We start from the raw sequence: 57671 nt of genomic DNA on the forward strand, positions 1-57671 counted from the left end.
AGTCTTTGCGTGTAGGTGTCTGATAGTCTGTTTTTTTTAGAACAGATACCGTTCCATTCGCTTCTAAGACGCCAAATTCAACCTCACTGATAGAAAATACATTCTTTTCCCTTAACAGATGCTGCAATTGGTTAATATCCAGCTTGGTTTTTTTCATCATATCCCGGACCAGCTTGCCGCGATGAATGACAATGGTCGGGCTTCCTTCAAGCATATGTCTGGTTCGCTTAAATTTTTGTGAAATAATTTCAATGGTATACATAAGAATACCGTAAAGAACGATAACAAATGCTATTTCTGGTATTCCAGCATTGGGGTCGAATAAAGCATTCCCAACTAATTCTCCTAACAGTAAGGCGGAAATAAAATCAAATGGAGTGATTTGCGAAATTTGTGTTTTTCCTAATATTTTTGTAATGATAAATAAAGCAACAAACCCAAAGATAACTTCTACAAACATACTTAGATAACTGGACATATGATACGCTCCTTTATCTTTTCACAGTATTTTATATTGTGTGCAGGAGCGGATAAAAAATTCGTGAAAAAAAGACTCTTATCACTAAAAGATAAGAGCCCTCCATGAAATTATAAATTTTTAACCATTGTTACATGTGGGATGCCTGCATCCATAAATTCTCCAGATATAACTTGATAGCCCAGTTTTTGATAAAAGTCTTGCGCATGTGTCTGTGCATTCAGTTTTGCTTGATGCAGATCCTGGTGTATAATTTCCTGTTCCATTTTTTGAATGATTTTTTTACCAATAGATCTGCCGCGCTGTGATTTTAGAACGCAAATACGCTCTAATTTACCATAACCATCCATAAAACGAAGTCGGGCGGCAGCAATTGGAGTTTCCCCATCATAAACAATAAAATGCGTTGCTGTCTTATCAAATTCATCCATTTCCAGTTCAGAAGGCACGCTTTGCTCTATTACAAATACCTCATGGCGAATTTGATATACAGCTTGTAAATCCTCTGGGGAAGTTGCGATTTTTACGAGCATGTATATTTATTCCTTTCCTAATAAAAATGTTTCATACACTGTCCAGGAACCATTATCTAATTCATATAACAGCTGGAAGCGGTCAATATAGTCTTTGATTGCAAAGCCTTCCATTTTCAGTCTCCCTACAATATCAGAGAATTCATCATGCTCTAAGTCCTGAGCAATGGTGATATGCGGTACAAAAGAATGCTGTTGATTATCTTCAAATACGCCCTGGTGCAGCTGTTCATTAAGCAATTTTAATTGTTCGATAGGCTCCACTTTTAAATAAATGGTATTAGTTACCGGTTCAAAAGTGCTGACCTTGTTGATATGAATATAAAAAGGGTCTACACTGCCGGCAATTTTATGCAATTCCTGGACTACTTCATCTATCTGCTCAGGTTTTTTTTCAAACGGGTACTTTAATGTAATATGTGGAGGGATTAAAGCGTACCTTGGGTCGTAACGCTTTCTTAATGCATTAGCTTGATCCTGTACAGTTTTTGACGGGAAAATAGCGATTCCGTATTTCATTGATACTACCTCCTAATACATGTTTTATGTTTAATTAGTTATATAAGCTATATCTCCATAAGTATAGCAAATGAAAATGAAAATAGAAATTTTAATCAAATAAAGTTGTGAGTAAACGGCGCATATCATTTTGCCAATATTTCCATGTATGAATGCCACCTTCTAATTCATGATAGGTATACGTTGCTCCGGATTTTTCTAATGCCTGATTTAATTTGCGGTTAGGTTCTATAAAGTCAGCTGTGTTCCCATCGCTCATTTGCACGTCCGTTTCCTTTGTCCCGATTGTATGGTAAATATCCAGTGTTGACAAGGGCTTTGCCTGCTCTATACTGGCCAATACAGAGTTATCAACATAAGGAGATTGTATGCCCACCTTGCCAAATGTGTGCGGATATTTTACTGCTGTCATCAGTGCCAGTGTTCCTGCCAGCGAATCACCGATGATAGAACGTGACTTTCCTAAATGGTATGTCGGGATTAATTCATCTAAATAAGGCACAACTTCACGTACGAGAAAATGAGTATATGCCTCATTTTGCTCTCCTGATGGATGATATTTTTTTCGCCGATCATACTTATCTTTATAGTGGATGCCCACAAAAACAACATTATGCATTTCTTTTTCATCATGAAGCTTGTCGCTTAATGTAGCGATTCGCCCCAGCTGAAAGTAATCTTTTCCATCCTGCATAATACAGATTTCATATTTATACAATTCGGAAAAGGTTTCCGGATGATAAATCTGTAATGTCATCGTTTCTCCTAAAAAGGAGCTGTTTATTTCTTTTTCAAACATTTTTCCTTTCCTGCGCAAGCTCCCCACCTCAGACTTTCTTATAATAATTAATCGTATAGGAACAGTCTATCATTGTATGATGGTGCTGTCACTTGAAGCTCATTTTGCTCATTCTGAAAAATAAATTTTAAAGAAATGCTTTGATTTCAAGAAAAACTTATCCAAACATGTAAAAGCCCATCATTAATCTTGTTTTTTAATGTCTATTAAAAAATATCCCTACAGTATATGTTTGCTATCAAGAACATCTATTATGCTGATTTGTGTTATGAAAAAATGATAATCAACGGAAAATATACCGAAAAAGCGAATCCTTTGTAAACTTCCCATCGATTCCGGGTTTAGTCAACAAATATTTCGCAATTTCTTCTTTGGCAAGACCGATTTCCTTTAACCCGTGAGAAATCATGGATAAATAAGCAGGGGGCGGGATGGTGAACGCATGCGTTCCCATCGCATCGGGATTAGTAAAAGTAAACATAGGTGCTCCTTCCTCTTTCCCTAAGTAAAGAATCCTTCCGTACCAGCCTTCTGTTACATCAAGATAGCCTTTATCGATAATATCATGCACATTGATATTTAAAGAATCAGCATTATTTTCCTGTTCCACGACCTCTCTGAATTGCTCATCCGTAATCAGATATCTTCTCGCATATGTCTTTGAATCCTTGCATTGTCTAGGGCTTATAAAGGCAACACCGCCCTTGCCCCATTTACTTTTTTCCTTCATAAAATAGAGAGGATAAGGGAGCATAGCTTTTTTTATCTTCTTTGGTGGTGCGGTATTTTTACAGCCTCTTTCCTCTTTTTCGGAGCCTTCAGGAATACCGCCTTCAATATAACAGGAAAAGCGTTTTTGGCTAAGGTTGAAGCCGTAGCTGACATACCATACGTTCATCTTGAAACCTCCTTAAAATTCTGATTCCTGAGAGCTTATTTTACTGATAGAGATGATAATATTTCCCTTGTTGCTTCATCAGCTTCTCGTGGCTCCCTTGTTCCATTATTCTGCCATTTTCCAGCATGATAATGTCATCTGCTTTCCGGATCGTATTTAGCCTATGGGCGATTACAAAGCTTGTGCGTCCCTTCATCAGACGTTTTAATGCTTCTTGAATTTTCAATTCTGTGATGGTGTCAATATTACTGGTAGCTTCATCAAGTATTAAAATGGCCGGTTCTGCTAATAACGCACGTGCAATCGTCAATAATTGCTTCTGTCCTTGACTGATGCCGCTCCCTGTCTGATCCAAAATGGTATCATACTGATCCTGTAAAGACAAAATAAAGTCATGGGCATTGGCATTTTTAGCTGCTTGTTCTATTTCTTCGTCTGTTGCGTCCAATCTGCCGTAACGGATATTTTCGCGAATGGTTCCATGAAATAAGAAAGCGTCCTGTAAAACAAAGGCCATATGTTTACGGAGACTGGCTCTTTTTATTTTTTTTATATCGATCCCGTCCAATGTGATCTGACCACTGTCATAATTATAAAAGCGGGAGATAAGATTTATGATAGTCGTTTTTCCGGCACCGGTATGACCTACAAAAGCAATGGTTTCTCCAGGCCTTGCCTCAAAGCAGATTTTATCCAGGATTTTATCAGATTCATACCCGAAGCTTACTTGGTTAAACACAAGATGTCCTTTTGTATCTGACAGCTCCACAGCATCCTTCTCATCGATTTCCTCTCCTGTTTCATCCATGACCTGAAATACTCTTTCTGCACCGGCGACCGCAGATAATAACAAGTTAAATTGGTTAGATAATTCATTTAAAGGTCTGGTAAATTGTCGTGCATATTCGGTAAAAATAACGATTGTTCCAACAGTCACCAGCGACCCATCAGAGGTGATAACAAGTACACCCCCGGCAAAGGCAATCATTGCAAAGCTTAAAAAGTTCAATGTATTCATGATTTTAGGGATAAATCCCGAGATGGTTAAAGCCCAAAAGCCTGTCTTTTGCAGCGCTTTATTTCTTTGCCCAAACTGGCTGGTTACGTATTCCTCCTGTGAATATGTCTTCACAACATGCTGACCGGAAACAATTTCTTCTACATAGCCATTGAGATCACCTAAGTCCTGCTGCTGCAATTTATATAATGGTCCGGTTCTCCTTGTGATCCAGCGCATCGCAAAAAACATAACAGGGATAATAGACATCGTTACAACCGTTAAAACGGGACTCAGATAAAGCATCATACTGACAGTTCCCAGTAAGGTCAGTACACTGGCGAAAATTTGAATCACCGACTGGTTCAAGGTGTTATTAATATTATCTATATCATTTGTTAATCGGCTCATTAACTCTCCGTGCTGTCTTTGATCAAAATAAGAGATAGGCAGCCGGTGAAATTGTTCAAACAGATCTTTTCGCAGTGTATATACAGCTTGCTGAGCAATATCGACCATCCAATAATTTTGAAGAAAGAGTGACAGAGAATGAATAATGTAAACGATAACCAGCCCCAAAAGTAAAAGACCAAGCCCATCTAGCTGCTGGATCGCAATAAAATGGTCTATCGACATCCCGACCAGAAATGGACCTAAAAGAGCAAACAATGAGCTGATCACAACCATTAAAATAACAAGAAATAATTTTCCTTTTTCCAGCTTTAAGTAGTTCCAAATTTGCTTTAAGGTTGCTCCCATATTTTCCGCTTTTTTTGAATGGCCTGTATCCACATTCGATAAATCAATCCGTTTATATTGAAAGGCCGCTTTTAAAGAATTAGTTCGCATGGAGCACCTCCTTTTCCTGCTGTGATTCTGTGATAGCCTGATATAAATGAGAACGATACAGCAATTCGGTATGCGTGCCGGTGTCCAGAATTTTTCCCTGATCCAGCAGCACGATTCGATCGGCTGTTTTGGCCGTGGATATTTTTTGTGTAATCAGCAGCACGGTACATTGATAATGATCCAGTGCTTGTAAGAACCGTGCTTCTGTCGCTAAATCAAGAGCGCTTGTGCTGTCATCAAGCATTAAAATCTCCGGTTTGCGAATAAGTGCACGTGCAATAGAGATCCGCTGTTTTTGTCCGCCTGAGAGATTTACTCCCTTTTGACCGACCTTTGTCTCATATTGATGCTCAAGATGTTGAATTGTATCATGAATTTGAGCATCCTTGGCAGCTTGTATGACTTCTTCCATTGTTGCATCTTTTTTTCCAAAAGCGATGTTATCAAAAATAGAACCGGTAAATAAAAGCGGTGTCTGGGGAACGTAGCCGATACTGTTTCTTAATTCCTTAAAAGAATAAGCATCTAAAGGTATGTCATCTACGTATATTTTTCCCTCAGCAGGCTCATAAAGGCGGGGTATTAGCTGGAATAAAGACGTTTTCCCGGACCCGGTTGCTCCAATAATCGCTAGGCGTTCACCAGCATTGACTGTAAAAGAAATATCGGACAGTGTTTTTTTCAATGCGTCCGGATAGTGAAAGGAGACATTTTGATATACGATCTTGCCTTTAGATATACAATGATCTGTCTGCTCCTTTTCCTCCGCTTCAGCGTCATCCTCGATAAGTACTTCACTAACTCGTTCGGCCGATGCCTTTGTTCTGGAAAGTGCCATGATAATAAAGGAAAACATCGAAATAGCCATTGCTACACGGAGCGCATAGTTAATCATGGTAACAACCTCTCCGATATTTGCTTGGCCATTAGCGGTTTGAATACTTCCAAACCAAATAATAAAAATTAAACTTATATTCATGACAAATAATAAAACTGGTCCAGTGGATTCAATGATTCGAAAGGTTTTCCGTGTCGTTACAGCAAGTGTCTGATTGGCAGTATCGAATCGACTTTCTTCTGTATGGCGACGGGTGAAGGCTTTGATAAGCCTCATGCCGGCGAGGTTCTCCTGCATCACCCGATTAACACTGTCGACATGACTCTGAACCTGCTTAAATAATTTGCTGGAAGCCTTTAATACCCATAAAAGAAATAAAACAAGAAGCGGTACAGTAATTAAAAAGATAAGTGCTAGCTGCGTATTGACGATAAATGCCATAATAACACCGCCAAGTACCATTAATGGAGCCTTTGCCATAATACGAAGCATCATGAAAACCGTATTCTGAATCTGGCGAATATCATTTGTAAATCTTGTAACCAGAGAAGATGTCGGATATTTATTTAATTTTGCATAGGTAAAACGCTGAATCTTGGCAAATAATTCTTCCCGTAAATCGTAGGCAAAGGCAAAGCTGACATGAGCGGACAGAAAAGAATTTAGAACACCTACAAGAAATGATGCTAGCGCCAAGCCAACCATAATTGATCCCCAAAACATAATATTCTGGATATCTTGATTTACAACTCCCTGATTAATCATTAATCCTAAGAAGAGGGGAAGTAATAATTCTACTGCCAGCTCGATCAGCATAAGCGAAAATGCGATAATGGAAGGGAATTTATAAGGACCTAAATATGAAAAAACTTTTCGCAAAGCATCCACCTACTAACTGAAAAAGTAAAAGTATTCAGAAATTCAAATAAAAATTAGTTGCTTATTTTATTATAGAATGAAATGAAATAATGAAGCCAGTATTTAGTTCGGGTTACGAAATGGTGTGAAGGTAATTATGAACCTGTTGTTATTTGGAATAATTCTGGTATATGTTTAAGCGTAAGAAAGCTTCTTAAATCACCTATACGATTTTCAATTTTAGACATAGAGATGATCGAGAAGCATGAACTTATATCATTTTGATTCCAAATTCGACATTTGAATAACTGTATGCGTTTTCAAAAAGAGTTTCATCATTTTTAATGACTTGAATAACTCCGTAGAAGTCCCACAATTTCAGATTATTAATATATGTTTCTAATTTTGATTTTATTGTTTGCACTAGATTTCACTCCTCACGTATGAAAAATCTTCGAAAACGAAAAAGACACATCCATAATAATGTGTCTTAATGCAATTATAGAGAAGTTATTCTCTATAAACTGCTTTATTAATGATTCCGATTGGACTCGAACCAACGACTTCTACCCTGTCAAGGTAGCGCTCTCCCAGCTGAGCTACGGAATCGTATGTAGATATATTCATATTATACAGATAAATAGCCAAGAAAACAAGCTAATAAATTCTTGGTTATTTAATAAAAGTTTAATGCGAATTGAAAGAATATTTAATAACTTCCTTTCAAGCCCTCATTCCTGTAAAATAAAATAGATTCTATTAAATTCATATTGTAAACAGAAAGGAAATATAAAATGTCAGAGAAATTAAAAGCGTACCGATTTCCGCTTATTCTTTTAGCTTCTATTATAATTGGAGCAATCATCGGATTAATCTTTGGGGAAGATGCAACCGTAATAAAGCCCTTTGGGGACTTATTTATTAACTTATTATTTATGATTGTTATCCCGCTTGTATTTTTCTCTATTTCATCAGCTATCGCCAGCATGGACAGTATGAAAAGGCTCGGAAAAATTATGGGCTCCATGATTACGGTATTTATGATAACTGGGGTCATTGCAGCTGTATTTATGCTTGTTGCAGTAGTTATTTTTGAGCCGGGGTCAGGTGTGGATATTCCGTTAAGTGCTCCTGAAAATGTAGAAGAGCAAAGCCTGGCAGATCAATTAGTCAATACATTTACTGTTCCGGATTTTGTGGAGCTGTTTTCAAGAGATAATATGATGGCATTGATTGTGATGTCGATCCTGATTGGTGTCGCAACAGGATTGTCAAGAGAGAAGGGAAAACCCTTTGCCAGGTTTCTTACCAGCGCGTCTGATGTATTTATGAAGCTGATCAAGCTTATTATGTATTATGCACCGATTGGATTGGGAGCATATTTTGCATCCTTAGTAGGGGAGTTTGGCACAGCGCTGATTGGTGATTATGCAAAAGCGGTAATTGTCTATTATCCAGTGTCTATATTATATTTTGCTATCGGTTTTACCTTGTATGCATTCATTGCTGGAGGAAGAAAAGGAGTCAGCCGTTTTTGGAAGAATATACTTGGACCTGCTGCTACCTCGTTAGGTACAGGAAGCAGTGTAGCGACTATTCCAGTTAATTTACAGGCAGCAGAACGAATTGGTGTTCCGAAAGATATCCGCGAGACGATTATGCCTCTTGGGGCAACTATTCACATGGATGGTTCCTGTTTATCAGCTATGTTAAAGATCGCCTTTATCTTTGGGGTGTTTAATCAGGATTTCACAGGGATTGATACATTTTTAACAGCCATTGGTATTTGTTTATTATCCGGTATTGTTATGAGTGGAATTCCAGGCGGCGGCTTTACAGGAGAATTAATGATTATCACGTTATACGGGTTCCCAATCGAAGCTCTGCCAATTATTACAGCTATTGGAGTTGTTGTTGATCCGCCTGCTACCATGGTCAATTCAACAGGTGATACGGTGTCAAGTATGGTTGTGGCAAGGCATATAGAAGGAAAAGAATGGATGGAAAAAGCAGATGCTGCCAGGGCTTAAGCTGATAAAATGACAGAAGGTGCTGTACTCCACCGGATTCGGGAGTCAGCACCTTTTTTAGTTGATATGCTTTTTAGCCAGTAAGAAAGCAAAATTTGAAAACATTTGCAGGATTTCTCCGTTATTGATACGTTTTTCTAATTCAATGATTGGAATCTTATGCACTTCGATGTTTTCTGTAGCATCTAAATTTTGAGCAGAAGCAGGATAAGCATCGGGAATGAAGTAACTGATCACTTTATTATTTTGGGTGGCAGGATTAACAAAAAATTCTCCTAACCAGATAGGCTCTGTGTCAGATTGAAAGCCAGTTTCCTCTAAGACCTCTCTTTTGATAGCCTGTGTATTAGATTCTCCTTCTTCTGCAACCCCCGCAGGAACCTCATAGAAAAAATCATTACCGCCATGACGATATTGTTTAACAAGGATCACTTCCTGTTTTTTTGTCATAACAACAGCATTTACCCAGTCTGCAAATTCATTTACATGATATTGTTCGATGACTAAATCATTTTCCAGCAGACATTTATCTTTGCGCAGGTTTCCGTGTGCTGTTTTATAAAGATATTCGCTGTCAAGGACTTTCCATTTTTGCATAATTTACGACACTCCCTGGTAAGAATTAGTTAATGATTGGTCTTATTATAAAGAATGGATGCTGGAAATGGAATAAATGAGCTCATCTAATGGTCAAAAAATAATGATAGATTAGATGGATCTGGATACATAAATTTGTTTTATAGCAGCATCGGTTTTTCATCAAAATACCTAAATACACATTCTATATCTATATGTAAGATTAATAATTATTAATCGGGTAGTATATTAGGCGTATGAGCATAGAAAAATCATGCACTGCCTATCACTTATTGATTAATTGTCATTCCTTATTAAGAGGGAGTGCTACCCTTTTTCTTTGTCTTGTGGTAAAATTTACTTAGAATATACATAAAAGGAGAGATCAATTTGAAAAAGGTATTATTTTTGTTATTATTTAGTTTGTTTGTTTTATTGGCAGCATGTGGAGAAACAGAAGGTGATGAAGCCGATAATACTGGTTCAGAGGAAGAGGCGCAGTCTTCACAAGAGGATGCTGATGTAAATGAGGAGCCTGAAAGCGCTGAAGGTGAAGCTGAGGCTGAAGAAGAAGGAACTGAGGAAGAAGAAGCTGTAGAAAGTGAGTCAAGTGCTTATAATGAGGTGTTACTGGATGACGATACTGCAAAAGTAGTATTAACAGGAATTGAAACAAAACAGGATGATATCTTTGGCGATGAGCATAGCATTACATTTGAGATTGAAAACAAGTCAGATGGAACTATCGAAGTACAGTCACGTGAATTATCACTGGATGGTCTTATGGCTGATGATATGGCAATCTTTAGTCAAACTGTAGCAGCTGGAAAGAGAGCCAATGGTGAACTTTCAATCATGGCATTTGACGAGGAACTTCCAGAATTAAATGAAAATCTTGAATTTAGATTAGTTATCTTAGGTGAGGATTTCATGGAGATAACGAGTTCAGATGTTAGTGTTGATATTGAATAGTAAAACTTTAAGGCATCCAGTTTGGGTGTCTTTTTATTTTAGAGTCAGAGTTGTGATGTAATGGGAAAAATTAACAGAAAAATGAACCTATGCTGTTGTTGGGGGAATTTGTAAATGAGAGCTGATATGAAAAAGTCTGGCAGATAGGATTTCAAAAAGGAGTTAAACGGAAATGTGTTTGTAATATGTGCTGTAAAGTCAATGGCTATTTGATGTTATTGGCTTTAAAATTTTATTTTTAATTAAAGGGCAACAATACCTTTTGATAAAAAACAGCAGATGTTCTAAGCGTTGTAAAAAGGGCGGTTCATTTTAATCTTTAAAGTATAACAAAAGAAAAAAGCCTTGAAACATTGATTTAACAACATTTTCAAGGCTTTTCTTATGTTTAAATTCCGTTCATCCCGATTAACGAGAGTAGAATTCAACAATAAGCTGTTCGTTAATCTCAGCTGGAAGCTCAGAACGTTCAGGGAAGCGAGCATACGTACCTTCTTTTTTCTCTGCATCAAAAGTAGTATATTCCGGTACGAAGTTATTTACTTCGATAGCTTCTGTAACGATATCCAGCTTTTGTGATCTTTCACGAAGACCGATTGTTTGACCCGGCTTTACAGAGTAAGATGGGATATCTACACGAGCACCATCCACTGTAACGTGACCATGGTTAACCAGCTGACGTGCTTGTCTGCGCGTACGGGCAAGACCAAGACGGTAAACAAGGTTATCAAGACGAGATTCAAGAAGAATCATGAAGTTCTCACCATGGATACCTTTCATTTTGCCAGCTTTATTGAATAGGTTGCGGAATTGACGTTCGTTCAATCCGTACATGAAGCGTAATTTTTGCTTCTCTTGCATTTGCAAGCCGTATTCAGAGATTTTCTTTCTTTGGTTCGGTCCATGTTGACCAGGAGCGTAAGGGCGTTTATCTAATTCCTTACCAGTTCCAGTTAATGAAATGCCAAGACGACGTGATTTCTTCCATACTGATCCAGTATAACGTGACATAGGACATTTCCTCCTTTATGTTTTATTTGTATAAAATAAAACGCGTGTGATCGTTTCGTTGTTCATTTTGTTTTCATGTACCATCGCTCCAGTAGCAGAGAGTTACACGATACACCTTTATAAGCTTATAAAGGAACAAAATGAGTCCAAGCGTCGACTCACTTAGGCCACCTTATTATTTTACACAAACTCTAGTATATAATTTACATGTACACCTGTCAACGGAAAATAGAAGAAAAAATAGCATTTTAAACAGAAATGCTATTTTTTCTTCTAAAAGAGGATGTTTTAAAAGCAAAATAATTTATTATGCGCTCGTATCCGTTATAATGAATATATTGAAGGTTGTATGGATTATACAAAGAATGATTATAAATGCTTCTCAAGCTGCGCAACAAATTTTTCTAAGCAATCTTGATCAATCGCATCAAATCTGTCATGAATTGGACTATCAATATCTAAAACACCGATTATTTTATTATTAATGGAGACAGGTATGACAATTTCAGATTTTGATGCTCCATCACAGGCAATATGACCAGGGAATTGATGAACGTCGGCTATACGCTGTGTTTTATTCTCTGAAACAGCAGTTCCGCAAACTCCTTTTCCAAAAGGAATTCGAATACATGCCGGGAGTCCTTGAAAGGGGCCAAGCACCAGTTCTTTATCTTCTATTAAGTAAAACCCGACCCAGTTTACTTCATGTAAAAATTGGTTTAGAAGTGCGGAAGCATTTGCCAGTAATGCGATTCGATTTGTTTCTCCTGTGGATAGAGCATCTAACTGTTTGATAAGAAGCTCATAGTCTTTTGTTTTTTCTCCGGAATAATCAAGCTGTTGAAACATGTTTATTACCTCCTGAAAATAAAGTAGTGATCGTTTACGAAAAACGTGACAAATTACGACATGTCGCTATTTTTGTCGATAATTGATTAAAGGATTTATTCCCTTTTATGTCGTATGAATAGAGTAAGGAGTTGAATGTAGGATGAAAAATAACGTAACAAAGCAAAAAGTAGTTGATGCTGCTTCCTCTCTATTCTTTCAAAAAGGATTTCATGGTACATCCGTACGTGATATTGCTGATCGTGCTTCTGTAAATGTTTCCTTAATTAGCTATTATTTTAAAGGGAAACAAGGTCTTTTAGAATATGCAGTAACTAATTACTATGAAGCATACTTAGAGAAAATAGAAGAATCACTTGAAAAAACAGAAGGTGACTCAGCTATTTGTCGGTTAAATGAATTAATTTTTACAATTATACATTATAAACAAATGCATCATCAATTAACTTGTTTTATTCAACGCGAATTATCTCTTGATTCTGTGTTCGTCAGAGAAATGACTGTTACATATTTAGCCAAAGAAAATTATTATTTGAAGGAATTATTTCAGGAAACCATTGGAGGCAGTATTGGCCAGGATGAGAAGAGGTATCTGTTTATGCAGCTGAAGGGAATGCTGATAACACCTTATATTTTACTTTCAGATTGGAAAGATCAAATTGTAGGTGAATATGCTCATGAGCAGTTCGTTAAAAAATATACCAAAAGTATACAGAAATGGATTGAGTTTAACACGAATATCAGTATGGAAAGAAAAAATAAGTGAAGAGTCAGCGGTGAATAAGCTTCACATATTAGCTCCGTGCTTTTAGTGCTTGAATCTGAATGTGGGGATTTTTGGGATATATATGATATGAAATGTTTTCGGTGCTTTTTTTGAAAAGTGTTCATTTTTCTTTGTATAATGATAAAAAGTTGTTGAATCAGTAAGAAAAATGTATTTTCTTTAGCCAAAAGGACGGAATACGTGATATTATAAAGGATATATTATTGTAATTTTTATAGTTATGGATATATTTATATAGATGTTTATTGGTTGGGAGGCAAAGTATGGCTGTCGTAGTAGGGATTATTTTAGCGATTATTGTATGTTTGACAGTTGCTTTAATTATAAGAAAACGTGTTTATGATCAAGTAGACCGTATAGAAAAATGGAAATTAGATATTACCGATAGGGATGTTGCAAAGCAGATTGGACAAATTAAAGCATTAAACCTTTCTGGTGAAACGTTAGAGAAATTTGAAGAATGGAAAGAAGAATGGGAAAAAATCGTAACAAAATCCTTGCCTGATGTGGAAACATATTTGATGGATGCGGAGGAAGCTGCGGATCGTTTTCTTGTTCCAAAGGCAAAGAATATTTTAAATGAAGCAGAAAATCATCTGGAAAAAATTGAAGAGGAAATTCAGGAAATTATTGCAGAGCTAGAGGAATTGCTTCGTGCAGAAGAGACTGGACGTGGCGGTGCGGAGGAGTTAAAACCGAGAATAAAAGGGTTAAGAAGCATGCTTTCCCAATCCAGATACCAATATGGAAAGGCAGAAAAGGAATTTGATAAAGAAATTGATGCGTTAGAATTGATGCTGGGCCAGTATGATGCTTTTGTAGAAGATGGGGATTATTTAAAAGCAAATGAAAGCATCCAAGAATTAAAGGAAAGCACAGAAATGGTAGAAAATAAGCTGGAAACTTTTCCTGACTTGCTCAAGCAAGTGAAACAGGAGCTGCCATCCCAGTTAACAAATCTTTCTGCCGGAATGAAAGAAATGCGGGAAGATGGATATCGGATTAAGCACTTAGGCTTTGAAAAAGAAATTATTACATATCAGGAACAATTGAAGGACATGGAATCTCAGCTTGAGACTGCAGATATAACAGATGTTGAGCAGCAGCTGCAGCAAATGGAGACACGCATTTTGGAAATGTATGAAGCTCTGGAAGGTGAAGCGATAGCTAAAAATTATATTGAGCAGCAAACACCTGAGTATGAAGATTCTGTACAACAAATAAGTGCTACGTATGAAGCTTCGAGGTTAGAAATAGAAGAAATTCAAAAAGCTTATTACGTAGAAGATGATGATATGGAACGTTTTAAAACCATGGGTAAAGCGATTAATGATTTGAAAAAGCATGTAGAAGCATTACAGCAAAGCATGGAAGATGATAAGCAATCGCATTCTGAATTAAAAAAAGGTATTGAAGAAGGATTTAAAAAGATGGAAGAGCTGGAAGAAGAGCATGAATCCTTTAAAAAGTCTATTGCAAACTTACGGAAAGATGAGCTGGAAGCAAGAGATAAGCTGATAGAAATGCGTGGACAGCTTACAGAATTGAATAGAAAGCTGAAAAAAAGTAATCTACCGGGAGTGCCAAGTTATATTTGGACTCGTTTTGAAACAGCAGTACAAAAAAATAATAAGGTAATGGAAGCATTAGAAACCTATCCATTGGATATAAGCAATGTGCAGCATGCTTTGACAGAAGCAAAAAGCTCGATTGAGCAAGCTTATGAGCAGGTAGATATGATGTTGGATCAAGCATATTTAACCGAGCAGGTGATTCAATATGCAAACCGCTATAGAAGCAAAAATTCGGAGCTGGATAAAAAATTGAAAGAAGCAGAGCGCTTATTCCGTAATTTTGAATATGAGCTTTCTTTAGAGCATGCTGCGAATGCAGTTGAGGAGGTTGAACCTGGTTCCTTAAAGAAAATAGAGTCGGTTCAACCTGAAAGAAACAAGTAAAAACAACTTTAAAAATGGGAAGTTACTTGCTTTGTATAAGTACAGGTTTTGAGTTATTATACCATAAGAACTATAAAATGAAGGCTGTCACTAAGAATGAAACACTTAACTTAGGTCAGCCTTACATTTTTGTGATACTTTAAGAAAGAACCGAAAGAATAAAGTACGATGACCTGATATCGGCACCTGCGACTTAGTGTGACCGTACTTAATCGATGAAATAAGGTGGACGGGTAATCGTAAAAGCTCTTTGGCGGGGTGGGTAATCGCAGTCTCAGCCTCAGCCCGAGTCCTAACCAAGTTAAAAAAAGAAGGTGGCCATCTTGATATATTTTGATAACAGTGCTACAACAAAACCAGATCCGGAAGTAATTGAAAGCTTTGCGAAAGTATCAGCCAATTACTTTGCCAATCCCTCATCTATACATCCTCTGGGCGGTCAGGTGGAGAAACTTCTGGAGGCTGCAAGACAGCAGGCAGCGGATTTAATCGGTGTTTCCAAGGAGACCGTTATCTTCACTTCTGGAGGGACAGAAGGGAATAATACAGCAATTAAAGGTGTTGCTCTTGAGCATCAGTCACGTGGAAACCATATCATTACAACTCAGGCAGAGCATCCGTCTATTCATGATACATGCCGGAGCTTGGAGCAAATAGGTTTTGAAATAACCTATTTGCCGGTAGCTGAAGATGGAACGGTTTTGGCTGCAAATGTTGAAAAGGCAATTCGAAAAGATACGATTCTTGTTACAATGATGCAAGTAAACAATGAAATTGGCTCGATACAGCCGATTGAGGAAATTGGAAATATTTTGAAAAGGTATCCTAAGGTGCTTTTTCATGTAGATGCTGTACAAGGATTAGGAAAGGTTCCTTTAAACCTTTCCGGTACAGGTATTGATTTATGTACTTTCTCCGGTCATAAAATTCATGGATTAAACGGAACAGGAATGCTATATGTGAATCATACAGCCAAATTATATCCGCTTCTTCATGGTGGCAGTCAAGAATCTGGTATCCGTTCAGGTACAGAGAATGTGGCTGGCGCTGTTTCGTTTGTAAAAGCATTACGTTTAATCAGAGAGAAGCAAAATAATCAGAAGGATAATGTGCTAAAAAATCTGCATGATAAGCTTATGAAAGAGCTTGGCCAGATGGAGGGCATTGAAGTGAATAGCCCTCTTGATGGTGCCAATCATATTGTTCACTTTTCTGTTCCGGGTATAAAGCCAGAGGTCATTATCCATAGTTTAAGCGAGAAGGAAATATATATTTCCACAAAATCAGCCTGCTCGTCCCGTGATCTGACGGAAAGTCATGTACTGGCTGCTTGCGGAAAATCAAAGGAGGTTGCTTCCTCGGGCTTGCGGGTCAGCTTTTCCTATGAGAATACAGCAGCAGAAGTGGACATTTTTGTGAAGGAACTAAAAAAAGCAATTCAACAATTTAAAGAGGTATTGAGGTAGATAACATGCAATATGATCATATATTAATTCGTTATGGAGAGTTAGCGTTAAAAGGAAAAAATGCGAAACAATTTATTCTGAAGCTTCATGATAATATTCATCAAAAGGTAAAAGATTTTGCTGGTGTAAAGGTCATGCGGACACAAGGAAGAATGTTTGTCTTATTGAATGGCCATGATCCGGAACCGATTGTAGGAAAATTAAGAGATGTTTTTGGCATCCATAGCCTAAGTTTGGCAATCCGTGTAGAGAATGATCTGGAAGAAATGAAGGAAGCTGCTCTTTATGCGCTACAGCAGGAAACGGGTGTCAAAACATTTAAAATGAGCGTCCGCCGTACAAAAAAAGATTTTCCAAAACGATCCGGCGAAATGAATCATATATTAGGCAGTCACTTATTAACGAATACAGAAGGAATAACGGTAGATGTACATCAGCCAGACTTGGAAATTAAAGTAGAAATAAGAAAGGAAGCAACCTATATTACAAGCGGAACGATTATGTGTCGTGGAGGTTTGCCTGTTGGGACCTCCGGTAAGTCGCTGCTGTTGCTTTCCGGTGGTATTGACAGCCCCGTTGCAGGATTTTTAGCAATGAAAAGAGGTGTGCATTTAGAAGCTATTCATTTTCATTCTCCGCCTTTTACAAGTGATCGAGCCAGACAGAAGGTATTGGATTTAGCGAAGCAGCTGACAAAATACGGGAAATCAATCAAAGTACATGTTGTCCCGTTCACAAAATTACAGCAAGAAATTTTTAGAGAAATGCCAAATGATTATGCGATGACGATTATGCGCCGTGTCATGTTCCGTGTCAGTGAACAGCTTTGTAAGCGGGAAGGCATCCTATCTCTGGCTACCGGTGAGAACCTGGGACAGGTAGCAAGTCAAACAATGGAAAGTATGCATACGATCAATGAAGTAACCAATTATCCAATTATCCGTCCTTTAATCGCAATGGATAAGGATGAGGTTATTCAGATTGCGCAGGACATCGGAACGTATGAGACATCAATTTTACCGTATGAAGATTGCTGTACGATTTTTGTACCGAAATCTCCAAAAACAAAACCGAAGCGGGATAAAGTGCATTTTTATGAATCAAAATACGACTTCACACCGTCTATTAAAGAAGCAATCGAAGGTATCGAGACAATAAAGGTAACTGAAAAAACTTTGTTCAATCAGGATTTTACAGATCTTTTCTAATATAATATATAAAGAAAAAATTACCATTAAAAAATGTACATGTTTTCAGCTTGCTTGGCGCATTCTATAAGTACCAAGGAGGTGAACAACATGGCAAACAATAACTCAAATCAATTAGTTGTTCCAGGAGTGCAACAAGCACTTGATCAAATGAAATATGAAATTGCTCAGGAATTTGGTGTTCAACTTGGTCCTGACTCAACTTCTCGTGCTAACGGATCTGTTGGTGGAGAAATTACGAAAAGATTAGTAACAATGGCTGAGCAACAATTTGGTGGAACAAAATAAAAATGAATGGTTGGCTGTCTCTGCATATGTGGAGGCAGCTTTTAATTTAGACTATATGCTGACCTGACTATTAAAACCCGGCAATTTGCTGTTAGATAATTGCCGGGTTTCTGAAAATACGCTTATAAGAAGGTTCGTTGAACACGATTCCAGAATGTATTATTTTTTAATTTTACAGTTTTGACCAGCGTTTCATCCATTTCAATATCTACATGGTGAATACGCTGTACAGGCCATGCTTCATTATCGAGACTGATAATTGGATAATCATTGCCGTCTTGAATAACCTCCAGCTGCAGCTTCCTTTCCTGACTCAGAATAAAAGAAGACCCAAGTGTACGATAACTATTGTTATTTAAAGAAGCTACCTCAGAAACCTGGAAGCTTGATAGTAATGGATCTATAACTGCTCCATGTGCTGATTTGGAGTAGCCTGTGCTTCCGGTAGGAGTGGATACAACCATACCATCCCCGCGAAATGTTTCAAAGTGTTCATCGTCTATTTTGACATCGATAACAATCGTTTTAATAATGCTGGAGCGCAGGGACACCTCGTTTAAGCAATAAAACGGGTTTTCTCCATCAACGCGTACTTTGATTGTTGGGAAACGGCGTACTTCAATTTTGTTATTTGAAACGGCATCAATCATTTCTTCAAATCTGGTTATACTAAAATCACAGTATAGCCCAATTTGTTCATCATCTGTAATGCCTGTATAGATACAGTCCTGACGGAACCCGGTTTGGCGTACTGCCTGCAAAAAGGTACCATCTCCACCAAAACTGACAATAATGGATGCATTTTTAGCAGTATTAACGACATGTAAACCATTCTGCTCCGCAAGCGACTTTAAGTAATCTGTTTTTTCGCCTTCCTGCCGTGGGTGATAAAAAAAGAAAATGTTATTACGATTTTGCATACGATAACCTCCAAACAAAATATTGTGGCGCTGTACTTTTCTATCGGGCTTCCTGCATCTAGGATAGTGGTGCAATGCTGTTAGACAGGGCATGTATATCGCGCTTTTATTTCAAAAAAGAAACTGGGGGGCGCGAGCCCTTAAAGATAAGATTGTACCTGCTTTCATCATAACATTTTCTAAGCGGTATTTCTCTTTAAAATATGAATGAATACTCCAGCCATTCTTTTTTTTACTGAAATTTGAAGCAGGCTTCCAACCTATCGAACATGGATGAACGTTTCACGTTAGCGGAGTTGACATACCCAACCCTTCTATCCGCTTATGCTTATTTCTGTGCCTTTAAGAGTCTTCCCGCTTCATTATGCTGGATAGTGCAGTGGTATAGAAAAAATAATATTTAATCGTTCAGGAGCGCTGATTATGAATAGCTTATACATTTTGTTGATTTTTATTGCTGTAAGTATTTTGATTTCCGTATTTATCCTGCAAAGCAAATGGATTGTTAAAATTAATTATCAATTTCCAGAAAGAAATGATTTACAGATTTCTGTCTTTTTTTATAAATGGTGTGTGTTAAGACAAAAAAAAGTCCGGATATCAAGTCAAACAGAAGTAGAGAAAGGGTACCTTCATTTTCTTAAGCTGCTGCAACAGAAAAGACTGCATTTATCAAAAGAGTTGCGATTTCCATTCTTGTTAAAGGAAATGAAGATCCTTGAGTTCAAATGGTGGACCAAAGGAGGGACAGGAAATGCTTTTACTACATCTGTTGCCAACGGGACGGTTTGGGCAGTGAAAGGCTGGTTAGTAAGCTATCTTTCCAGGCACCTTCAGTTCTTAGTGAATCCGCAAATTCATGTTCAGCCGGATTTTCAGAACAGCAGTTTACAGACCAGGTTTTCATGTATGATTTCCTTTCGCTTAGGAAAAACTATTCTGGGAATCATGCGCGACTTGAAATAAATGAGGAGGTAAAAAAATGACAGAACATCCGATAGAAGGTCTAATGTCCAGTGCAATGAAAAGTATACAAAAGATGGTAGAAGTAAATACGATTATTGGTGACCCCTTAAAAGCTCCTGATGGAACAGTAATTATTCCCGTTTCAAAGGTTGGGTTTGGTTTTGCAGCTGGCGGCAGTGAATTTATGCCGGCAGAATTAAAGTCTAATGATTTTGAAGAGCATGAAATTCCGTTTGGCGGCGGTAGTGGAGGGGGAGTCTCTATCACACCTGTTGCTTTCCTTGTATTGAAAGAAGGAAATATGGAGTTAGTGCATATGGATCAGCATACGCACCTGTATGAAAAAATAATTGATTTACTGCCAGAAATGCTTCGGCGGACAAGTAAGCCAAATAAAGGAAAAGATGAAAGAAGCAGAATAGAGCAAAAGCAACGTAACAATAATAAGGATGAGAAGGAGGAAGAAAAAACTTCTCACAAAGCGTCTGAAAAGGACAAGGGAGAATTAGAATCAATTCTTACACGTTTTGAAATATAGATTGCTGTACAATAGCAATAGCTATGATTGGACAGTTTATGTAACAAGCCCCATAATAGAAATTGAATTAAAATTATAAAGATGGGGGAGGAAAAATCTCATGCCAAAACAAGTTACATTTAAACAAGAGCCTGTCACCTTATTAGGAGAAGAGCAAAAAGTAGGAAATAATGCTCCAGACTTTACTGTACTTGCAAATGATCTATCTGAGAAAACGCTTGCTGATTATGCCGGAAAGGTTAAATTAATCAGTGTTGTTCCTTCTGTTGATACAGGAGTATGTGCGGAGCAGACACGCCGTTTTAATGAAGAAGCTGCTAATCTGGATAACACAGTTGTTTTAACAGTTAGTATGGATTTGCCATTTGCTCAAGGACGCTGGTGTGGTGCAAATGGAATTGAGAACGTTGTAACATTATCTGATCACCGCTTGGCTGACTTTGGTAAAAATTATGGGGTATTAATTGAAGAACTCCGTCTATTATCCAGATCAATCTTTGTTGTAAATGAAAATAATGAAATTACTTACGTAGAATATGTACCAGAAGTTACAAACCATCCAGATTACGATGCTGTATTAGAGCATTTAAAAACAAAATAATAATAAAAAAGGCATGATTCCGCGTTTGAGTCATGCTTTTTTTAAATGAGCAGCTGCTTAAATTAATTACATATAAAAATAGCTCATCTTATGAGCGAGTAATCGTAACTCTAACTAAGGCAATCCTGCGCCTTTTATGCTTGGTTTTGGAAGTTTTCTTTAGAAATAATGAAATTTCTTTTACATCTGGTATAAGTATTGTTAAAATAGAATGTTGTCAGCTTGGATAGGAGGGCATGCTATGGAGCAATCAAATGTCGAGAAATTATATAAATGTATAGATAACATAACAGAAATGATTCAAAGCGCAAAAAACGAAACCTATCTGGAAAGCTTGGTTTTATCATTAAATATCCTTTTAGATGGTGGAAGACAGGATGAGCTGGACGATGTTACCAGACACAAGGTTATCGAAGCGATTCAGACTGTTAACGAAGAAGTGTTTGATGCAGAACCTTACCGCAAAGCAGTAAGTCTTGCCATTTTAAAAGCAATGAAGGGAGCATCACAGCAGCAGCATTTACTGACTCCTGATACGGTTAGTTTTTTAATCAGTTACTTGATGAATAAATTGATTGATAGCAAGAGACAGATAAGTATATTTGACCCGGCCAGCGGCACAGCTAACCTGCTTACCACTGTGTTAAATCAAATGGAGAATCCTTTTAAAGCATATGCTTCAGAAGTTGATCCAACATTGATAGAGCTTGCCGTATTAAATGCTAATTTGCAGAGAAGAGAAATTAGCTTCTATCATCAGGACAGCTTAAGACCTTTTCTGATAGAGCCTGTAGATGTTGTTGTCACAGATCTTCCAGTCGGATATTACCCGGATGATGCGACTGCGGCAGAATATCAATTAAAAGCGGATGAAGGGCATTCTTACGCACATCATTTATTTATCGAGCAGAGTTTGAAATATTTAAAAGATGGCGGATTCTTTATCGGCGTTATTCCGGAATTTTTATTTGATAGTGATCAATCGGACAAGTTATATGCATTTTTACAAGAAACAGCTCATATTGTTGGGGTCATCCGATTACCGGAAACATTTTTTAAATCAAAAAATCAGGCCAAAAGTGTATTAGTCCTCCAGAAAAAAGGGGACGGTACTAAAGAACCGAAACAACCATTGCTTGTACAGCTGCCTTCATTTAAGAATGCTCAAGCGATGGCAGATATCATCAAACAGGTCAATCTGTGGTTTACAACCTATCCAAATAGGATTAAATGAGAGTATAGGAGTGAAATGAAAATGAGTAATGTATTAGCAATTAATGCGGGAAGTTCATCCTTGAAATTTCAGCTTATTAAAATGCCGGAAGAAGAAGTTGCTGCAATTGGTCTGGTAGAACGAATTGGCATGCCGGAATCTATTTTCAAAATTGAAACGGGCGGCAAAGAGGATAAGACAGTAACAGATATTCCGGATCATAGTGTTGCAGTAAAAATGCTATTAGATGCTTTGATTTCTACAGGAATTATTCAATCATTTGATGAAATTGATGCCGTTGGACATCGTGTTGTTCATGGAGGGGAATACTTTACTGATTCTGTTTTATTGGATGACGAAGCGATTCAAAAAATTGAAGAAGTATCTGAATTAGCACCTTTGCATAATCCGGCTAACTTAACAGGAATTCGTGCTTTCAAAGAAATTCTGCCTCATGTTCCGATGGTAGCTGTGTTTGATACAGCATTCCATCAGTCCATGCCGGAAGCATCTTATCTTTACAGCCTGCCGAGAAATTATTATGAAGATTATGGTATCCGTAAATATGGTTTCCATGGTACTTCTCATAAATATGTTTCCGAACGGGCGGCAGAACTTTTGGGCAGACCGTTAGAAAGTCTCCGATTAATATCCTGCCATATTGGTAATGGTGCTAGTGTTACAGCAATTAAAGATGGTAAATCGATGGATACTTCTATGGGCTTTACACCACTTGCAGGGGTGACAATGGGGACAAGGTCCGGGAATATTGATCCGGCATTAATTCCTTATATTATGCAATGTACGGGTAAAACAGTAGATGAAGTGCTTCATGTTTTAAATAAAGAAAGTGGAATGCTGGCACTTTCCGGGTTCTCCAGTGACTTACGTGATATTGAAGATGCGGCAGATACAAACTCCCGGGCCGAGCTGGCTTTAGATGTGTTTGCTGGAAGAATTCATAAATATATAGGATCCTATGCTGCGAAAATGAATGGTGTGGATGCTATTATTTTTACAGCTGGTATTGGAGAAAACAGTATTACTATCCGTGAAAAAATTCTAAAAGGATTGGAATTCATGGGTATTTATTGGGACCAAAAGCTAAATGAAGTGCGTGGAAAAGAACAGTTCATCAACTACCCGCACTCTCCGGTAAAAGTAATGGTCATCCCGACGAATGAAGAGGTGATGATTGCGCGTGATACACTGCGGTTAAGTAAATAAAGGTTGATACAACAAGGTTTATAGCTTCAGGGAATATCATTAGGACCTATGTTACTCAGTTACTAACAATCATTAAAATAGGCTTTTTTCTATGCGAAACTTGTATAGAAAGAGGTCTTTTTTACTGAGAACAAAGCGCTGCCAAGGCAATCCGCATTTTTCGGACATACTTGCGCAGACCTTCTTTAGATAAAATCTGATCCGATAAATTTATAGAGATTTCTATTTTCGACTGTCTATATGAATGGACACCTGGGACCGAGAAACAAAATTGCGGTGCTGTTGAGAAATAGCATAGTGAGACATGCAGCTTGAATAAGTAATTAATAATTTTTAGGAAGTAATCGGAACTTGAAGTATAATAGAAAGAATATTACATTTTCCATCCCTTACGAGGAATCTCCCAAGGGATGGATGAAAGTTCAATAAATTAACGAATGACAAGCACATCACAGCTGGCATATCTTGTAATACTTTCGGAGACGCTGCCAATTAAGAAACGCTCGACCGCATTCATACCAGTTGCACCACAAATGATTAAATCTGCATCAAAATTACCAGCTATTTCTTTTGCGATTTTTACTTTAGGAGAGCCATACTCAATACAGCGGACAATATCTGTTAATCCAGCTGCTTCAGCTTGCTTTACATAATCATCTAACAATTCTTTGGCATACGTCTCTGCTCTTTCCGATAAAGAGCGGTCGTATGCTTCAGCTGTTGAAAAATTACGAGAGTCCACCACGTGAGCAAGAATCAATCGGGCTGTATTTCTTTTTGCGATATCGAGTGACTTACTAAAAGCCTTCTCAGCTGCTTTAGATCCATCTACTGCGACAACAATATGTTTATATTCCATGATTTATCTCCCCTTTCTATTTTATTATATACCTGTTTTGAAAGCGTTACAAACCTGTATTGCTAAATAACATAAAATTTCGGAAAATAGTTAAATAATAATGGACTGATTCTCTCGGAAATTATTTGACAGCAATGCTGATCATGGTTCAGCCGAACGGATAAAAAAACCCCGGTTTAATAGAAACTGGGGTTTTAGAATGGTTTATTTAGAATAAATAGGTACTTTAAGAAATAGTTTGTAATGTTTTTGGATATTTTGTCAATTCTAATGGCATGTAATTGGTTGTGAACAGCATATCCTCAATTCTTACTCCGCCAACATTTGGCACATAAACACCTGGTTCAATTGTAAAACACATCCCTGGCTCAATAGGCAATGTATTTTCGCTATGCATGGAAGGATATTCATGTGTTTCGATTCCTAAACCGTGTCCAAGCCGGTGAGTAAAATATTCACCGTACCCTTGCTCTGTAATATAATTTCTTGCTATTTTATCAAGCTCACCAACTGCTGTGCCGGCCTTACTTGCATCAATTGCTCTTTCTTGTGCTTCCAGTACAGTATCGTATATTTGTTTCTGCTCATCCGTAATATGACCAAAAGCAACTGTCCGGGTAATATCCGAGCAATAGCCTTGATAAATAACACCCAAGTCAAAAAGAACGAAATTGTTTTTCTCTAATGGTGTTTTATCAGGAGTTCCATGAGGAGAGGCTGTTTTTGCACCGAACAGTGCCATGGTTTGAAAGGACATCTCACGAATTCCCTGTTTTTTTAAGGTATGCTCAATCGCAGCAACCACCTCTAATTCAGAAACGCCTTCTTTTAAAGCCTCTACTCCTGTTTTAACGCCTAAATCCGCTAATTCTGCAGCAGTTTTTAAATAATCATGCTCTTTTTTAGATTTAATTAAACGCAGATTTTGAATGGCTGGTGTTGCATCTGTATATGCAGCATCCGGAAAGATTTCTTGCATCTGATTATAACGATGGACGGTCAGGTGGTCTTTTTCCACTGCCATGACAGCAGGTTCTTTTTCATGTTGTTTTAAGAAAGCTTGTAAGGAATGCCAAGGATTTTCATGATCATAATAACCTACAATGAAATGCTTCCAGCCGGCATTTCTTGCATCCTCCTCCTCCATTTTCGGCAGCAGAAAGATAGGATCGATGCCGTCCATAACAACAATTCCAATTACTCTTTCATGCGGGTCTGTATAGTACCCGCTTAAATAATATACATTTGCTTTGGAGCTGATAAAACAACTGTCTGCTTGCTGTTTTTTGAGCTCGGCAAATAAATTATTAATTCTGTCTGACATTATTTTTGCCTCCTAGTTGATTCATATAGCTGTTTTTCCACGTGAATAGTACTCTTTAAAAAATTATAGCAGATCGTAAGAAAAAAACCGATAAAAATGAAACTTTTTGCGAAATCAACCGTATTTCATACTGTACACGAACCGTACATTACTATTACTTATTCTAAAAGGAGGATTTGTATGTTTCAATTTTTTAACCGAATGAAAACAATTGTCAGTTCAGAACTGAATGCAATGATCGATAAGGCGGAAGATCCTGTCAAAATGTTAGAACAGTATTTGAGAGATATGGGCAAGGATATTGAAGAGGTCGAAGCTGCTGTAGCAAAGCAAATGGCAAATGAGAAAATGCTGAAACGCAAAGCAAACGATGCGAAGGCTATGGTGGAAAAACGTCAGGAACAAGCTGAAAAAGCAGTAGAAGCAGATAATGATGAATTAGCAAGAAAAGCTTTGGAGGATAAAAAGCAGCAGGAAAAAACGTATGATTCTCTGCAAGCTTCCTGGGTACGTGCGGATGAAGATGTAAGAATCCTTAAAGAAAAATTATCTGAAATGAAAAAAGAATATCAGGAAATGAAATTGAAGAAGGATTCTTTGAAAGCCCGTGCAGAATCTGCCAAAACAAGAACAAAAATGAACCGTACCATGTCTTCTATCGGCAGTGATCAATCCCGTCAAGGTTTTGAGAGAATGGAAGAAAAAGTGCTTCAATATGAAGCGGAAGCAGAAACCTCAGAAGACTTAAGTGAGAGTGCCCGTACGCTGGATGATGAATTTAAAGTGCTTGAGGATAATGGTGTGGATGATGAATTAGCTGCCTTAAAAAAGAAATTAAATAAATAATTTTAAAAAAAGGTGCATACGAACCGCTGATAACGGGAAGACACAGTATAAAATCAAATAATAATCCAACTAGTCAAAGGAGAGATTTTTTGTGAAAGTATCTTTTCATGGACATTCTGTAATAAAAGTAGACACTGGAACACATCGCATTATTATTGACCCGTTTATCAATGGAAATGAAGCCTGTGATTTAGATCCAGGTACAGAGAAGGTCGATGTTATTCTGCTGACACATGGTCATAATGATCATGTCGGAGATACAGTGGAAATAGCTAAGAATAATGATGCTTTAGTTGTAGCAACAGCAGAGCTTGCAGATTATTTTGCCTCAAAGGGTTTGAATACACATCCAATGCATATTGGAGGCTCCCGCGAATTTGACTTTGGAAAAGTACAATTTACGCAAGCTTTTCACGGTTCATCCTATAAAGAAGAGGATGGGACAGTGATTTATGGCGGTATGCCCGGTGGAATACTTCTCACGGTGAATGGCAAGACAATTTATCACTTGGGAGATACTGCGTTGTTTACGGATTTGAAAATGTACGGTGAATTAAATGATATTGATATTGCCTTTATTCCAATCGGCGATAACTTTACAATGGGACCAGGTGATGCGCTTCTGGCGGCTGAATGGGTAAATGCCAGGAAGGTTGTTCCTGTTCACTATAATACCTTCCCGCCAATTGTGCAGGATCCGGAGGCCTGGGCAGCCAAAGTGAAGGCCGGCAATGCTCATGTCATGCAGGTTGGAGAAACAATTGATTTATCATCGCATGAATGACTGCAATTTCCCTCGTGAAGATAGAAAAACGTGTTGATACAGATTGGGAAAAATCGGTCACTTTATCTCCTGGTTGAATGGTATCTTTTTTAAAGAATATGCAGCAGAAAACCACAGAGACCCAAGCTCTGTGGTTTTCTGCTGCATAGAAATAAACCTCTCTCATACACTTATAAAGAGGGGGGAGGCAGCTGTGAAAACAAATATTATTTTAAGACTGTTATTAGTTTGTTTTTTCATTTACATTGCGTGGCCAATGGTTCCGCAATCTTCCAGCTCTTTGGAATTTTTATTTTGGGGATGCTGGTTATTATTTGCGTTTGTATTTATCGGTGCAAATCTTGCAACACTATTGAAAATGTCCAGGCCACCGATTATGGAACAGGAAGGAATAAGTAAGAAGAAACAGCGCAGCCATTGAGTTTCATCTGTATCAATTGTATAATAAGACTAATATGTTTTATATAGTACAGTTGAAAGAAGGTGATGGCAGATGGCAACCAAACATGAACAAATCTTACAGCATATTTTATCATTGCCAGTTGGGAGTAAGATATCTGTCCGTCAAATTGCCAAGGATTTGAATGTTAGTGATGGGACTGCTTATCGGGCAATTAAGGAAGCAGAGAATCAAGGTATTGTCAGTACGATTGAGCGTGTGGGGACGATCCGGATTGAGAAGAAAAAGAAAGACAATTTTGAGGAGCTGACCTTTGCTGAGATTGTCAATATTATTGATGGACAAGTGCTTGGCGGCAGGGATGGGCTGCATAAAACGCTCAGTAAATTTGTCATAGGAGCAATGCAATTAAATGACATGGTGCGCTACACTCAAGCTAATTCATTACTGATTGTCGGAAATCGGCTGGAGGTTCATAAGTTTGCGTTAGAAGCCGGGGCAGCTGTTCTGATTACTGGAGGATTTGATACAGACGATTCTGTTAAGCAGCTGGCGAATGAAAAAAAATTGCCGATTATTTCTACAAGTTATGATACTTTTACAGTGGCGGCAATGATTAACCGGGCAATTTATGATCAATTGATTAAGAAAGAAATTGTATTTGTCGGGGATATTTCAACCCCGTTTGAATCTTCTTATTATTTAACGACAAAACAGCAGGTGAAGGATTGGTATATTAATAATGAGGTGTCCACACATACACGGTTTCCAGTAGTAGATGACCGTATGAAAGTAGTGGGGATGGTTTCTTCTCGTGATATTGTCGGAAAAGATCAGAGTACATTTATTGATCGGATCATGAGCCGCAAGCCTTTAGTTGTTCAAGAAAAAACATCCTTAGCCTCTGTTGCACATATGATGGTTTGGGAGGGAATTGAGCTTGTTCCGGTAGTGGATGGTTCTCAAGTATTAAGAGGTGTTGTTTCCAGACAAGATGTATTAAAAGCAATGCAGCAAATTCAAAGGCAGCCTCAGGTCGGAGAGACAATTGAAGATATTGTTGCTAATAATATGTCACAAAACCCGGATGAGAATGGCTTATTTGAAGCCCATGTTATACCGCAAATGACAAATCATCTGGGAACATTATCACATGGTGTCTTTACTGCTTTAATTACAGAAGCATGTGAAAAAATGATGAAAATAGAGAAGAAGGCAGAAATCTCCATTGAGAATATTACGGTTTATTTCAGTAAGCCGGTACCTATCGATAGTATATTGCATATAAAACCGATACTGCTTGATATCGGGCGTCTGTATGCAAAAATAGATGTAGAAGTGATGCATGGACAAACTACTGTTGGACGGTCATTGATTATGGCTCAGCTGATTAATCGATAATCATGTTACGGTTTTGAGGCGATAAAAAACAACTGGAATCCTTACTTTTTCCAGTTGTTTTTAAGTTAGCGTCATTTTTGCTTGAACAGCCTTATGGATTCTGAGTATGTCTGAAAGACCGGGCCATTATACTTTGGCTTATTGTGGATGTAGTCTTCGCCACTCTTTTTGGTAATGACGGGCTTCTTTAAAGCCGCGGATCAGCTGCATTAATCCCAAAACAAAAATAACAAGACCAATCAGCAGACTGAGCTGCGTCAGATAAAGTGTATATTGATTAATGGCAAAGGCAATCAAAAATGCTCCCAGGCAGGATTTTGCTCGCCCATTGTAATATTTTTGAGTTAATGTGCTTTTCTCTTTTAGGATTGCTACTTTATAATAGATATAAAAGACAGCTGAAACTATAATTATGATAGGGAAGATAACCATTTAAACGCTCCTAATTACATATTGTTAAATTCTAAATTCATTGTACCGTTTTTTTAGTAATTAATCTAGAGAAATTGATGGTTATATCATATACCAGAAGGAGATTATCATGAAAATCACAAAAATTATTGAAGCGATTGAAAAAAATCCGAAAATCATCATCCATCGACATGTACGCCCTGATCCAGACGCAATTGGGTCACAGGGAGGTCTAAAGGCATTAATTAAGCATTCTTTCCCGGAGAAGGAGGTTTATGCTGTAGGGGAGGATGTTCTGTCCTTAGCTTTTTTAGCGAAGATGGATCAAGTACCGGATGATGCTTACAGGGAAAGCCTCGTGATTGTCTGTGACACGGCAAATCAACCGCGAATTGATGATGAGCGTTATCGTACAGGAAATCAGCTAATAAAAATTGATCATCATCCAATTACAGACTCTTATGGAGATATTGAATGGGTCTCAACAGAGTCCAGCTCCACTTCAGAGATGATTGTCGAGCTTGCAATGGAGGCAAAGTCACGTGGTTGGGCGCTAAATAAGGAAGCAGCCCGTCTATTATATGCAGGAATTGTCGGAGATACAGGCAGATTTAAGTTTCCGAGTACAACGGTTAAAACATTTCAGTATGCCGGTGAATTAGTTCGTTATGATTTTGACCGGACAGCTCTGTATGATGCATTATATCAGGCAGAAGAAAAGGTATTACGATTAAACGGACATATTTTACAGCATTTTCAGCTGTCGGAGAATGGGCTGTGTGTCATTAAATTATCTGCTGAGCTGTTGAAGGAATTTAATGTTACTGTAGAAGAAACAAATCAGCTTGTTCAGGTTGTAGCAGATGTGAAAGGAATCAAGGTATGGATGTTCCTGATTGAAGAAGCCGATCAAATTCGTGTGCGTATCCGTTCAAAAGGGGCAGTTATTAATCAAATTGCAAGAAAATATAATGGCGGTGGACATCCTTTAGCTTCTGGTGCAACCGTATATACATGGGACGAAGCGAAGGATTTAGAGGCGGATTTAGAAAAAGTATGTAAGGAATACGTTGAAGGCAGTTGACAATTAAAGATTATGTACGCTTAGGCTGTCGTGCTAAAGATAAGGTGAAAAACAATCTATCTGCACAGTGACAGCCTCAGCGATTCTCCCCGATACCTTCTTGAAACGGATACCATCTCAAATTCACATACTATCTTACCGAATCAGGCAGGACTACTATTTTTAAATTTGGCCCAAATGCAATTTGCCTTACAGTGAAATAGTAGCTCATACTGTCAAGGGTGAATGCTTTATTTTCAATCGTTGAGATGAGCAGCTCATCAGATTGTGATATAAGCTCTACTTCTTCACCGATAACATGATCAATCTCATCACGGATTAAAGCACGCAGCTGATCCTGCATTAATAAGTCTATTCTCATTGAATCCGGGTCCTCTATCTCCACGGTGATTCTTGAGATGGTGAGCGGTTGTTTGGACTGCTCGCTCAAATCTTCTTTATCCTTTAGCAGTGTTTGATTCGTATGCTCCAAATCGGTTACTTCATTAGACAGTTCTATATTTTCTTTTAACACTTCTTCATACATTGTTCCATACATATATGTGAACACCATATAGGAAATAATGCTGCCAAAAAAGAAACCGACAAAAATGAGCTGCCAGCTTGTTTTTTTATGATAGGGCGGAATATGCATCAGGGAACATCTCCTTGTGAAAACCATTGGATAATAATCAGGCCGACCTTTACACCGCCCATTGCAGATAAAATTAATAATATTTGTTTTACTAAATCCATTGGTGTGCCATCGAACAGACCTCTTTCAAAATTGGCAATGGCATCAAAGGTACCGCCAATTGCAGCGACAATTCCCCATATTCTTAAGCGTTCTGCAATCCGGTTCATCGAGGTCAAAGCGGCATCTCCTGTTGCAAAATCCCCAATACTCCCGATAATGGAGCCCCCGATAATAACTCCTAATGCAATGAAAAAGCAGTGAATAAATGCAGCAAAAAATCGTTCTTCCATACAGACACTCCTCGCATGATAGCTTGTCTTATAGGCAGCCCTGATGGTCGGAGGGGCTATATTCTATCTTATGAATGAAACAGACGGGATATGAGCAAAACTAAATCAATAGGCACGTATGTACTATCTTGTTATAATGGATACAGAAATGCGTGTTCAAAAAGTACGATGAAAAGGATCGGCCGGCTAAAATGTGATGTCCTTGGGTTGCGATTACTCATCCTCACTGTGACCGTTCTTATTGGACTTTTTGAACTTCCTCTAGAAAGAAGGCGGAGTGGAATGACGTACACACATCTATCAGTAAAAAGTGGCTATAGTTTAATGGAGAGCACCATTTCTATACAAAAGCTTGTACAAAAAGCAAAAAAATTACGTTACCAAAGCTTATGTTTAACAGATCAGGCTGTTCTTTATGGTGCTGTTTCATTCTATAAAGCTTGTATGGATCAGGGGATTAAACCAATTATTGGCATGACTGTTCCTGTGCAAATGGAAGAAAGCGGGTCTGATCATCCATTCATTGTACTTGCCAAAAATAAGGCAGGCTACCGGCAGCTGCTGCGGCTAAGTACCTATTTGCAAACCCATCACATTGATAAATTACCTGTTGAGCAGCTTGGGGAGTATACAGAGGGCGTTATTGGTATACTGTCGGGAGGAACGTTCCTAAAAGACAACCAAGGTTCTGTGAAAGCAGACCCGGGTCGGCTTTTTCAGCAATGGGAAAGGGCAGAAGCGTACTTTCATGCAGGTGACTTTTATGTTGGAATTAATTCAGAATTACATCAGCTTCCATTATGGAAAGAGGCCGATTTTGCTTATGTCGCTATACAGGATGTTCTGTACCTGGATGACCAGGATGTATTAGCCTATGATTGTTTACAGGCAATGCGTTATGGAGAGAAGTGGGCCCCTAAACGAAAGGAATTGCTGCCTCATGGTCATCATTTTACTTCCCGAGAAGAAATGCAGCAATTATTTCACGCTTGGCCAGAACTGCTGGATAAAACAGAAGAGATCGCCAATAAATGCACAACCTATTTACATTTTGATGAACAGCATCTGCCTTCCTTTCCGACACCGGATCAGCTTGATCCGGATACTTATTTGCGGAAGTGCTGTGAAGAAGGGCTGAAGAAGCGCTATACGAACCTTACAGAAGCTCATTGGCAACGGCTGGAGTATGAGCTGAACACCATAATAAGTATGAACTACAGTGATTATTTTTTAATTGTTGCTGATTTTATTCAATTTGCTAAAACAAATCATATCATGGTTGGACCGGGGAGAGGATCATCAGCAGGCTCCATTGTAGCCTATATTTTAGGGATTACAGAGGTCGATCCATTAAAATATAATCTGCTTTTTGAACGATTTTTAAATCCAGAGAGGCTGACCATGCCGGATATTGATGTAGACTTCTCTGATATCAGGCGTGATGAAGTAATTGATTATGTAAGAGATAAATATGGAAGAGAGCATGTTGCGCAGATTATTACTTTTGGAACATTTGCAACACGCTCCATCCTTCGTGAGTTAATGAAAACAATGGATATTCATGAACAGGATACGCGGTATATTTTACAGGAGTTGAAGCAGGCTTCTTCAAAAAGCATCCAGCGGCTGTTACAAGATTCAACAGAATTAGCAGCCTATGTGAAAGCATCGGAAAAATTGAAGCACTTGTTTTCGGTAGCGATCAAACTAGAGGGATTGCCGAGAAATGTATCCACCCATGCAGCCGGTGTTGTGATTAGTGACGAGCCTTTGGTAGCGGATGTTCCTTTAACAGGCGGTACAGGTGAAACGTATTTGACACAGTATGCCATGAATGAGCTGGAAGCAGCAGGGCTGTTAAAAATGGACTTCCTAGGGCTTAGGAATCTGTCGCTAATAGAGAGGGTTTTTAAGGGAATCGCCTATACACATAAAAAGGATTGGACATTTGCTGCTATTCCGGAGCAGGATGAAAAGACTTTTGCCATGTTACGAAAAGGAGAAACCAGCGGCGTCTTTCAATTGGAATCAGAGGGGATGCAAAATGTTCTTAAAGAGCTGCAGCCTTCCTCTTTTGAGGATATTGTAGCGGTTAATGCACTCTATCGGCCGGGTCCAATGGATTTTATTCCTGTATATATCCGGCGTAAATTTAAGCAGGAGCCGGTAACCTATCCGCATCCAGATTTAGAGCCTATTTTGAAATCAACCTATGGCGTCCTTATATATCAGGAGCAGATTATGCAAATTGCCCATCATATTGCTGGATTCAGTCTTGGTGAGGCCGATATTTTAAGAAGGGCTGTAAGCAAGAAGAAAAAAGAAGTGATGCAGCAGCAGGAGGAGGCATTTATCAAAGGATGCTTAGAGAATGGTTACTCTCAAGCTGTGGCAGGAGAGATCTTCAGCTGGATTGTCCGCTTTTCCAATTATGGGTTCCCGAGAAGCCATGCCGTAGCTTATAGTAAAATTTCCTATCAGCTAAGCTTTCTCAAGGCGCATTATCCAGCAGTATTTTTTTCCTGTTTGTTGACGGATGCCAAAAATCAGCCTGAAAAGATGTCCGCTTACCAGGAGGCATTAAAAGAACTTGATATTCAGATACTCCCGCCACATATAAACAGAAGCTATCAGCAATTTACAGTTGAAAAGAAGGCGATACGTACTGGGTTAGCCGCGATCAAGGGAATTAGCTATCAGGCATTGGTTCATATGTTAGAACTTCGAAAAGAAGCCCCTTTTACCAGCTTTTTTGATTTTTGTATGCGGGTTGATATAAAGAAAGTGAACCGGGCTGCTATTAGAAATCTTGTTTTAGCTGGTGCGTTTGATATTTTTCATCATAATCGGGCAAGTCTGATTGCTTCTATTGAACCGGCCCTTGAACAAAAGGAGCTGTTTCAAGGGATGTTTGAAGAATCATCATTATTCCATGAGGCATTGGAATACACAGAAATAGAGGACTATTCGTCGATACAGAAGCTTACCTTTGAAAAGGAATTGATGGGTATCTATATATCGAATCATCCGTTTGAAAGCTTTCGTAGTGTATTACGAGCAAACGGAATTCTTACTTTCAAACAGGCAGAACAGTTTACTGGCAAACGGAAAGAAATCTATACAGTCGGAGTCGTGGAAGAAATAAAAGTAATTCGTACAAAAAGCAAGGAACGGATGGCCTTTTTGATTATATCCGATGAGGATAAAAAGATGGATGCTGTTATCTTTCCGGACTTGTTTCGCCACGTGAGCAATCAGCTTGAAGAAGAGCAAATGGTCTGGATACGTGTTACAGTGGAAGAGAGAAATCAAAAGCTTCAGTTTGTTTTGAAGGATATAGCGGCCTTAGATTTGTCTGAAGTAGGCATACCTGAAACAAAAAAATTATATATACGAATGACAAATCAGGATAAGCGTAGTGTTTTGACCTATTTACAGCAAGTAGCCGATCAACATCCGGGCAAGACACCGGTAATTGTGTATAATCCGGTAAATAAAGAAACCTACCAGCTTGCAAATAACTACTCCCTTCATTTGACGGAAAAAGAAATGAAGCAGCTGAAAAAATATTTTGGTGATGATAATGTGATAGAACGATGACAGCTGACTAAGCTTGGATAAGGTTTTATGCCTTCTTACGCCTTGAAGAAAAATATAATTTGTGGATTTGGAAGAGAAGCCGGTTTTTATGGGAAACCGGCTTCTAAAGCTTAAGAGATTCCAGCAGTAGAATGAGTGCCATTTTAAGGGGATTTTAGATAATGTTCAAACAATATAGAAGATAACGATTTTATAGTTATAGTCACTTTACACAGGCTTACCATCTGTTATAATGAAAGGGATTTAATTGGCTTGACTCATATGTAAGCGCAATTATTTTACATATTTTACTTACTGTATGCAAAGGAGCGGAATTCAATGGCAAATCTACGAGACGAAGCATTACATTTACACGAACAAAAACAAGGAAAACTGGAAGTGAAGGCAAAGGTACCCGTAAAGAATAAAGATGATTTAAGTCTGGCATATTCTCCGGGAGTAGCAGAGCCTTGCAAAGAAATCTATGATCGGAAAGAAACGGTCTACGATTATACGATGAAGGGAAACATGGTTGCTGTAGTAAGTGACGGCTCAGCTGTTTTAGGACTTGGTAATATTGGTGCAGAAGCTTCGTTACCGGTAATGGAAGGAAAGGCAGTATTATTCAAAGGATTCGCTGGCGTGGATGCTTTTCCAATTTGTCTGAATACACAAGATGTCGATAAAATTGTAGAGACTGTTAAATTGATGGAGCCTACCTTTGGCGGAGTGAATCTGGAAGATATTGCAGCGCCTAATTGCTTTATTATTGAAGACCGCTTAAAAAGTGAAACAAATATTCCTATCTTTCATGATGACCAGCACGGTACAGCAATTGTAACGGTTGCAGGGTTAATGAATGCTTTAAAGCTGGTAAATAAAGATTTTTCGAATATCAAAGTGGTAGCGAATGGGGCCGGCGCAGCAGGTATTGCCATTATTCGATTATTAAAGCGTCTCGGTGTGCATGACATGATAATGTGTGATTCGCGGGGAGCCATTTATGAAGGACGTCCTCATGGAATGAATAAAGTGAAAGAGATGGTTGCAAAATATACGAATGCACAAAAAATCGAAGGAAGCCTGGAAGACGTGTTAGAAGGTGCAGATGTATTTATCGGCGTTTCAGTAGGCGGTGCTTTAACAAAAGAAATGGTAAAGAAAATGAATGAGGATGCAATTATTTTTGCAATGGCAAACCCAGACCCGGAAATTTTGCCGGAGGATGCGAAAGAAGCTGGTGCAAAAGTAATTGGTACCGGTAGGTCTGACTTTGCGAATCAAGTAAATAATGTGCTTGCTTTTCCAGGAATTTTCCGTGGTGCTTTGGATGTCAGAGCAACACGCATTAATGAAGAAATGAAAATAGCGGCTGCAGAAGGGATTGCTTCCCTGATTGAGGAGGCCGAGCTGAAAGAAGATTATGTGATTCCTTCTCCTTTTGATGATAGAGTTGCTCCGCTGGTGGCCAAGCATGTAGCAGAAGCAGCTATGAAAACGGGAGTAGCGCGTATTCAGGTAGACCCGGAGGATATAGCAGAGAAGACAAGACGTCTGACAAAGGAACTGAATAAATAATTTAAACTGATAACGATCCCCAAGCACATTTATTTTATATAAATGTGTTTTTGGGGTATTTCATGTTGGGAATAACCTTAATTTAAAAATAGATATTGCTTTCATATTTGAACACCCTCTTGAATTATTTTTTCGTTTTAAGTTAAATTTAATGAGAAAAGTGTGCGATCAGGAGAAAGGACAGTTTTTATTTGCTATATAAATTAATGTTAATCATAACAATGTGATTGCGTGACTTGCTATCAAGTGGTAATCTATTGATTGGGTTTCTATTTGATTTTTTATCGTACATGTTCAAAAAGGTAGATAAAGAGGAGCAATCGGTTAAAGTAGCAGTGCTCTTTTACAGGATACGCCGGCTTTTTCACCTGCCGCATGGTTATAGTGCTTGGAAGGTTCTTTTCCTGTTCTGTCACTTTTATTGCCTTTTTGAACATGCACTTATAGAAAATAACTATTATAACTCAGTAAAATAGTTTACAATGGTAAGATAGGAAAAATGTTCTTACCTAAAAAGCTCTATTTGAATGCTAGTTAATATTTGCAATTTCTTTACACTTTAAGAAAGTATAAAGAATTTAAAGCGTAAAGTACGACGGACGTGATACTCCAGTATTGACGCCTGCCACTTAACGTGACTGTATGTAATCAGTGAAAGTGCAATGGGCTTTGAGGGGGCGAGTAATAGCAGTCCCAGTCCCAATGAATGCGATCAATGCTGGTTTAACTTGTCAAGTTTTCTTTACTGTTATACTTTATCAAAAGTGACTAGCAGCAGAAAAAGGAGGGATAAACTTGCCACTTAAAGATTTTTTCGGCAAGCGTAAGAAGTATGCATCGATTCCAGGTGAGAAGGCAAAAGTAGATGTACCAGAGGGATTAATGCAGAAATGTGATAACTGTAAACAAATATATTATCGAAAAGAAATAGTAAAGTCTTTATATGTTTGTCCAAACTGCGGATATCATCATCCGATGACAGCCTGGGCAAGAATTGAGAGTTTATTCGACGATGGAACATTTAAAGAATGGGATGCAGGGATGACTTCTGCAAATCCGCTGAATTTTCCTGATTATGAGTCGAAGATAAAAAAGGATCGTCAAAAGACTGATCTCAATGAAGGTGTTGTTACAGGCACAGGTGCGATAGAGGGAAACCAGGTCGCATTTGCAGTTATGGATTCCCATTTTCGTATGGGAAGCATGGGATCTGCAATTGGAGAAAAAATAACAAGAGCAATTGAGAATGCTAAAAATGAGTCTATTCCTTTTATTATATTTACAGCTTCTGGCGGAGCTCGGATGCAGGAAGGGCTTTTGAGCTTAATGCAGATGGCAAAAACGTCTTTTGCTGTTAAACGATTCAGGGACAGCGGCAATTTAATGATTTCTGTCATGACTCATCCAACTACTGGTGGTGTTTCCGCAAGCTTTGCATCCATTGGAGATTATAACTTTGCTGAACCGGGAGCCTTAATCGGCTTTGCAGGCCGCAGAATTATTGAGCAGACGATTCGTGAAAAACTGCCGAATGATTTTCAAACAGCTGAATTTCAATTAGAGCATGGTCAAGTAGATAAGGTTATTCACCGTCATAATATGAAAGAAACGCTTGGGAAGATTCTTTCTATGCATGCGGATGGGAGGTAATCAAGGGTGGCACCAATATTAGAATTTGAAAAACCGATTGTTAATTTGAAAGAAAAAATAATCGAACTAAAATCATTTACAGAGAACAGTGATATTGATTTAAAAGATGAAATCAAGACACTGGAAGAACGTTTAGAGAAGCTGGAAGAAGACATTTACGGTAATCTGAAACCATGGAATCGGGTACAAATGGCAAGACATCCGAACCGCCCTACGACCCTGGATTATGTGGAAAGGTTATTTGAAGATTTCATTGAATTTCATGGAGATCGTTTATTTGGTGAGGATGAAGCGATTGTTTCCGGAATTGCTTATTATAAAAATCAGCCCGTTACAGTAATTGGTCATCAGCGGGGCAAAGATACAAAAGAGAATATTAAACGTAATTTTGGAATGCCGCATCCGGAAGGCTATAGAAAAGCATTGCGTCATATGAAGCAGGCTGAAAAATTTAATCGTCCGATTATTACCTTTATTGATACAAAAGGAGCATATCCAGGAAAGGCAGCAGAAGAAAGAGGACAAAGTGAAGCCATCGCTAAAAATTTAATGGAGATGGCCGGATTAACTGTGCCTATTGTATGTATTGTAATTGGTGAAGGCGGCAGTGGCGGCGCATTAGGAATTGGTGTTGGAAATCATGTTCATATGCTGGAGAATTCTACATACTCTGTCATCTCTCCGGAAGGTGCAGCTGCAATTCTTTGGAAAGATGCAGGTGAAGCACAGCGGGCTGCTGAAACGATGCAGATTACAGCTCCAGACCTGAAGAAATTGGATGTGATTGATGAAGTAATACCAGAACCAAAAGGCGGCGCACATCGTGACATTGATGCACAGGCAGAATTCATTGATCAAGTGCTTGAAAAATCATTGAATGAGCTAAAAGGATTGTCATCTGAGGATATTGTTGAGGAAAGATGGCAAAAATATAAAAAGATAGGTTCATTTCAAACGATATAATCTTTTATAAAGGCTGAGAATGAATATCAGCCTTTATTTTAGTTTGGAATATAATGAAAGAATCATGTAAAATAGATAAAGTAGTGGACGAAGAATAAGATGCAGCACTTGATTATACTTAAAATGTACATTGCAATATATTAACAATGAGGTGGGAAATAAATGAAAAGAATCGGTGTTTTGACTAGCGGCGGGGATGCTCCTGGCATGAATGCTGCCATTAGAGCAGTTGTTAGAAAAGCAATTTATCATGACATGGAAGTGTTTGGTGTGAAAAATGGCTATCAGGGCTTAATGGATGGTAACTTTGAAAAGATGCACCTTGGTTCTGTTGGTGATATTATTCACCGTGGCGGAACAATTTTATTTTCAGCCAGAAGTGAAAAATTTAAAACGGATGAAGGTCAATTAAAAGCAATCGAACAATTGAAGAAAGCAGGCATTGAAGGTTTAATTGTCATTGGCGGAGATGGCAGCTTTAGAGGAGCTCAAAAGCTGACTGCAAAAGGTATTCCTTGTATCGGTGTACCTGGAACAATTGATAATGATATTGCGGGAACAGATTTCACAATTGGTTTTGACACATCTCTTAATACAATTATAGAAGCTGTTGATAAAGTTCGGGATACAGCTACTTCTCATGAGCGGACTTATATCATTGAAGTAATGGGGCGTGATGCAGGAGACCTAGCGTTGTGGGCCGGGCTTTCTGTTGGTGCAGAAAGTATTCTTATCCCTGAACAGAAAGATGAACTTTCGGAAATTGTTGACCGATTGAACCGCGGGCATAAGCGTGGAAAAAAACACAGCATTATCCTGCTTGCGGAAGGTGCCGGTCAAGGATTTGATATCGGGAAGCAAATTGAAGAAGCTACAGATTTAGAAACACGTGTAACTGTTTTAGGACACATTCAAAGAGGCGGTTCTCCAACTGGACAGGATAGAGTATTAGCAAGCCGGCTGGGTGCTGCTGCAGTAGAATTGCTTCTAAATAATCAAGGCGGACGTATGGTCGGCATTCAAAATAATCAAATTGTCGATAATGATATTGATGACATTCTGAATTCGAAGCATTATAGTAATAATGAGATGTTCCAGCTATCTAAAGAATTGTCCATTTAATAAGGATTTGGGTTGAATCTAAGGAGGAAATAATACATGAGAAATACAAAAATTGTTTGTACGATTGGACCGGCATCGGAATCAGTCGAAAAGTTAGAGCAGTTAATCGATGCGGGAATGAATGTTGCCAGACTGAATTTCTCCCATGGAGATTTTGATGAGCATGGTGCAAGGATCAAAAATATTCGCGAAGCTGCTGCTAAGAAAAATAAAACAGTAGCGATACTTCTTGATACAAAAGGTCCTGAAATTCGTACAGGAAGCTTTAAGGAAGGAAGAGCAGATATTGTTCATGGAAATGAAGTAGTCATTTCCATGGATGAAGTAGAGGGAACTGCAGAGCGATTCTCTATTACTTATGAAGGCTTGATCAATGACGTCCATGCAGGCTCTAAAATCCTTTTGGATGACGGTCTGATTGAATTGGAAGTAAAAGAAATCAATCAAGAAGCAAAAGAACTTGTTACAGTTGCGTTGAACTCTGGGGAAATTAAAAATAAAAAAGGCGTTAATGTTCCAAACGTATCCGTTAATCTTCCTGGAATTACAGAGAAGGATACGAATGATATTATTTTTGGAATTGAGCAAGGCGTCGACTTTATTGCTGCATCTTTTGTTCGCCGTCCTTCAGATGTATTAGAAATTAAAGAAGTATTAGAAAAGCATCAGGCGGATTATATTAAGATTATCCCTAAAATCGAGAACCAGGAAGGTGTAGATAACATTGACAGTATCCTGGAAGTTAGTGATGGTTTAATGGTTGCACGTGGTGATCTTGGTGTAGAAATTCCTGCTGAGGATGTACCTTTAGTGCAAAAGAAACTTATCAAGCAATGTAATACAGCTGGAAAGCCTGTTATTACAGCAACACAAATGTTAGACTCTATGCAGCGAAACCCTCGTCCGACTCGTGCAGAGGCTTCTGACGTTGCCAATGCTATTTTTGACGGTACCGATGCTATCATGCTTTCTGGTGAAACAGCTGCCGGCGCTTATCCGGTTGAATCTGTTCAAACAATGAGCAACATTGCATTAAAAGCAGAATCTGCATTGGATCATAAAGCTATTTTAGAAGAGCGTTCTAAAAATGTGGATATGAAAATTAGAGAAGCGATTACCCAATCGGTTTCACATACTGCCTATAACTTAAATATTGGCACGATTATCACTCCAACAGAGAGTGGCTCTACAGCCCGCATGGTTTCAAAATATCGTCCGAAAGCAACGATTCTTGCTGTAACAGTGAATGAAGCAGTAAATCGTCAGCTTTCTCTTGTATGGGGTGTACATGCTGTTCTTGGCAATCAGACTACATCCACAGATGAAATGTTGGAATCAGCCGTAGCACAGGGGCTTCATTCCGGTGTATGTAAGCGTGGCGATACAGTAATGGTTGTTGCAGGTGTACCTGTTGGAGAGAAGGGTACAACAAATCTAATGAAAGTACATGTGATTGGTGATGTGATTGCTAAAGGTCAAGGAATTGGCAGAAATAGTGCCTATGGACACGTTGTATTCGCTAAAAACAATGAAGATGCATTAGCACGTATGAATGAGGGAGATATCCTGGTTACGTATGCTACGGAAAAAGAAATGATGCCGGCAATTGAGAAAGCTGCTGCGGTGATTACAGAAGAAGGTGGTTTGACTTCTCATGCGGCAGTAGTAGGTGTGAGCCTTGGTATTCCGGTTATTGTAGGTGTAGAAAATGTCTTTGACCTGTTGGAAGACGGTCAGGACATAACTGTAGACAGCAGCCGCGGTCAAGTTTACGCTGGGCATGCAGGTGTACTGTAAAAGTTAAAAAAGGGTATAGAACCTCCGATGGTATTCGGGGGTTCTACTTATAAGTCAGTAAAAATTTTACTAATTGGATTACCCGAGAAATAATTGATTTAGCGGCAAGGCTGAAAGGATGTTAACAATGAGAAATAAATACCTTCTTCTGGCGTTTATCTTGGTCCCGGCAATAGAAATTGGTGTATTTCTATGGTTAAGCCAGCTTATTGGTGTTTTATGGGTAGCTGGATTAATTATGGGAACAGCTTTATTAGGGATTTTTCTTGCCAGATATCAGGGATTGGAAGTATTCAGACGCGCGCAACAGCAATTGCAAAAAGGTGTGCCTCCCACCGAAGAGCTTCTTGATGGGTTGGCAACGATACTTGGCGCATTTTTGCTTATCATTCCGGGATTTGTTTTAGATATAGCTGGTTTATTATTATTAATACCGTGGACAAGAAATCAATTTAAAAAACAGTTAAAGAAAATAGCGATGCAGCTGCTGGGGAGAAATACCATCATTTATTACAGATAACTGTCCGTAAAACTCCCTCCACCAAATAGAGAGAGGACATCAATCTATTTAGGCGGGAGATCAGTGATTCACTAAGGCTAAATCAGTGGGATAAGAACGAAACTCCCACTGATTGAAGCTCCTTTTTATCGCCGCTGGTAGTGAACTATCCTTTAATATAGAGAAATACTTGCTGAAATAGACCAGACTTTTTGATAGCAAGAATAATAACTAACGTAACGGGAGCAAAGATAAATCCAAGGACTCCAAACCATTGCACTCCCAAAAACATGCCGATAAGCATCATTAACGGTGAAATACCAATAGACGTTGCTACGATTTTTGGTTCTATTAACTGCCTGATGATAATAATAAGCCCGTAAAGTACAGATAAACCAATTGTTAAAGGATAATTAAAGGTCAAAAAGCTAAAAAGAATCCAGGGTATAATAATAATGCCGATGCCCAAATAAGGAATAAAATCTGCTGTCGCTGCAAACAAAACAATGGTGAATGCATGCTCTACACGGAGAATAGAGAGACCGATCCATAAAATAACGGCAGAAATACAAACCAGAATAACCTGGGCTCTAAAATAACCAATCACAGCTCCTTTTAAATGAGAGGCTATTTTTTTATAGAGAGCATACCAATTAGGCGGAATGGCTTCATGCAATTTGTTTTGAAGGTTATGGAAATCATAACTCATCATAAAAGTAGCCAGTATGATGAATATAACGACAGTAAAAGAATTCGGCAGCATCATTAGAAAAGCTGCGGTTTGCTGCATCAGCATTTGAAAGAAGTGAGTAAAAGCTGATGTAATCGATTCTGTGAACGAATGTGTATATTCATAAGCTTCAAAACGATAATCCACATGTAACGTTGTCAGAAGAGAGAGCAATTGATCATATAAAGGTAATATGCGCCTATCTAATAGCTGCTGAAATTGTTCCATCAGATAGCGGAAGTAAGCAGGCAGCTTGTCTGATAAATAAATAATCCCTTGATAGACTTCGCTCACTAAAAAGTATAGAGCTATGGTGAACAGACTGAAAAAAAGAGTAAATGTGCTTATTAAAGCAAGTAATCGCGGCATTTTCAGCTTATTGATAAACCACCTGATAAACGGCTGAAATAGAAAAGCTAGTAAGAACGCTATTAGAATAGGATATATATAAGGAAATAGTATATAGAAAAGAAAGATACTGCCCAATAAAATAATAATAACAATAAGGCTGCGGATAAGTTGTCCAATGATTTTTGGTTGCATCATATTTCCTCCAGAAAAAAGACCTAATTTAATCTATGATTTGAAGTGGCAAAGTAGAAGTGATAAGGGGTCCGAATCATAATGAATCTGCAAGATGCTAACTAAATATGGATGAATCTAACAGTTATTTAACAAAATTTAAACGGTTTCAATTCACATTCTGCTCAATATCATTTATAATGAAAGATGGGCAGATAAAAAACATTGCTGTAATCAAGTGAAGGGTACAAATAAAGTTTAAATGGTTTCTGAGTTTGTTTAAAAAGTAGAATAATAAATTCAATGATTCGTAACTTTCAAAAGATTTTGGTTCCACGTTTAATCGTCCACGAAACGCGAGTTCCATCACCTGAATGATGCTTAGAGCGAATGTAAAAGGTTTGCTCAAATTTATTCCTACATAGCTTTAAACAGCCCGAATTTGATTTGTCACCCTTGTACTATTTATTTAACGTGAATACGTAATAATTTGATTAATTGGAAAGGGAGAGATTCAAATGTCTACAACAAAAGGATTAGAAAATATTGTCGCAACTCAATCAGCAATTAGTTCGATCATTGATGATCAATTATCCTATGTTGGTTATAAAATTGATGATTTGGCTGAAAATTCCAGCTTTGAAGAAATCGTCTATTTATTATGGAATCAAAAGCTTCCGACACAATCGGAATTAGATGAGTTGAAGGCTGATTTAGCAAAGAATATGACGATTTCAGATGACATTATCAATCATTTACGCTCTTATGATTTGAAGCGTGTTCATCCGATGGCAGCTCTTCGGACGGCAGTTTCACTATTAGGAATTTACGATGAGGAAGCAGATGTAATGGATGAAGCGGCCAATAAAAGAAAAGCTGTTCGTATTCAAGCAAAAATTGCTTCTATCGTAGCTGCTTTTGCAAGAATTCGTGATGGAAAAGATCCGGTTCAGCCAAAAGAAAACTTAAGCTACTCTGCTAACTTCTTATTTATGCTGAATGGAAAAGAGCCTGATGAAATTGAGGTTGAAGCGATAAATAAGGCGCTTGTGCTTCATGCAGATCATGAATTAAATGCATCTACATTTACTGCTCGAGTTTGTGTAGCAACACTTTCAGATATCTACTCCGGACTTGTGGCAGCGATTGGAGCTTTAAAAGGACCACTTCATGGCGGTGCAAATGAAAATGTAATGAAGATGCTTTTGGAAATTGAAGAAGAAGAAAATGCAATTCCTTATATTAAAGAGAAGCTGGAAAAGAAAGAAAAAATTATGGGAATGGGGCATCGGGTGTATCGTGATGGCGATCCGAGAGCTAAATTCCTGAAAGAAATGTCTAAGCAATTGACAAAACGCACAGGGCAGGAAAAATGGTATAATATGTCTGTGAAAATTGAAGATTATATCAAAGAGCATAAGGGTTTGCCTGCCAATGTTGATTTTTACAGCGCATCTGTTTATCACAGCTTAGGTATCAACGAAGATTTATTTACACCGATATTTGCCGTGAGCAGAACGTCCGGCTGGATAGCTCATATCTTAGAACAGTATGCGAACAATCGATTAATTCGCCCGCGTGCTGAATATAACGGACCAGATCTGCGAGATTATGTATCTATTGCAGATAGAGGCTAATATCGTTAAAATGTAGTAGAATGAAATAGGAATCATTATTAGGAGGGTTTTATCTATGACAAAAGGTGAAAAAATTGTAGTAGAAAATGGCGAAATGAATGTACCAAATAAGCCAATCATTCCATTCATTGAAGGGGATGGAACAGGTCCTGATATTTGGGCAGCTGCGCGCCGGGTAATCGAAGCGGCTGTTGAAAAAGCTTATAACGGCGAAAAATCAATTGACTGGTTGGAAGTATATGCTGGTCAGAAGGCTTTTGATAAAACAGGTGAATGGTTACCGCAGGATACGCTTGATAAAATCGAAGAATATAAGATTGCTATCAAAGGACCATTAACTACACCAATCGGCGGCGGAATCCGTTCACTTAACGTAGCATTACGCCAAGAGCTTGACTTATTTACCTGCTTGCGTCCGGTACGTTATTTCGAAGGTGTCCCTTCTCCTGTAAAACGCCCGGAAGACGTAGATATGGTTATCTTCCGTGAAAATACAGAGGATATTTACGCAGGTATCGAGTGGCAAAAAGGCTCTGACGATGTGAAGAAGGTTCTTGATTTCTTAAAAAATGAAATGGGTGTAAGCAAAGTACGTTTCCCTGAAACTTCTGGCATTGGTATTAAGCCGGTATCTGAAGAAGGAACAAAACGTATTGTCCGTGCAGCAATTAATTATGCTTTAAGTGAAGGACGCAAGAGTGTTACTTTAGTGCATAAAGGTAACATCATGAAATTTACTGAAGGAGCTTTTAAAAACTGGGGTTACGAAGTTGCTGAACAAGAATTCGGTGATAAAGTATTTACTTGGGCTGAATATGACCGCATTGTGGAAGCAGAAGGTAAAGATGCTGCTGACAAAGCGCAGGATGATGCATTGGCAGCTGGTAAGATCCTGGTGAAAGATTCTATTGCGGATATTTTCTTACAACAAATCCTTACCCGTCCAAAAGAGTTTGATGTTGTAGCAACAATGAATTTAAATGGTGATTATATTTCTGATGCACTTGCTGCACAGGTTGGCGGTATTGGTATTGCTCCGGGAGCAAATATCAACTATGACACGGGACATGCTATTTTTGAAGCAACTCACGGTACTGCTCCAAAATATGCTGGATTAGATAAGGTTAACCCGTCTTCTGTTATCCTTTCTGCTGTATTAATGCTTGAGCATTTAGAGTGGAGAGAAGCAGCTGATTTAATTACAAAATCTATGGATAAAACAATTGGTTCAAAAGTTGTAACTTATGATTTTGCCCGTCTTATGGATGGTGCAACAGAAGTGAAATGCTCTGCATTTGCTGATGAATTAATTAAGAACATGGAAGCATAAGCGAAAACATCATAAAGCAGGAATGGTGATTGACGACCAGACTTGTACAAAAGAAAATGTTTGTGGTAACGAGTTGAATCGGAGCTGCAAGCATTTTCTTTAAATAAAAGTTATTTCATTGAGACTTGGGGAGGCAGATGAAATGGTTTCTGGGCGTAAAAAGATTTCAGTGATTGGCTCCGGTTTTACAGGAGCAACAACGGCATTAATGGTTGCACAAAAGGAATTAGGGGATGTTGTTCTTGTGGATATTCCGGATATGGAAAATCCGACAAAGGGAAAAGCGCTGGACATGGCAGAAGCAGCGCCTGTTCAAGGCTTTGATGCAAAGGTAACAGGAACATCTGATTATGCAGATACAAAGGATTCGGATCTGGTTATTATAACCGCCGGGATAGCGCGCAAACCGGGAATGAGCCGGGATGACCTAGTGAATACAAATGCAAAAATAATGAAGGCGGTTACAGAAGAGGTCATCAAATATTCGGAAAATACAACGATTATCGTTTTAACAAATCCGGTAGATGCAATGACTTATAGTGTTTATAAAGCATCCGGACTTCCTAAGGAACGTGTCATCGGACAATCAGGTGTTCTGGATACAGCCCGTTTTAGAGCATTTGTCGCTGAAGAATTAAATATCTCCGTGAAAGATATTACAGGATTTGTACTCGGGGGGCATGGCGATGATATGGTACCGCTTATTCGCTATTCCTATGCAGGCGGTATTCCGCTGGAGAAACTGATTTCTGAAGAGCGGTTAGAGGAAATTGTACAAAGAACGAGAACAGGTGGCGGTGAAATTGTAAATCTCTTAGGAAATGGAAGTGCCTACTATGCACCAGCTGCTTCTTTAACAGTGATGGCAGAAGCGATTTTAAAGGATCAGCGTCGTATCTTACCATCCATCGCTTATTTAGAAGGGGAATATGGCTATGAAGGTATTTACTTAGGCGTGCCGACAGTCCTCGGCGGTAAAGGAATTGAAGAAGTTATTGAGCTGGATCTGACAGATGAAGAGAAACAGCAATTAGATAAATCTGCGGAATCTGTGAGGAAAGTGATAGATATTTTAGAATGAAAATTTCAGGAAAAGCGCAATGGGTAAGATTTGCACCATTGCGCTTTTCCTCTGGAAAGGTAAAATGTTAACCGTTCTCCTTTCATTCATTATTATGTAGCGGCTGCCCGTATTGTTGCATAGGCTACTATACATAATGAAGGAGAGGATCTGAATGAAATGAGTTTAACTATCCCGCATGTATTATATGGATTTTTTACATTGCTTATTTTAATGACAATGATTTTCCAGCGAGGGATTGTTCTTCCAAGCTTATTAGGGACATTTGTGATTGCTTGCTTTTATAAAGGAAATATAGTCAGTGGGTTTATGGCTATATTTTATGCTAATTTAGTCGCAGCGCAAGAGCTTTTCAGTATCTTTTTAATTATTACCTTCATGCTTGCGCTGTTAAATGCATTAAAGGATTTAAGGGCAGATGTGCTGATGATTCAGCCGATTCAAAAAATCATGATAAACGGACACCTGTCTTATTTTATATTAATTATTGTGACGTACTTTATCTCTTTATTTTTCTGGCCGACACCAGCTGTTCCGCTCATTTGTGCCTTGCTTGTTCCGGCGGCAATACGATCCGGGCTGCCGGCAATTACAGCAGCAGTTGCAATTACGATTGCCGGTCAAGGAATGGCATTATCCTCTGATTATATTGTTCAGGTAGCACCAGCTTTGTCAGCAAAGGCAGCGGGTGTAGAAACTTCAGTAGTTGCAGATCGGTCACTGATTCTTTCCGTTATCACTGGTGTGATTGCTTCTGTTTTAGCCTATTTATTTTACAGAAAATCAATTCGTGCAAAAGGAGATCCAAGAAATCAATCAGAAGCAGAACAAATTCAGGATTATGATTCCTCCGGGCATCAGGCAGCGTCAAAGCATTTGATAAAATGGAGCCGTGTTTTTGCCTGGCTAGTACCGGTTGTGCTGTTATCTGTTGTAGGGTACATGTTATATAATAAATTTTTTGGCTCCAGTGAATTAATTGGTGGAGAAGGAGCTGCACTGGTAGGCGGCGTTGCTGTCATTCTCTTACTGCTTGCTACTGGTGTATTTGGAAGACAGCATGCACTGGATTATGTGGGCAATCATATTACAAACGGATTTGTGTTTGCATTTAAAGCGATGGGACCAGTTATTCCAATTGCCGGCTTTTTCTTTTTAGGAAGCTCCGAGTTTTCTAAGGGTATTTTACTTGTAGAGGAAGCACCATCTTTTCTATTTGATTTAATTACCTCTATCCAATCGTTTCTTCCTGAGAGCACGGTATTTGTTGCCTTTACTTTATTGCTGGTTGGCATTATTACTGGCTTAGACGGGTCCGGCTTTTCCGGGCTGCCGTTAACGGGAGCCCTGGCTGCTTCCTTAGAGACTGCTTCCATAGATGCAAGCACACTGGCTGCAATTGGTCAGCTAGGAGCGATCTGGACAGGTGGAGGGGCATTAATTGCATGGTCGTCCCTTATCGCTGTAGCCGGCTTTTGTGGTGTTTCTGCAATAGAATTAGTAAGGAAAAACTTTTTCCCTGTGATCATTGGTTTAATGATTGCTGCGATTTCTGCTGTTTTTCTATTTTAATGCATAAAGACAGAGCTCTCTTTGGAGGCGAAGGGGGCTCTTAAACATGTAGAGATCCGGATACTAATTTTTACAGATAGTCATGCTGTGAGCTTATCATTGGGGAAAATGCAATGTGTATTTTAAAATGAATATGCAGAGAGAATATTTTACCTTCATGATGATTGATAATAAAGGAGGAGCTAAGAGATGAGAGCACTTGTACATGAAAATGACAGTTTACAAATCAAAGAGGTGGAATTACAAGAGCCAGGCGGATCAGAAGTTGTTGTAAAGCTGAAGGCAGCCGGACTTAACCGGCGTGACTTGATGATTCCTAATCGCAGAAAAGGGGCAAATGATGCTCTGATACTGGGGTCAGATGGAGCCGGAATCGTCGAAAAGATCGGTAAAAGTGTAACAGATGTCCAGGTTGGAGATGAGGTTATTATTAATCCAGCTTTGCGCTGGGTACGAAATAGTGAAGCACCGCCGATCGAATTTGATATTTTAGGGATGCCGGATCATGGTACTTTTGCTGAAAAAATTGTTATTTCCGAAGACCAGATAGAGCCGAAGCCAACCTATATGAGCTGGGAAGAAGCAGCTGCTTTTCCTCTGGCTGCACTGACAGGGTATCGGGCTATGTTTACAAAAGGGCAGCTGCAAAAGGGGGAAACAGTTTTTATTCCCGGGGCAGGCGGTGGTGTGGCAACGTATTTAATTGCATTTGCCAAAAATATCGGTGCCCGGGTCATTACGACGTCGAGAAGTGAAACGAAGAGAGAAAAGGCCGCAGAGCTCGGAGCAGATGTTGTTATTGATACAGCTGATGACTGGAAAGAAAGGCTGAGTAATGAAACGATTGATATGGTTATTGACAGTAATGGAAAAGCAACCTTTGAGCGTTCTTTAGCTATTTTGAAAAAGGGAGGAAGGTTTGTAACATTCGGTGCAACGACGGAGGACGTTGTAGCATTTGATTTGCGTGCTTTCTTCTATGGGCAGTACAAGCTGATCGGGTCAACGATGGGATGCAGAGAAGAATTGATTGCCGCGTTGGAGCATGCAGAGGCATATCAATTACATCCAGTAGTTGATCGCATTTTTTCTTTGGATCAGAGCTTAGATGCGTTTAACTATTTAAATGAAGGGCAGCAGTTTGGTAAAGTGATTATACGTATTTCTTAATAAGAATAGGCAGGAGACTTTCATGTGATCGAAAAAAGTCTCTCTGCTTTTTTGTTGCCCGGGAAATTATAAAAATTTGTGTGTGGATAATAACTAGTCACTTCCTGCTCCAGGCGCCAAACTTTAGAGTTAACACGAACTGTCCTGCGATAAGGGACATGCTTCCTTTACCTCTGAGATAAAGAAAGTTTGACTAAAGCTGAACCACCCCCAAGGAGCCGGGGTTTGGATCTCTGCGTTTTTAAATGGGCTTTAGCGCTTTTGGTCCCGCTTTAAGAAAGTATAAAGAATTTAAGGAATAAAGCCTAAGCGCAACTAAGGCAATCCTACACCTTTTAGGCTCGGCCTGCCAGATTTTCTTTAACATCGTCAGAGATCGGCTGTTGTTTATTTTAAAAAAGGCTCCATTCGATCTACTGCCTTCTGCAGTCGTTTTTGATTCCGTTCGTATAATTCCTTGCTCTGAGGATTATCCGTCGCTAAAGCAAATAATTCTAAATCCGCCTGACATTTTTTCATGCTTGCCAGCAGAAGAGCTGACTGGGCGGGTTCAGGTACAACAATATGATCATCATAAAGATCAAGAAATAATTGTCCCTGATGGTCTACTTGACCAAGAAAAACGTTATCGATAGTAACATTCTGTTTTTCTAATTCTGCTTCCAGCCAAGTCGGATTCAGCGAAGCATTAGCCAGAGGCTCAAGCAGAATATTCCCATCAGCAATGACTGTTTGCGGCTCTTTAGCTGGTGCTGGCGTAATATTTAAATCCTTTAAGGTTATTGGCTGATTTTCACGTTTTGGCAAAACATTTAATTCACCAGTCGGCTCTAACACAGCAAATTCCACATCAGAAACAAGGAATTGGTTGTTATCCCGGAGCTTTTCCAATAAATCATCGGTCGAATAGCCTTCTTTTTTTAGATTTTCCTCCATCACCTTTCCATTTTGAATAAAAACTATACTCTTGCCCTCTGTAAAGTCCCGGATACGTTTGCTTTTTAATGATAATTTTTCAATCGTGAATGCGGCAATAAACCAGACAGTCATAGCCAATAATGCATAATAAAAGCTGTTGTATGGATCTACTGTATGAAAGGCGGCGATTCCCCCAAGCACAATTCCGGAAATGGTTTCAAATATATTGAGCTGTGATAATTGCTTTGCGCCGAGCCATTTTATAAAGAAAAATAATACAGTGATTAAAATAATGGACCGAATAATAATAGATATCCACTCAGGCATGTTTTCCCTCCTTACAGAATTTATCAAGCTTACAGTACAAGTAACAGTGGTCTTAACCGTACTAATACTTCCGCTGATTAAAGCTTTGTTTTATATTGTGGTTCTTTTTTATCGACATAAATAATTTGCTGATGCATATCATGCCGTGCATCCTTAATTAACGCAGCCACCTCTTCAATCGTATTTTTCAGGTCCTGTTCGGTTGTAGAGGCATATAATAAATCTAATCCAGCCTCAATCGATTTTAACGTGGCATGACATGTTTTCATTTGTGATCCTACTGTCATAAAGCATCTTCCTATCCTTTTGGTTTGAAAATAATGGCACCAATGACACCAAATATAATAGCAGCAGAGATACCGGCACTTGTTACTTCAAACATTCCTGTCACCACACCGATTAATCCGTGTTTCTCTGCTTCCTGCATGGCTCCGTGTACTAAAGAATTTCCGAAGCTTGTGATCGGTACTGTTGCCCCTGCTCCGGCAAAATCGATTAGTGGCTCATACAAGCCGATGCCATCCAGAATGGCTCCGGAAATAACTAAAATGGTTAGTGTATGCGCGGGAGATAGCTTAAATACATCGAACATAATTTGCCCGATAACGCAGATAAGTCCTCCCACGACAAATGCCCAGAAAAAAATCATAGATGTTCCCCCCTTGCTTCGATTGACACAGCGTGTGCAATGCATGGAATGGGAGCTTTTTGCTGAATACTTAAGGTAGAATGTAAAGAGCCTGTTGCTACGACAAGAATTTTTTGTAAATTTCCTTTTATGACTTCTTGAAGATAGTGACCATATGTCACGATAGCTGAGCAGGCTGCACCACTGCCACCGGCAAGTACTGGCTGGTCTTCGCGATAGATGGTAATACCGCAGTCCACATATTTTTCTGCTTCAACCGGAATATCTCTATCATGTAATAAATCTAAAGAGACCTCTCTCCCAATATGCCCAAGATCACCGGTGATAATTAAATCATAATACGATGGATCGATTTGCATATCTCGAAGGTGTGCTTCAATTGTATCGGCGGCAGCGATAGCCATCGCTCCACCCATATTAAATGGGTCGGTCATTCCCATATCAGCCACCTTTCCAATCGTAGCTGATGTGACAGATGGCCCGACTCCATTCTGGGCAACGAGCGCGCAGCCAGCTCCAGTAACCGTCCATTGAGAGGTCGGAGGCTTTTGACCACCGTATTCTGTTGGATAACGAAATTGTTTTTCTGTAGCAGCGTTATGGCTGGAAGCTGCACAAAGAATATAGTTTGCCCCTTTGGCATTAATAATAGAAGCTGCAAGTGCCAGGCTTTCCATCGAAGTGGCACAAGCACTGAAGGCTCCTAAAAAAGGAATGCTGCTTGTGCTGGCGGCAAAGCTGGTCGGTGTCATTTGGTTAATTAAATCACCGGCAATTAAAAATTCCACTTTTTCTTTTTCAACCCTGGCTTTTTTTAAGGTAGTCTGTAAAGCTTCCTCCAGCATTTTCTGCTGTGCTTTCTCCCAAGAATCCTGATTAACCCACATGTCCTCATGCAGAATATCAAACGCCTCCGGAATTTTCCCTTTTGCTTCAAAAGGTCCGCCAATCGTACCTGTAGACAATATGGAGGGACGATTTTCAAAAATCCAGGATTGGTGTCCTTTTAACATTAGAATCCCCCCCATTGTGTGAGAATCGTTTTAATAATAGCTACAACAAATGCAGAAAAAACACCATAAACAATAACAGGTCCCGCGAGTTTGAGCATATTACTTCCTACTCCGAGAATAAACCCTTCCGAACGATATTCGATTGCTGAAGAAATAACAGCATTCCCAAAGCCTGTTACCGGGACTGCCGAACCCGCACCGGCAAATTGTGCGATACGGTCATAGACTCCAAAACCAGTTAACAGCATAGTAATAACAATCAATGTAGCAATCGTCGGATTTCCAGCTGTTTTTTCTGTGAAATTAAATTGATAAATATAGAAAGTAGAGATAAGCTGCCCGATGAAGCAGATGAATCCGCCTACAAGGAAAGCCTTGACACAATTTTTGAAGATAGGGCGTTTCGTTTCCCGCTTTTGTTGAAAAGCTTGATATTGTTGTTGGTTGGGCTTTAATTTTTGTTTCTTTTTATCTCCCATTAGAAAGCACTCCTTTTTAGGCTATTACATGAAATAGACGAGCTTTTATATCAAGTCTGTTCTTTAGATAATCGGATAATTTCCTCTATTTTTTTCTTGATCTCTTCTTCGGTAATAGCTTGATTTGTCATTTTTTCTTCCAGTTTTGATGTTTCCAGGATTATCTTCTTATCAGTTGACAATTCTATCGTAAAGTTGGGAAAAGTCTGTTCAAGTTCTTTTTGATATGCTTTTTTTATGTCCTGCAGAGAAAAGCGTTCATGATGCGGAACATCGATTGTGACGAGCAGTGTATCTTTTGTATTTACTGCATGAACAGCTTTAATATCATCTTTGTCCATCAATAGCTTTTTTGACTGTGCTGCCGTTTCCTGATAAGAATTTGTGGACAGATGCTCTATATTGGGATTTTCTGAAGAAGATTCATTATCATGATTACATCCAGCTAGAAAAGCAATAAAAATGAGCAGCAGAGTCATTTTTTTGAATCGCATATATTCACATCCTGTTCTGTGTCAAATATGTAAGGTGGGAGACTGTACAGATAGTCCCCCGTTTTCCTGCATTTTATTACTGTTTGTACTGAGGTTCTTCCTGCATAACTTGCTGTAATCTCGGCTCTAATTGATCTAAAACACCTTGTGTTTGTTGTGCTGCATTTTTATATAGCTGCTTTGCTTGTTTATTATCTGTTTGAAGTGCGAATTGCTCAAGGCTTGCCTGTGCACTTTTTAAACCTGCTATGGTTTGCTGAACTTGCGTGCCTACTGTCATTTGGTTTCACTCCTTTTCGTATGTTGCACTTATTATTTTGATGAAAAAATCATTTTTTATGCTTGTAAACACTTTCCAAAATTTGTATCAATCTAAAGGAAAGTAGCACATGAATGAGTTATGGGGAAAGAGGAAGCTGAGAAAAAACTAATATGAACATGCGATGAAAAGCTTTGGCTATAAAACGATTTAAAAGAAGTGCAGTAGCAAAGGCTTTTGGCATCTTTATTTTTAAGGGCTGGTTATCAAATAAATGAGAAAGAAAAATGGTTTACATTAGAGGAAAACAGGTGGAAGAAGCTCATTTTGATAACTAAAAAGCGACAGGGAAGCTCTGCCGCTTTTTAGTTAAGCTTCATTCTTCCTGTACCTGAAATAGCAGGGGGAACATACAGGTGGAATCAACTGTCATTTTATTGCTTATTTAGATTTTTTTCTTTTACAAAGGGTCCTACATCCAAACGGGTCGGCTGTTTATATTTTTTGTCCATTTGCTCGGTCCAGGTTTCTTGTTTATTATTGGAATTTCGAGATTCATAATAATCTTGCATGGTTTGATCATATTCCTGGATAAAATGTTTTTGTTTGTCAAAAGGAATATATTGATTTTCATGATAGATTGCTGGAAGCGGTAAGCGCGGCTTAATATCCGGTATTTCTTTTGGATAACCAATCGCTAAACCAAATAATGGAACAACATGGGATGGTAATTGCAGTACATCATTAAAGGCTTGAATATCATTGCGCAGGCTCCCCAAATAACAAATACCTAACCCAAGCGATTCAGCTGCAACTGCGGCATTTTGTGCAGCTAAAGCAGCATCAATCGTACCGACGATAAATTGCTCCGTGCTTTCCAAATTTGCCTGAAAAGCCTCGGTATGCTCAATCCCTTCCAATTGATTAATGCGATGTAAGTCTGCACAAAAGATAAGTAAATGCCCATTTGTCTTGACATGAGCATGCCCGGAGACGGCATGGAGCTTGTCTTTGACCTCCTGATCTGACACACCAATAATACTATATGCCATTACATTGCTGGAGCTGGATGCGCGTTGTGCGCTTTCTACAATGGTTTTTATTTGCCCATTATTTAAAGGTTTATCTGAAAATTTTCGAATAGAACGATGGTTCATTATTGTTTCAATTACTTGATTCATGGTGAAAATTCTCCCCTGTTCATTTGGTATTGTAAAACGAATTTTTATGTTATTAATTTAAATGTAAAAAAAAGCATTCGCTAGTAAGTGTACCATGGGATTTATATTGTTTCCAAGAATCTTGCACTCATACGATGATTGACTTGTGAAAACTGTGTTATTATAAAGGCAATATAAATTATCAATCAATAAACGAAATGGACTGCTGAAATAAGGGAGTAAAATCAGGCTTATACGTTGGAGGGTGGAGTATATGAAAACATTTAAACTGCGTAAATTAGTTATTTTAGATTATGATAAAGGGTTAGAAGGAACAGAGGTGAGGTTAATTGATGGACTGATTATCAATCGTGAGGATGATTATGATACCTGGTTAATTGAGGGATTTATTGATCGCTCTTATTGGAGCTACTTTGAAGATAAACGAAAAGAAGAGCTGATGGTGCAAGCAACGATTACGAAAGATACCAACGAACCCGCATCGTTCATAACGAAGATGACCGGGATGCATGAAATTGGTGAACAAATGAACGTGATGCTGATGGGGAAAATAATTGATAAACAAAAGAAAGATGTGGAGGAACTTTTGACAACACTTGTGCAAAAAGGGTATGAGGGAGAAATTTTAATCCAGAAATTTAAAGAAATATATTAGAGGATATTCAAAAGTCCCTGTCGCTTTGGTCTTTCAAGCTCCAGTCATCAGGGTCTTTTTGCACTATTTTAGTTACGTGAAAAAAGAAGGGAAATAACAATGAAAAAAGCACGCAATAAATACAAAAATATCCGTAAATGGACACCTTTCCAGCTGTTATTGTTTTATTATTTGGCAGCGATCGTGTTATCCACTATATTATTAGCTTTACCGGTTTCTCATCAGCCTGGTGTCGATATCCCTTTTATCGATATCGTTTTTACTGCTGTCAGTGCAATTAGTGTAACAGGATTAAGCACGATTTCCGTTGCTGAATCTTTAAGCATAACAGGGATTATTTTTTTAGCTCTAATGATGCAGCTTGGAGCAGTGGGTATTATGACAATCGGTACAATGCTTTGGGTAATGTTAGGGAAGCGGATCGGGTTTAGAGAAAGAAGTATGATTATGACTGATCAGAATCAAACTCATTTTGATGGTATGGTCCGGTTAATTAAAAATATCGTTTACTTGTTTCTGTTGGTGGAAGTCGTTTTCTTCGTTATTTTAAGCATTTATTTTATGAAGTATTATGCTTCTTTCGGAGAAGCACTTTTACATGGTTTTTTCACAGTTATCAGTGCTGTAACCAATGGCGGCTTTGACATTACCGGCCAGTCCATGATTCCTTTTCAAACGGATTATTTTGTTCAATTTCTGACGATGGCACTTATTATTGCCGGTGCAATTGGGTATCCAGTCATTATAGAGATAAAAGAATATCTATTTTATAAAAGAAAACAAAATAAACAATTTTATTTCAGCTTGTTTTTTAAACTGACAACAACAACCTTTTTTTGTCTTGTTTTTTTGGGGGCGATAGGAATTTATCTCTTTGATGCATATGGCTTTTTTAAAGGTATCCCTTGGCATGAGTCGCTTTTTTATGCTTTGTTTCAATCTGTCACCACAAGAAGCGGCGGACTGGCAACAATGGATTTAACCTTATTATCAGATACGAACCATTTATTTA

56 protein-coding genes and 1 tRNA gene (2 of these 57 cut by a window edge) are annotated in these 57671 nt (G+C 38.6%); 31 read left to right on the plus strand and 26 right to left on the minus strand.

All coding sequences use genetic code 11. The features are described from left to right. From FLK20_RS14535 to FLK20_RS14575, 8 genes are all read right to left on the minus strand, one after another. Nucleotides 1-478, minus strand: the 5' portion of a protein-coding gene (locus FLK20_RS14535; RefSeq protein ID WP_152657320.1) for a YetF domain-containing protein. 236 nt of this gene lie to the left of the window's left edge; only the first 478 of its 714 coding nucleotides appear in the window; its start codon is at nt 476-478; its stop codon lies off the left edge, out of view. Nucleotides 479-588: 110 nt separating this feature from the next. Next, a complete protein-coding gene (locus tag FLK20_RS14540; RefSeq protein WP_152657321.1) occupies nt 589-1011 on the minus strand; it encodes a GNAT family N-acetyltransferase in 423 nt (140 codons plus the stop codon). A gap of 6 nt (nt 1012-1017) precedes the next feature. After that, a complete protein-coding gene (locus FLK20_RS14545; RefSeq protein ID WP_152657322.1) occupies nt 1018-1530 on the minus strand; it encodes a YjcG family protein in 513 nt (170 codons plus the stop codon). A gap of 91 nt (nt 1531-1621) precedes the next feature. Then, complete coding sequence (locus FLK20_RS14550; protein WP_152657323.1) at nt 1622-2347, minus strand: alpha/beta hydrolase; 726 nt, start codon at nt 2345-2347, stop codon at nt 1622-1624. A 265-nt stretch (nt 2348-2612) separates the two neighbouring features. Beyond that, the gene (locus FLK20_RS14555) at nt 2613-3227 is read right to left on the minus strand and encodes a hypothetical protein (protein ID WP_152657324.1); all 615 of its coding nucleotides are present in this window, start codon (nt 3225-3227) and stop codon (nt 2613-2615) included. 40 nt (nt 3228-3267) lie between these two features. Further along, nucleotides 3268-5073, minus strand: a complete 1806-nt coding sequence (locus FLK20_RS14560; RefSeq protein WP_152657325.1) for an ABC transporter ATP-binding protein — start codon at nt 5071-5073, stop codon at nt 3268-3270. Further along, a complete protein-coding gene (locus tag FLK20_RS14565; protein WP_152657326.1) occupies nt 5063-6790 on the minus strand; it encodes an ABC transporter ATP-binding protein in 1728 nt (575 codons plus the stop codon). The genes FLK20_RS14560 and FLK20_RS14565 overlap by 11 nt, the downstream gene beginning before the upstream one ends. 515 nt (nt 6791-7305) lie before the next feature. After that, nucleotides 7306-7378: transfer RNA gene (locus FLK20_RS14575), tRNA-Val, on the minus strand. A 185-nt stretch (nt 7379-7563) separates the two neighbouring features. Between FLK20_RS14575 and FLK20_RS14580 the strand changes: the two genes are divergently transcribed. Next, entirely contained in the window at nt 7564-8799 is a 1236-nt protein-coding gene (locus tag FLK20_RS14580; protein WP_152657327.1) for a dicarboxylate/amino acid:cation symporter, read from the plus strand. 57 nt (nt 8800-8856) lie between these two features. Here the strand turns inward: FLK20_RS14580 and FLK20_RS14585 are convergent, their stop codons facing one another. After that, nucleotides 8857-9396: an NUDIX hydrolase gene (locus tag FLK20_RS14585; RefSeq protein ID WP_152657328.1), complete on the minus strand. Its 540-nt coding sequence runs from the start codon at nt 9394-9396 to the stop codon at nt 8857-8859. Nucleotides 9397-9765: 369 nt separating this feature from the next. Here FLK20_RS14585 and FLK20_RS14590 point away from each other — a divergent pair, with 369 nt between their 5' ends. After that, nucleotides 9766-10347 carry a hypothetical protein gene (locus FLK20_RS14590; RefSeq protein ID WP_152657329.1) on the plus strand — a complete coding sequence of 194 codons (582 nt, stop codon included), beginning with the start codon at nt 9766-9768 and terminating at the stop codon, nt 10345-10347. A 408-nt stretch (nt 10348-10755) separates the two neighbouring features. Here FLK20_RS14590 and rpsD read toward each other — a convergent pair whose 3' ends face one another. Together rpsD and FLK20_RS14600 are read right to left on the minus strand one after the other, a co-directional pair. Further along, entirely contained in the window at nt 10756-11358 is a 603-nt protein-coding gene (gene rpsD / locus FLK20_RS14595) for a 30S ribosomal protein S4 (protein WP_152657330.1), read from the minus strand. Between the two features lie 369 nt (nt 11359-11727). Then, the gene (locus FLK20_RS14600) at nt 11728-12207 is read right to left on the minus strand and encodes a GAF domain-containing protein (protein ID WP_152657331.1); all 480 of its coding nucleotides are present in this window, start codon (nt 12205-12207) and stop codon (nt 11728-11730) included. A gap of 142 nt (nt 12208-12349) precedes the next feature. On the opposite strand from FLK20_RS14600, the gene refZ reads away from it, so the two are divergent. The 5 genes from refZ to FLK20_RS14625 all read left to right on the plus strand — a co-directional run bounded on the left by refZ (nt 12350) and on the right by FLK20_RS14625 (nt 17914). Then, nucleotides 12350-12973 carry a forespore capture DNA-binding protein RefZ gene (gene refZ / locus FLK20_RS14605; protein ID WP_152657332.1) on the plus strand — a complete coding sequence of 208 codons (624 nt, stop codon included), beginning with the start codon at nt 12350-12352 and terminating at the stop codon, nt 12971-12973. 284 nt (nt 12974-13257) lie between these two features. Further along, nucleotides 13258-14952 (plus strand): septation ring formation regulator EzrA, encoded by a 1695-nt coding sequence (gene ezrA / locus FLK20_RS14610; protein ID WP_152657333.1) that lies wholly within the window; start codon nt 13258-13260, stop codon nt 14950-14952. Between the two features lie 323 nt (nt 14953-15275). After that, nucleotides 15276-16418, plus strand: coding sequence for a cysteine desulfurase family protein (locus FLK20_RS14615; protein ID WP_152657334.1), 1143 nt, complete (start codon nt 15276-15278; stop codon nt 16416-16418). A gap of 5 nt (nt 16419-16423) precedes the next feature. Next, nucleotides 16424-17626: a tRNA uracil 4-sulfurtransferase ThiI gene (gene thiI, locus FLK20_RS14620; RefSeq protein ID WP_152657335.1), complete on the plus strand. Its 1203-nt coding sequence runs from the start codon at nt 16424-16426 to the stop codon at nt 17624-17626. A 90-nt stretch (nt 17627-17716) separates the two neighbouring features. Continuing rightward, nucleotides 17717-17914 carry an alpha/beta-type small acid-soluble spore protein gene (locus FLK20_RS14625; RefSeq protein ID WP_040979745.1) on the plus strand — a complete coding sequence of 66 codons (198 nt, stop codon included), beginning with the start codon at nt 17717-17719 and terminating at the stop codon, nt 17912-17914. 122 nt (nt 17915-18036) lie between these two features. On the opposite strand, the gene FLK20_RS14630 is transcribed toward FLK20_RS14625, so the two are convergent. Then, nucleotides 18037-18834, minus strand: a complete 798-nt coding sequence (locus FLK20_RS14630; protein ID WP_152657336.1) for an NAD kinase — start codon at nt 18832-18834, stop codon at nt 18037-18039. 423 nt (nt 18835-19257) lie between these two features. On the opposite strand from FLK20_RS14630, the gene FLK20_RS14635 reads away from it, so the two are divergent. The 5 genes from FLK20_RS14635 to FLK20_RS14655 all read left to right on the plus strand — a co-directional run bounded on the left by FLK20_RS14635 (nt 19258) and on the right by FLK20_RS14655 (nt 23379). Beyond that, a complete protein-coding gene (locus FLK20_RS14635; RefSeq protein WP_152657337.1) occupies nt 19258-19800 on the plus strand; it encodes a DUF2953 domain-containing protein in 543 nt (180 codons plus the stop codon). 16 nt (nt 19801-19816) lie between these two features. Further along, nucleotides 19817-20338, plus strand: a complete 522-nt coding sequence (ytfJ, locus tag FLK20_RS14640; protein WP_152657338.1) for a GerW family sporulation protein — start codon at nt 19817-19819, stop codon at nt 20336-20338. A 100-nt stretch (nt 20339-20438) separates the two neighbouring features. Beyond that, nucleotides 20439-20939, plus strand: coding sequence for a thiol peroxidase (gene tpx, locus FLK20_RS14645; RefSeq protein ID WP_152657339.1), 501 nt, complete (start codon nt 20439-20441; stop codon nt 20937-20939). Nucleotides 20940-21180: 241 nt separating this feature from the next. Continuing rightward, the gene (locus tag FLK20_RS14650) at nt 21181-22173 is read left to right on the plus strand and encodes a class I SAM-dependent methyltransferase (protein WP_152657340.1); all 993 of its coding nucleotides are present in this window, start codon (nt 21181-21183) and stop codon (nt 22171-22173) included. A 21-nt stretch (nt 22174-22194) separates the two neighbouring features. Then, nucleotides 22195-23379 (plus strand): acetate kinase, encoded by a 1185-nt coding sequence (locus tag FLK20_RS14655; RefSeq protein ID WP_152657341.1) that lies wholly within the window; start codon nt 22195-22197, stop codon nt 23377-23379. Between the two features lie 430 nt (nt 23380-23809). Here the strand turns inward: FLK20_RS14655 and FLK20_RS14660 are convergent, their stop codons facing one another. Beyond that, on the minus strand, nt 23810-24238 hold the full coding sequence (locus FLK20_RS14660) for a universal stress protein (protein WP_152657342.1): 429 nt from the start codon (nt 24236-24238) through the stop codon (nt 23810-23812). A 226-nt stretch (nt 24239-24464) separates the two neighbouring features. After that, nucleotides 24465-25562: a M24 family metallopeptidase gene (locus FLK20_RS14665; protein ID WP_152657343.1), complete on the minus strand. Its 1098-nt coding sequence runs from the start codon at nt 25560-25562 to the stop codon at nt 24465-24467. A gap of 180 nt (nt 25563-25742) precedes the next feature. Between FLK20_RS14665 and FLK20_RS14670 the strand changes: the two genes are divergently transcribed. The 4 genes from FLK20_RS14670 (at nt 25743) to FLK20_RS14685 (ending at nt 28993) form a co-directional block, all read left to right on the plus strand. Next, complete coding sequence (locus FLK20_RS14670) at nt 25743-26408, plus strand: PspA/IM30 family protein (RefSeq protein WP_152657344.1); 666 nt, start codon at nt 25743-25745, stop codon at nt 26406-26408. 91 nt (nt 26409-26499) lie between these two features. Next, nucleotides 26500-27192 carry a metal-dependent hydrolase gene (locus tag FLK20_RS14675; RefSeq protein ID WP_152657345.1) on the plus strand — a complete coding sequence of 231 codons (693 nt, stop codon included), beginning with the start codon at nt 26500-26502 and terminating at the stop codon, nt 27190-27192. A 193-nt stretch (nt 27193-27385) separates the two neighbouring features. Then, nucleotides 27386-27613, plus strand: coding sequence for a hypothetical protein (locus FLK20_RS14680; protein WP_152657346.1), 228 nt, complete (start codon nt 27386-27388; stop codon nt 27611-27613). Nucleotides 27614-27685: 72 nt separating this feature from the next. Next, the gene (locus tag FLK20_RS14685) at nt 27686-28993 is read left to right on the plus strand and encodes a DRTGG domain-containing protein (protein WP_152657347.1); all 1308 of its coding nucleotides are present in this window, start codon (nt 27686-27688) and stop codon (nt 28991-28993) included. 138 nt (nt 28994-29131) lie between these two features. Here FLK20_RS14685 and FLK20_RS14690 read toward each other — a convergent pair whose 3' ends face one another. Next, nucleotides 29132-29425, minus strand: a complete 294-nt coding sequence (locus FLK20_RS14690; protein WP_152657348.1) for a YtpI family protein — start codon at nt 29423-29425, stop codon at nt 29132-29134. Between the two features lie 109 nt (nt 29426-29534). Here FLK20_RS14690 and FLK20_RS14695 point away from each other — a divergent pair, with 109 nt between their 5' ends. Next, nucleotides 29535-30488, plus strand: a complete 954-nt coding sequence (locus FLK20_RS14695; RefSeq protein WP_152657349.1) for a DHH family phosphoesterase — start codon at nt 29535-29537, stop codon at nt 30486-30488. A 130-nt stretch (nt 30489-30618) separates the two neighbouring features. Here FLK20_RS14695 and ytrI read toward each other — a convergent pair whose 3' ends face one another. Both ytrI and ytrH read right to left on the minus strand, forming a co-directional pair. Beyond that, complete coding sequence (gene ytrI / locus FLK20_RS14700) at nt 30619-31122, minus strand: sporulation membrane protein YtrI (protein ID WP_152657350.1); 504 nt, start codon at nt 31120-31122, stop codon at nt 30619-30621. Next, complete coding sequence (ytrH, locus tag FLK20_RS14705) at nt 31122-31454, minus strand: sporulation membrane protein YtrH (RefSeq protein ID WP_077600988.1); 333 nt, start codon at nt 31452-31454, stop codon at nt 31122-31124. The genes ytrI and ytrH overlap by 1 nt, the downstream gene beginning before the upstream one ends. 282 nt (nt 31455-31736) lie before the next feature. On the opposite strand from ytrH, the gene dnaE reads away from it, so the two are divergent. From dnaE to FLK20_RS14740, 7 genes are all read left to right on the plus strand, one after another. Then, entirely contained in the window at nt 31737-35054 is a 3318-nt protein-coding gene (dnaE, locus tag FLK20_RS14710; RefSeq protein ID WP_152657351.1) for a DNA polymerase III subunit alpha, read from the plus strand. A 318-nt stretch (nt 35055-35372) separates the two neighbouring features. Next, a complete protein-coding gene (gene ystJ / locus FLK20_RS14715; RefSeq protein ID WP_152657352.1) occupies nt 35373-36611 on the plus strand; it encodes an NADP-dependent malic enzyme in 1239 nt (412 codons plus the stop codon). Between the two features lie 795 nt (nt 36612-37406). Next, a complete protein-coding gene (gene accD / locus FLK20_RS14720; RefSeq protein WP_152657353.1) occupies nt 37407-38261 on the plus strand; it encodes an acetyl-CoA carboxylase, carboxyltransferase subunit beta in 855 nt (284 codons plus the stop codon). A 6-nt stretch (nt 38262-38267) separates the two neighbouring features. Next, nucleotides 38268-39224 (plus strand): acetyl-CoA carboxylase carboxyl transferase subunit alpha, encoded by a 957-nt coding sequence (accA, locus tag FLK20_RS14725; RefSeq protein ID WP_152657354.1) that lies wholly within the window; start codon nt 38268-38270, stop codon nt 39222-39224. 162 nt (nt 39225-39386) lie between these two features. Next, a complete protein-coding gene (gene pfkA, locus FLK20_RS14730; protein WP_152657355.1) occupies nt 39387-40346 on the plus strand; it encodes a 6-phosphofructokinase in 960 nt (319 codons plus the stop codon). Between the two features lie 36 nt (nt 40347-40382). Continuing rightward, nucleotides 40383-42143, plus strand: a complete 1761-nt coding sequence (gene pyk, locus FLK20_RS14735; RefSeq protein WP_152657356.1) for a pyruvate kinase — start codon at nt 40383-40385, stop codon at nt 42141-42143. Between the two features lie 127 nt (nt 42144-42270). Next, nucleotides 42271-42663, plus strand: a complete 393-nt coding sequence (locus FLK20_RS14740) for an FxsA family protein (RefSeq protein ID WP_152657357.1) — start codon at nt 42271-42273, stop codon at nt 42661-42663. Between the two features lie 145 nt (nt 42664-42808). On the opposite strand, the gene ytvI is transcribed toward FLK20_RS14740, so the two are convergent. Next, nucleotides 42809-43915, minus strand: a complete 1107-nt coding sequence (gene ytvI, locus FLK20_RS14745) for a sporulation integral membrane protein YtvI (protein WP_194165635.1) — start codon at nt 43913-43915, stop codon at nt 42809-42811. A 497-nt stretch (nt 43916-44412) separates the two neighbouring features. Here ytvI and citZ point away from each other — a divergent pair, with 497 nt between their 5' ends. The 5 genes from citZ (at nt 44413) to FLK20_RS14770 (ending at nt 50684) form a co-directional block, all read left to right on the plus strand. Then, the gene (citZ, locus tag FLK20_RS14750) at nt 44413-45531 is read left to right on the plus strand and encodes a citrate synthase (protein WP_152657359.1); all 1119 of its coding nucleotides are present in this window, start codon (nt 44413-44415) and stop codon (nt 45529-45531) included. A 55-nt stretch (nt 45532-45586) separates the two neighbouring features. Further along, nucleotides 45587-46861, plus strand: a complete 1275-nt coding sequence (icd, locus tag FLK20_RS14755) for an NADP-dependent isocitrate dehydrogenase (RefSeq protein ID WP_152657360.1) — start codon at nt 45587-45589, stop codon at nt 46859-46861. 142 nt (nt 46862-47003) lie between these two features. Beyond that, entirely contained in the window at nt 47004-47942 is a 939-nt protein-coding gene (gene mdh, locus FLK20_RS14760; RefSeq protein ID WP_152657361.1) for a malate dehydrogenase, read from the plus strand. A gap of 159 nt (nt 47943-48101) precedes the next feature. Further along, on the plus strand, nt 48102-49514 hold the full coding sequence (locus tag FLK20_RS14765) for a hypothetical protein (protein ID WP_152657362.1): 1413 nt from the start codon (nt 48102-48104) through the stop codon (nt 49512-49514). A 189-nt stretch (nt 49515-49703) separates the two neighbouring features. Beyond that, nucleotides 49704-50684: a zinc-binding dehydrogenase gene (locus tag FLK20_RS14770; protein ID WP_152657363.1), complete on the plus strand. Its 981-nt coding sequence runs from the start codon at nt 49704-49706 to the stop codon at nt 50682-50684. A 387-nt stretch (nt 50685-51071) separates the two neighbouring features. On the opposite strand, the gene FLK20_RS14775 is transcribed toward FLK20_RS14770, so the two are convergent. The 8 genes from FLK20_RS14775 to nfsA all read right to left on the minus strand — a co-directional run bounded on the left by FLK20_RS14775 (nt 51072) and on the right by nfsA (nt 56004). Next, complete coding sequence (locus tag FLK20_RS14775) at nt 51072-51929, minus strand: DUF421 domain-containing protein (RefSeq protein ID WP_152657364.1); 858 nt, start codon at nt 51927-51929, stop codon at nt 51072-51074. 77 nt (nt 51930-52006) lie between these two features. Next, entirely contained in the window at nt 52007-52216 is a 210-nt protein-coding gene (locus FLK20_RS14780; RefSeq protein ID WP_152657365.1) for a hypothetical protein, read from the minus strand. An 11-nt stretch (nt 52217-52227) separates the two neighbouring features. Then, the gene (gene spoVAE, locus FLK20_RS14785) at nt 52228-52578 is read right to left on the minus strand and encodes a stage V sporulation protein AE (protein ID WP_152657366.1); all 351 of its coding nucleotides are present in this window, start codon (nt 52576-52578) and stop codon (nt 52228-52230) included. Beyond that, nucleotides 52575-53591, minus strand: a complete 1017-nt coding sequence (gene spoVAD / locus FLK20_RS14790; protein WP_152657367.1) for a stage V sporulation protein AD — start codon at nt 53589-53591, stop codon at nt 52575-52577. The genes spoVAE and spoVAD overlap by 4 nt, the downstream gene beginning before the upstream one ends. Continuing rightward, complete coding sequence (spoVAC, locus tag FLK20_RS14795) at nt 53591-54070, minus strand: stage V sporulation protein AC (protein WP_152657368.1); 480 nt, start codon at nt 54068-54070, stop codon at nt 53591-53593. The genes spoVAD and spoVAC overlap by 1 nt, the downstream gene beginning before the upstream one ends. A 50-nt stretch (nt 54071-54120) precedes the next feature. Beyond that, nucleotides 54121-54564, minus strand: a complete 444-nt coding sequence (locus tag FLK20_RS14800) for a hypothetical protein (protein WP_152657369.1) — start codon at nt 54562-54564, stop codon at nt 54121-54123. Nucleotides 54565-54640: 76 nt separating this feature from the next. Continuing rightward, nucleotides 54641-54844, minus strand: coding sequence for a DUF1657 domain-containing protein (locus tag FLK20_RS14805; RefSeq protein WP_152657370.1), 204 nt, complete (start codon nt 54842-54844; stop codon nt 54641-54643). 413 nt (nt 54845-55257) lie between these two features. After that, complete coding sequence (gene nfsA, locus FLK20_RS14810) at nt 55258-56004, minus strand: oxygen-insensitive NADPH nitroreductase (protein WP_152657371.1); 747 nt, start codon at nt 56002-56004, stop codon at nt 55258-55260. Between the two features lie 253 nt (nt 56005-56257). Here nfsA and FLK20_RS14815 point away from each other — a divergent pair, with 253 nt between their 5' ends. After that, nucleotides 56258-56659 carry a YwpF family protein gene (locus FLK20_RS14815; RefSeq protein WP_152657372.1) on the plus strand — a complete coding sequence of 134 codons (402 nt, stop codon included), beginning with the start codon at nt 56258-56260 and terminating at the stop codon, nt 56657-56659. Between the two features lie 99 nt (nt 56660-56758). Next, nucleotides 56759-57671: the 5' portion of a TrkH family potassium uptake protein gene (locus FLK20_RS14820; RefSeq protein ID WP_152657373.1), read on the plus strand. Its footprint extends 452 nt past the window's final position; only the first 913 of its 1365 coding nucleotides appear in the window; the start codon lies at nt 56759-56761; its stop codon lies off the right edge, out of view.

It is taken from the genome of Oceanobacillus sp. CFH 90083, from assembly GCF_009389585.1.
GTDB lineage: Bacteria > Bacillota > Bacilli > Bacillales > Amphibacillaceae > Oceanobacillus.

Excerpts from the sequence above, each read along its gene's own strand:
- FLK20_RS14625 (WP_040979745.1), top strand. The coding sequence starts at position 17,717 with ATGGCAAACAATAACTCAAATCAATTAGTTGTTCCAGGAGTGCAACAA.
- icd (WP_152657360.1), top strand. The coding sequence starts at position 45,587 with ATGACAAAAGGTGAAAAAATTGTAGTAGAAAATGGCGAAATGAATGTA.
- FLK20_RS14685 (WP_152657347.1), top strand. The coding sequence starts at position 27,686 with ATGGCAACCAAACATGAACAAATCTTACAGCATATTTTATCATTGCCA.
- FLK20_RS14545 (WP_152657322.1), bottom strand. The coding sequence starts at position 1,530 with ATGAAATACGGAATCGCTATTTTCCCGTCAAAAACTGTACAGGATCAA.
- FLK20_RS14600 (WP_152657331.1), bottom strand. The coding sequence starts at position 12,207 with ATGTTTCAACAGCTTGATTATTCCGGAGAAAAAACAAAAGACTATGAG.
- FLK20_RS14630 (WP_152657336.1), bottom strand. The coding sequence starts at position 18,834 with ATGCAAAATCGTAATAACATTTTCTTTTTTTATCACCCACGGCAGGAA.
- FLK20_RS14540 (WP_152657321.1), bottom strand. The coding sequence starts at position 1,011 with ATGCTCGTAAAAATCGCAACTTCCCCAGAGGATTTACAAGCTGTATAT.
- FLK20_RS14560 (WP_152657325.1), bottom strand. The coding sequence starts at position 5,073 with ATGCGAACTAATTCTTTAAAAGCGGCCTTTCAATATAAACGGATTGAT.
- ytrH (WP_077600988.1), bottom strand. The coding sequence starts at position 31,454 with ATGGAAGAACGATTTTTTGCTGCATTTATTCACTGCTTTTTCATTGCA.
- pyk (WP_152657356.1), top strand. The coding sequence starts at position 40,383 with ATGAGAAATACAAAAATTGTTTGTACGATTGGACCGGCATCGGAATCA.
- rpsD (WP_152657330.1), bottom strand. The coding sequence starts at position 11,358 with ATGTCACGTTATACTGGATCAGTATGGAAGAAATCACGTCGTCTTGGC.
- ytfJ (WP_152657338.1), top strand. The coding sequence starts at position 19,817 with ATGACAGAACATCCGATAGAAGGTCTAATGTCCAGTGCAATGAAAAGT.
- nfsA (WP_152657371.1), bottom strand. The coding sequence starts at position 56,004 with ATGAATCAAGTAATTGAAACAATAATGAACCATCGTTCTATTCGAAAA.
- FLK20_RS14805 (WP_152657370.1), bottom strand. The coding sequence starts at position 54,844 with ATGACAGTAGGCACGCAAGTTCAGCAAACCATAGCAGGTTTAAAAAGT.
- FLK20_RS14780 (WP_152657365.1), bottom strand. The coding sequence starts at position 52,216 with ATGACAGTAGGATCACAAATGAAAACATGTCATGCCACGTTAAAATCG.
- FLK20_RS14635 (WP_152657337.1), top strand. The coding sequence starts at position 19,258 with ATGAATAGCTTATACATTTTGTTGATTTTTATTGCTGTAAGTATTTTG.
- FLK20_RS14660 (WP_152657342.1), bottom strand. The coding sequence starts at position 24,238 with ATGGAATATAAACATATTGTTGTCGCAGTAGATGGATCTAAAGCAGCT.
- mdh (WP_152657361.1), top strand. The coding sequence starts at position 47,004 with ATGGTTTCTGGGCGTAAAAAGATTTCAGTGATTGGCTCCGGTTTTACA.
- FLK20_RS14695 (WP_152657349.1), top strand. The coding sequence starts at position 29,535 with ATGAAAATCACAAAAATTATTGAAGCGATTGAAAAAAATCCGAAAATC.
- FLK20_RS14650 (WP_152657340.1), top strand. The coding sequence starts at position 21,181 with ATGGAGCAATCAAATGTCGAGAAATTATATAAATGTATAGATAACATA.
- ezrA (WP_152657333.1), top strand. The coding sequence starts at position 13,258 with ATGGCTGTCGTAGTAGGGATTATTTTAGCGATTATTGTATGTTTGACA.
- FLK20_RS14765 (WP_152657362.1), top strand. The coding sequence starts at position 48,102 with ATGAGTTTAACTATCCCGCATGTATTATATGGATTTTTTACATTGCTT.
- FLK20_RS14585 (WP_152657328.1), bottom strand. The coding sequence starts at position 9,396 with ATGCAAAAATGGAAAGTCCTTGACAGCGAATATCTTTATAAAACAGCA.
- spoVAE (WP_152657366.1), bottom strand. The coding sequence starts at position 52,578 with ATGATTTTTTTCTGGGCATTTGTCGTGGGAGGACTTATCTGCGTTATC.
- FLK20_RS14655 (WP_152657341.1), top strand. The coding sequence starts at position 22,195 with ATGAGTAATGTATTAGCAATTAATGCGGGAAGTTCATCCTTGAAATTT.
- FLK20_RS14775 (WP_152657364.1), bottom strand. The coding sequence starts at position 51,929 with ATGCCTGAGTGGATATCTATTATTATTCGGTCCATTATTTTAATCACT.
- FLK20_RS14665 (WP_152657343.1), bottom strand. The coding sequence starts at position 25,562 with ATGTCAGACAGAATTAATAATTTATTTGCCGAGCTCAAAAAACAGCAA.
- FLK20_RS14580 (WP_152657327.1), top strand. The coding sequence starts at position 7,564 with ATGTCAGAGAAATTAAAAGCGTACCGATTTCCGCTTATTCTTTTAGCT.
- thiI (WP_152657335.1), top strand. The coding sequence starts at position 16,424 with ATGCAATATGATCATATATTAATTCGTTATGGAGAGTTAGCGTTAAAA.
- FLK20_RS14770 (WP_152657363.1), top strand. The coding sequence starts at position 49,704 with ATGAGAGCACTTGTACATGAAAATGACAGTTTACAAATCAAAGAGGTG.
- FLK20_RS14815 (WP_152657372.1), top strand. The coding sequence starts at position 56,258 with ATGAAAACATTTAAACTGCGTAAATTAGTTATTTTAGATTATGATAAA.
- tpx (WP_152657339.1), top strand. The coding sequence starts at position 20,439 with ATGCCAAAACAAGTTACATTTAAACAAGAGCCTGTCACCTTATTAGGA.
- spoVAC (WP_152657368.1), bottom strand. The coding sequence starts at position 54,070 with ATGGGAGATAAAAAGAAACAAAAATTAAAGCCCAACCAACAACAATAT.
- FLK20_RS14800 (WP_152657369.1), bottom strand. The coding sequence starts at position 54,564 with ATGCGATTCAAAAAAATGACTCTGCTGCTCATTTTTATTGCTTTTCTA.
- ytvI (WP_194165635.1), bottom strand. The coding sequence starts at position 43,915 with ATGCAACCAAAAATCATTGGACAACTTATCCGCAGCCTTATTGTTATT.
- FLK20_RS14740 (WP_152657357.1), top strand. The coding sequence starts at position 42,271 with ATGAGAAATAAATACCTTCTTCTGGCGTTTATCTTGGTCCCGGCAATA.
- citZ (WP_152657359.1), top strand. The coding sequence starts at position 44,413 with ATGTCTACAACAAAAGGATTAGAAAATATTGTCGCAACTCAATCAGCA.
- ytrI (WP_152657350.1), bottom strand. The coding sequence starts at position 31,122 with ATGCATATTCCGCCCTATCATAAAAAAACAAGCTGGCAGCTCATTTTT.
- FLK20_RS14690 (WP_152657348.1), bottom strand. The coding sequence starts at position 29,425 with ATGGTTATCTTCCCTATCATAATTATAGTTTCAGCTGTCTTTTATATC.
- dnaE (WP_152657351.1), top strand. The coding sequence starts at position 31,737 with ATGACGTACACACATCTATCAGTAAAAAGTGGCTATAGTTTAATGGAG.
- spoVAD (WP_152657367.1), bottom strand. The coding sequence starts at position 53,591 with ATGTTAAAAGGACACCAATCCTGGATTTTTGAAAATCGTCCCTCCATA.
- FLK20_RS14670 (WP_152657344.1), top strand. The coding sequence starts at position 25,743 with ATGTTTCAATTTTTTAACCGAATGAAAACAATTGTCAGTTCAGAACTG.
- FLK20_RS14555 (WP_152657324.1), bottom strand. The coding sequence starts at position 3,227 with ATGAACGTATGGTATGTCAGCTACGGCTTCAACCTTAGCCAAAAACGC.
- pfkA (WP_152657355.1), top strand. The coding sequence starts at position 39,387 with ATGAAAAGAATCGGTGTTTTGACTAGCGGCGGGGATGCTCCTGGCATG.
- ystJ (WP_152657352.1), top strand. The coding sequence starts at position 35,373 with ATGGCAAATCTACGAGACGAAGCATTACATTTACACGAACAAAAACAA.
- refZ (WP_152657332.1), top strand. The coding sequence starts at position 12,350 with ATGAAAAATAACGTAACAAAGCAAAAAGTAGTTGATGCTGCTTCCTCT.